Annotated in this window: 51 protein-coding genes, 1 tRNA gene and 1 pseudogene (1 of these 53 cut by a window edge); 38 read left to right on the plus strand and 15 right to left on the minus strand. The window is 45.8% G+C overall.

Annotated elements, in window-relative coordinates; translation table 11 throughout:
• Positions 1-199: 199 nt before the first annotated feature.
• The 18 genes and pseudogenes from nadA (at position 200) to ORJ01_RS11645 (ending at position 20,607) form a co-directional block, all read left to right on the plus strand.
• Complete coding sequence (gene nadA, locus ORJ01_RS11560; RefSeq protein WP_306178152.1) at positions 200-1,258, plus strand: quinolinate synthase NadA; 1,059 nt, start codon at positions 200-202, stop codon at positions 1,256-1,258.
• A gap of 115 nt (positions 1,259-1,373) precedes the next feature.
• A tRNA-Ser gene (locus ORJ01_RS11565) sits at positions 1,374-1,463 on the plus strand.
• A 205-nt stretch (positions 1,464-1,668) separates the two neighbouring features.
• Positions 1,669-2,886, plus strand: coding sequence for an integrase arm-type DNA-binding domain-containing protein (locus tag ORJ01_RS11570; protein WP_306178153.1), 1,218 nt, complete (start codon positions 1,669-1,671; stop codon positions 2,884-2,886).
• A gap of 6 nt (positions 2,887-2,892) precedes the next feature.
• Complete coding sequence (locus ORJ01_RS11575) at positions 2,893-3,771, plus strand: hypothetical protein (protein WP_306178154.1); 879 nt, start codon at positions 2,893-2,895, stop codon at positions 3,769-3,771.
• A 108-nt stretch (positions 3,772-3,879) separates the two neighbouring features.
• A complete protein-coding gene (locus ORJ01_RS11580; RefSeq protein ID WP_306178155.1) occupies positions 3,880-4,095 on the plus strand; it encodes an AlpA family transcriptional regulator in 216 nt (71 codons plus the stop codon).
• 10 nt (positions 4,096-4,105) lie between these two features.
• Positions 4,106-5,062: a toprim domain-containing protein gene (locus tag ORJ01_RS11585; protein WP_306178156.1), complete on the plus strand. Its 957-nt coding sequence runs from the start codon at positions 4,106-4,108 to the stop codon at positions 5,060-5,062.
• Complete coding sequence (locus ORJ01_RS11590) at positions 5,062-6,654, plus strand: hypothetical protein (RefSeq protein ID WP_306178157.1); 1,593 nt, start codon at positions 5,062-5,064, stop codon at positions 6,652-6,654. The genes ORJ01_RS11585 and ORJ01_RS11590 overlap by 1 nt, the downstream gene beginning before the upstream one ends.
• Before the next feature lie 92 nt (positions 6,655-6,746).
• The gene (locus ORJ01_RS11595) at positions 6,747-7,037 is read left to right on the plus strand and encodes a hypothetical protein (protein ID WP_306178158.1); all 291 of its coding nucleotides are present in this window, start codon (positions 6,747-6,749) and stop codon (positions 7,035-7,037) included.
• 341 nt (positions 7,038-7,378) lie between these two features.
• Positions 7,379-7,726 carry a hypothetical protein gene (locus tag ORJ01_RS11600; protein WP_306178159.1) on the plus strand — a complete coding sequence of 116 codons (348 nt, stop codon included), beginning with the start codon at positions 7,379-7,381 and terminating at the stop codon, positions 7,724-7,726.
• A gap of 25 nt (positions 7,727-7,751) precedes the next feature.
• Positions 7,752-8,902 (plus strand): IS3 family transposase gene (locus ORJ01_RS11605; protein ID WP_306178160.1). Its coding sequence is split into 2 segments (ribosomal slippage): positions 7,752-7,992 and positions 7,992-8,902, totalling 1,152 coding nucleotides; the frame shifts between segments, so codons are not numbered across the junction.
• A gap of 29 nt (positions 8,903-8,931) precedes the next feature.
• A pseudogene (locus ORJ01_RS11610) lies at positions 8,932-9,633 on the plus strand (3'-5' exonuclease); the annotation flags it as partial.
• 87 nt (positions 9,634-9,720) lie between these two features.
• On the plus strand, positions 9,721-10,020 hold the full coding sequence (locus ORJ01_RS11615; RefSeq protein WP_306178161.1) for a hypothetical protein: 300 nt from the start codon (positions 9,721-9,723) through the stop codon (positions 10,018-10,020).
• Between the two features lie 317 nt (positions 10,021-10,337).
• On the plus strand, positions 10,338-11,270 hold the full coding sequence (locus ORJ01_RS11620) for a WYL domain-containing protein (protein WP_306178162.1): 933 nt from the start codon (positions 10,338-10,340) through the stop codon (positions 11,268-11,270).
• An 8-nt stretch (positions 11,271-11,278) separates the two neighbouring features.
• Entirely contained in the window at positions 11,279-13,567 is a 2,289-nt protein-coding gene (locus tag ORJ01_RS11625; protein WP_306178163.1) for a class I SAM-dependent DNA methyltransferase, read from the plus strand.
• Positions 13,560-16,724 (plus strand): type I restriction endonuclease subunit R, encoded by a 3,165-nt coding sequence (locus tag ORJ01_RS11630; protein WP_306178164.1) that lies wholly within the window; start codon positions 13,560-13,562, stop codon positions 16,722-16,724. The genes ORJ01_RS11625 and ORJ01_RS11630 overlap by 8 nt, the downstream gene beginning before the upstream one ends.
• Positions 16,725-16,791: 67 nt before the next feature.
• Entirely contained in the window at positions 16,792-17,664 is an 873-nt protein-coding gene (locus tag ORJ01_RS11635; protein WP_306178165.1) for a hypothetical protein, read from the plus strand.
• Positions 17,657-18,436: an FAD-dependent thymidylate synthase gene (gene thyX, locus ORJ01_RS11640; protein WP_306178166.1), complete on the plus strand. Its 780-nt coding sequence runs from the start codon at positions 17,657-17,659 to the stop codon at positions 18,434-18,436. Before ORJ01_RS11635 ends, thyX begins: the two co-directional genes overlap by 8 nt.
• Positions 18,437-19,887: 1,451 nt before the next feature.
• Positions 19,888-20,607 carry a hypothetical protein gene (locus ORJ01_RS11645; protein WP_306178167.1) on the plus strand — a complete coding sequence of 240 codons (720 nt, stop codon included), beginning with the start codon at positions 19,888-19,890 and terminating at the stop codon, positions 20,605-20,607.
• A gap of 480 nt (positions 20,608-21,087) precedes the next feature.
• Here the strand turns inward: ORJ01_RS11645 and ORJ01_RS11650 are convergent, their stop codons facing one another.
• Entirely contained in the window at positions 21,088-21,774 is a 687-nt protein-coding gene (locus ORJ01_RS11650; protein WP_306178168.1) for a 2OG-Fe(II) oxygenase, read from the minus strand.
• A 266-nt stretch (positions 21,775-22,040) separates the two neighbouring features.
• Between ORJ01_RS11650 and ORJ01_RS11655 the strand changes: the two genes are divergently transcribed.
• The 6 genes from ORJ01_RS11655 to ORJ01_RS11680 all read left to right on the plus strand — a co-directional run bounded on the left by ORJ01_RS11655 (position 22,041) and on the right by ORJ01_RS11680 (position 30,608).
• Positions 22,041-22,550, plus strand: coding sequence for a M48 family metallopeptidase (locus ORJ01_RS11655; protein WP_306178169.1), 510 nt, complete (start codon positions 22,041-22,043; stop codon positions 22,548-22,550).
• A gap of 208 nt (positions 22,551-22,758) precedes the next feature.
• Entirely contained in the window at positions 22,759-23,343 is a 585-nt protein-coding gene (locus ORJ01_RS11660; protein WP_306178170.1) for an RNA polymerase sigma factor, read from the plus strand.
• Entirely contained in the window at positions 23,336-24,421 is a 1,086-nt protein-coding gene (locus ORJ01_RS11665; protein WP_306178171.1) for a FecR domain-containing protein, read from the plus strand. Before ORJ01_RS11660 ends, ORJ01_RS11665 begins: the two co-directional genes overlap by 8 nt.
• A 72-nt stretch (positions 24,422-24,493) precedes the next feature.
• Positions 24,494-27,613: a TonB-dependent receptor gene (locus tag ORJ01_RS11670; protein WP_306178172.1), complete on the plus strand. Its 3,120-nt coding sequence runs from the start codon at positions 24,494-24,496 to the stop codon at positions 27,611-27,613.
• A complete protein-coding gene (locus ORJ01_RS11675; protein WP_306178173.1) occupies positions 27,613-28,782 on the plus strand; it encodes a M14 family metallopeptidase in 1,170 nt (389 codons plus the stop codon). The genes ORJ01_RS11670 and ORJ01_RS11675 overlap by 1 nt, the downstream gene beginning before the upstream one ends.
• A gap of 329 nt (positions 28,783-29,111) precedes the next feature.
• Positions 29,112-30,608 carry a hypothetical protein gene (locus ORJ01_RS11680; protein ID WP_306178174.1) on the plus strand — a complete coding sequence of 499 codons (1,497 nt, stop codon included), beginning with the start codon at positions 29,112-29,114 and terminating at the stop codon, positions 30,606-30,608.
• 71 nt (positions 30,609-30,679) lie between these two features.
• On the opposite strand, the gene ORJ01_RS11685 is transcribed toward ORJ01_RS11680, so the two are convergent.
• Positions 30,680-31,885 carry a dipeptidase gene (locus tag ORJ01_RS11685; protein ID WP_371930739.1) on the minus strand — a complete coding sequence of 402 codons (1,206 nt, stop codon included), beginning with the start codon at positions 31,883-31,885 and terminating at the stop codon, positions 30,680-30,682.
• A gap of 491 nt (positions 31,886-32,376) precedes the next feature.
• Between ORJ01_RS11685 and ORJ01_RS11690 the strand changes: the two genes are divergently transcribed.
• The 3 genes from ORJ01_RS11690 (at position 32,377) to ORJ01_RS11700 (ending at position 33,569) form a co-directional block, all read left to right on the plus strand.
• Positions 32,377-32,775 carry a cytochrome b562 gene (locus ORJ01_RS11690; RefSeq protein ID WP_306178175.1) on the plus strand — a complete coding sequence of 133 codons (399 nt, stop codon included), beginning with the start codon at positions 32,377-32,379 and terminating at the stop codon, positions 32,773-32,775.
• Positions 32,776-32,948: 173 nt separating this feature from the next.
• Positions 32,949-33,146 carry a general stress protein CsbD gene (locus ORJ01_RS11695; protein WP_306178176.1) on the plus strand — a complete coding sequence of 66 codons (198 nt, stop codon included), beginning with the start codon at positions 32,949-32,951 and terminating at the stop codon, positions 33,144-33,146.
• A gap of 243 nt (positions 33,147-33,389) precedes the next feature.
• The gene (locus ORJ01_RS11700; protein ID WP_306178177.1) at positions 33,390-33,569 is read left to right on the plus strand and encodes a hypothetical protein; all 180 of its coding nucleotides are present in this window, start codon (positions 33,390-33,392) and stop codon (positions 33,567-33,569) included.
• Between the two features lie 52 nt (positions 33,570-33,621).
• Here ORJ01_RS11700 and ORJ01_RS11705 read toward each other — a convergent pair whose 3' ends face one another.
• Positions 33,622-34,320 (minus strand): YebC/PmpR family DNA-binding transcriptional regulator, encoded by a 699-nt coding sequence (locus ORJ01_RS11705; protein WP_226750218.1) that lies wholly within the window; start codon positions 34,318-34,320, stop codon positions 33,622-33,624.
• Positions 34,321-34,451: 131 nt separating this feature from the next.
• Between ORJ01_RS11705 and ORJ01_RS11710 the strand changes: the two genes are divergently transcribed.
• Positions 34,452-35,039 (plus strand): HAD family hydrolase, encoded by a 588-nt coding sequence (locus ORJ01_RS11710; protein ID WP_306178178.1) that lies wholly within the window; start codon positions 34,452-34,454, stop codon positions 35,037-35,039.
• 96 nt (positions 35,040-35,135) lie between these two features.
• Positions 35,136-36,125, plus strand: coding sequence for a GGDEF domain-containing protein (locus ORJ01_RS11715; protein ID WP_306178179.1), 990 nt, complete (start codon positions 35,136-35,138; stop codon positions 36,123-36,125).
• Between the two features lie 94 nt (positions 36,126-36,219).
• On the opposite strand, the gene ORJ01_RS11720 is transcribed toward ORJ01_RS11715, so the two are convergent.
• Together ORJ01_RS11720 and hemH are read right to left on the minus strand one after the other, a co-directional pair.
• Complete coding sequence (locus ORJ01_RS11720; protein ID WP_306178180.1) at positions 36,220-39,318, minus strand: transglycosylase domain-containing protein; 3,099 nt, start codon at positions 39,316-39,318, stop codon at positions 36,220-36,222.
• 10 nt (positions 39,319-39,328) lie between these two features.
• A complete protein-coding gene (gene hemH / locus ORJ01_RS11725; RefSeq protein ID WP_306178181.1) occupies positions 39,329-40,411 on the minus strand; it encodes a ferrochelatase in 1,083 nt (360 codons plus the stop codon).
• A gap of 178 nt (positions 40,412-40,589) precedes the next feature.
• Here hemH and ORJ01_RS11730 point away from each other — a divergent pair, with 178 nt between their 5' ends.
• The gene (locus ORJ01_RS11730) at positions 40,590-41,027 is read left to right on the plus strand and encodes a hypothetical protein (RefSeq protein ID WP_229584409.1); all 438 of its coding nucleotides are present in this window, start codon (positions 40,590-40,592) and stop codon (positions 41,025-41,027) included.
• Complete coding sequence (locus ORJ01_RS11735; protein WP_306178182.1) at positions 41,024-42,154, plus strand: PQQ-dependent sugar dehydrogenase; 1,131 nt, start codon at positions 41,024-41,026, stop codon at positions 42,152-42,154. Before ORJ01_RS11730 ends, ORJ01_RS11735 begins: the two co-directional genes overlap by 4 nt.
• A 192-nt stretch (positions 42,155-42,346) precedes the next feature.
• On the opposite strand, the gene ORJ01_RS11740 is transcribed toward ORJ01_RS11735, so the two are convergent.
• From ORJ01_RS11740 to ORJ01_RS11775, 8 genes are all read right to left on the minus strand, one after another.
• Positions 42,347-42,826, minus strand: a complete 480-nt coding sequence (locus tag ORJ01_RS11740; protein WP_226750211.1) for a peptidylprolyl isomerase — start codon at positions 42,824-42,826, stop codon at positions 42,347-42,349.
• Positions 42,827-42,972: 146 nt separating this feature from the next.
• Complete coding sequence (trpA, locus tag ORJ01_RS11745; RefSeq protein ID WP_306178183.1) at positions 42,973-43,773, minus strand: tryptophan synthase subunit alpha; 801 nt, start codon at positions 43,771-43,773, stop codon at positions 42,973-42,975.
• Positions 43,773-44,972, minus strand: coding sequence for a tryptophan synthase subunit beta (gene trpB / locus ORJ01_RS11750; RefSeq protein ID WP_229584407.1), 1,200 nt, complete (start codon positions 44,970-44,972; stop codon positions 43,773-43,775). Before trpB ends, trpA begins: the two co-directional genes overlap by 1 nt.
• Positions 44,965-46,368, minus strand: a complete 1,404-nt coding sequence (gene trpCF / locus ORJ01_RS11755) for a bifunctional indole-3-glycerol-phosphate synthase TrpC/phosphoribosylanthranilate isomerase TrpF (RefSeq protein ID WP_306178378.1) — start codon at positions 46,366-46,368, stop codon at positions 44,965-44,967. The genes trpB and trpCF overlap by 8 nt, the downstream gene beginning before the upstream one ends.
• A gap of 22 nt (positions 46,369-46,390) precedes the next feature.
• Positions 46,391-47,431 (minus strand): anthranilate phosphoribosyltransferase, encoded by a 1,041-nt coding sequence (gene trpD, locus ORJ01_RS11760; protein ID WP_306178184.1) that lies wholly within the window; start codon positions 47,429-47,431, stop codon positions 46,391-46,393.
• Positions 47,431-48,057 carry an aminodeoxychorismate/anthranilate synthase component II gene (locus ORJ01_RS11765; protein ID WP_306178185.1) on the minus strand — a complete coding sequence of 209 codons (627 nt, stop codon included), beginning with the start codon at positions 48,055-48,057 and terminating at the stop codon, positions 47,431-47,433. Before ORJ01_RS11765 ends, trpD begins: the two co-directional genes overlap by 1 nt.
• Positions 48,058-48,059: 2 nt before the next feature.
• On the minus strand, positions 48,060-49,631 hold the full coding sequence (locus tag ORJ01_RS11770) for an anthranilate synthase component 1 (RefSeq protein ID WP_306178186.1): 1,572 nt from the start codon (positions 49,629-49,631) through the stop codon (positions 48,060-48,062).
• Positions 49,632-50,005: 374 nt separating this feature from the next.
• Positions 50,006-50,185, minus strand: a complete 180-nt coding sequence (locus ORJ01_RS11775) for a DUF6435 family protein (RefSeq protein ID WP_226750205.1) — start codon at positions 50,183-50,185, stop codon at positions 50,006-50,008.
• 120 nt (positions 50,186-50,305) lie between these two features.
• On the opposite strand from ORJ01_RS11775, the gene ORJ01_RS11780 reads away from it, so the two are divergent.
• The 5 genes from ORJ01_RS11780 to rluB are packed head-to-tail and all read left to right on the plus strand — an operon-like array spanning position 50,306 to position 54,145.
• Positions 50,306-51,184 carry a PHP domain-containing protein gene (locus ORJ01_RS11780; RefSeq protein ID WP_306178187.1) on the plus strand — a complete coding sequence of 293 codons (879 nt, stop codon included), beginning with the start codon at positions 50,306-50,308 and terminating at the stop codon, positions 51,182-51,184.
• Positions 51,181-51,801: an L-threonylcarbamoyladenylate synthase gene (locus ORJ01_RS11785; protein WP_226750203.1), complete on the plus strand. Its 621-nt coding sequence runs from the start codon at positions 51,181-51,183 to the stop codon at positions 51,799-51,801. The genes ORJ01_RS11780 and ORJ01_RS11785 overlap by 4 nt, the downstream gene beginning before the upstream one ends.
• 12 nt (positions 51,802-51,813) lie before the next feature.
• Positions 51,814-52,635 carry a ScpA family protein gene (locus tag ORJ01_RS11790; protein WP_306178188.1) on the plus strand — a complete coding sequence of 274 codons (822 nt, stop codon included), beginning with the start codon at positions 51,814-51,816 and terminating at the stop codon, positions 52,633-52,635.
• Entirely contained in the window at positions 52,635-53,231 is a 597-nt protein-coding gene (gene scpB, locus ORJ01_RS11795; protein WP_306178189.1) for an SMC-Scp complex subunit ScpB, read from the plus strand. Before ORJ01_RS11790 ends, scpB begins: the two co-directional genes overlap by 1 nt.
• A complete protein-coding gene (gene rluB, locus ORJ01_RS11800; protein ID WP_226750200.1) occupies positions 53,231-54,145 on the plus strand; it encodes a 23S rRNA pseudouridine(2605) synthase RluB in 915 nt (304 codons plus the stop codon). The genes scpB and rluB overlap by 1 nt, the downstream gene beginning before the upstream one ends.
• Positions 54,146-54,360: 215 nt before the next feature.
• Here rluB and ORJ01_RS11805 read toward each other — a convergent pair whose 3' ends face one another.
• A complete protein-coding gene (locus ORJ01_RS11805) occupies positions 54,361-55,161 on the minus strand; it encodes an SDR family NAD(P)-dependent oxidoreductase (RefSeq protein ID WP_306178190.1) in 801 nt (266 codons plus the stop codon).
• Positions 55,162-55,378: 217 nt separating this feature from the next.
• Positions 55,379-56,131 (minus strand): hypothetical protein, encoded by a 753-nt coding sequence (locus tag ORJ01_RS11810; RefSeq protein WP_306178191.1) that lies wholly within the window; start codon positions 56,129-56,131, stop codon positions 55,379-55,381.
• Between the two features lie 132 nt (positions 56,132-56,263).
• Here ORJ01_RS11810 and ORJ01_RS11815 point away from each other — a divergent pair, with 132 nt between their 5' ends.
• Both ORJ01_RS11815 and ORJ01_RS11820 read left to right on the plus strand, forming a co-directional pair.
• A complete protein-coding gene (locus ORJ01_RS11815; RefSeq protein WP_306178192.1) occupies positions 56,264-57,418 on the plus strand; it encodes a sensor histidine kinase in 1,155 nt (384 codons plus the stop codon).
• Positions 57,411-57,671, plus strand: the beginning of a protein-coding gene (locus tag ORJ01_RS11820; protein ID WP_306178193.1) for a response regulator transcription factor. Its footprint extends 390 nt past the window's final position; only the first 261 of its 651 coding nucleotides appear in the window; it begins with the start codon at positions 57,411-57,413; the stop codon falls past the right edge of the window. Before ORJ01_RS11815 ends, ORJ01_RS11820 begins: the two co-directional genes overlap by 8 nt.

Raw genomic sequence — 57,671 nt, forward strand, 5'->3', positions numbered from 1 at the left:
CGTTAGCTCAGTTGGTAGAGCAGTTGACTTTTAATCAATTGGTCGCTGGTTCGAATCCAGCACGACCCACCACTTCGCAAATACCTAGCCTACTCAGACTCTCAACGTAAACCACCTAATCGCTTCGCACATCTGTACTGTCCTTTTTATGTTATGCCTTATATAATACGCGGCCTTGACCAGCTACTGAGTATCTTCTATGGATCAGCCGTTGTATTTTTCAGAGCAAGATTTTGCTTTCCCGAAAAAGCCTGTGCCATTAAGTCACGACGATAAAGCCGCTTACAAAGCGCGGATCAAAACCTTATTGCAGCAAAAAAATGCGGTGTTAGTGGCGCATTACTACACCGATCCAGAAATTCAAGCGCTGGCCGAAGAAACCGGTGGTTGTGTATCTGACTCTTTAGAAATGGCGCGTTTTGGTAATCAGCACTCTGCAAAAACCTTGTTGGTGGCTGGCGTTAAGTTTATGGGCGAAACTGCCAAAATTCTTACTCCAGAAAAAACGGTCATTATGCCAACCTTGGAAGCGACCTGCTCGTTAGACTTAGGCTGCCCAGCGACCGAGTTTTCAGCGTTTTGCGATGCCCACCCTGACCGCGTAGTTGTGGTATACGCTAACACCTCTGCGGCCGTTAAAGCCCGTGCCGATTGGGTTGTCACGTCTTCTATTGCCTTAGATGTGGTGGACTACCTCGACAGCCAGGGTAAGAAAATTTTATGGGGCCCTGATAAGCACTTAGGCGCTTATGTGCAAAAGCAAACTGGTGCTGATATGTTGCTGTGGAACGGTGCCTGTATTGTACACGACGAATTTAAAGCCAAAGCGTTAATTGAGCTGAAAAAACAATATCCAACAGCCGCCGTACTGGTACACCCTGAATCGCCCGATAGCGTGGTGCAGTTAGCCGATGCTGTCGGTTCGACCAGCCAGCTGATTAAAGCTAGCCAAACCTTACCGAATGACATCTTTATTGTGGCGACTGACCGCGGTATTTTTTACAAGATGCAACAGTTAATGCCAAACAAGACGTTTATGGAAGCCCCAACCGGCGGTAACGGCGCAGCTTGCCGCAGCTGCGCGCATTGCCCTTGGATGGCAATGAACGGTTTAAAAGCGATTGAGGAAGCGCTACTAGAGCCTACTGGCCATGAAATTTTTGTTGATGCGCAACTGCGTGAGCGAGCATTACTGCCGCTAGATCGTATGTTAAATTTTGCTAAAGAACAAAAAACCGTAGTAAAAGGTAACGCTTAGTTTTTGTAACACAGGGATTGGCCAAAATAGCGGCAATAAGCTTGTGCTATACCAATTAGTTATTGCTAAGCGCGGCCTTTTTCCCTAGTATAGCCGCGCTTGTAACGCAAGTTCCGGAGAGATGGCTGAGTGGCTGAAGGCGCACGCCTGGAAAGTGTGTTTAGGTTAATCCCTAACGAGGGTTCGAATCCCTCTCTCTCCGCCAAATTCAAGACTAGCCAAGTCTAAAATGGCCTACAACCCCGCGTAATTGCGGGGTTTTTGTTTGCATAAAGTTCAAACTGGTCTATCTTAAACCAACAAGAACCACCATTTTGTGGGGGTGTATTGGGGGTTTGCAGCTGAAATATGGAAATGCATACCCCCAATGTCTGCTCAGACTGCATTAGATAAGGCTTCAGGGGGATGCTATGCCATTGACAGTACTTCAGGTCGATAAAGCCAAACCAAAAGAGAAAGACTACAAGCTTAGTGATGAGCGTGGCATGTTTTTGTTGGTGACCAAATCCGGTGGCAAACTTTGGCGCCTAAAATACCGTTTCGATGGTAGAGAAAAAGCGCTGGCCATTGGTGCTTACCCGGATCTCAGCTTAAAAGATGCACGCGAAATACGTGATAAAGCCCGCAACAAATTAGCTAAGGGCATAGATCCCTCCGCAGAGAAACAGGCAAAGAAGCTCAGTAGTACTCTTTCAGCCGAGAATAGCTTTGAGCTGATTGCACGCGAATGGTTTGCTGCTCGCATGGCAGAAAAAAGCGCTACCCATCAAGCTCGCACGCAAAGCATTTTAAATACCTATTTATTTCCTTTTATTGGTCGTAAGCCCATTCAAGATATAACACCCTTAATGCTGCTTGATGCGCTGCGCAAAATGGAAGCTAAAGGCATTGTCGAAACGGCTCGTCGAGCCAAACAAACTGCTAGCCAAGTATTTCGTTACGCGATTATCACCGGCCGGGCAGAGCATGATCCTGCTGCTGATTTAAAAGGTGCACTGCAAATACCGAAGAAACGCCACTTTGCAGCCATAACGGAGCCAAAGCAGGTTGGTGGCTTAATGCTTGCCATCGACAGTTATCATGGCTCTTACACGGTACAAGCTGCGCTTAAGTGTTCTGCGCTATGGTTCTGCCGCCCTGGCGAGCTGCGTGCCCTTGAGTGGGCCAACGTCAACTGGGATGAAAAACGGATAGAGATCATCGCCGAGAAAACCCACCAGCAACATATTATTCCGTTATGCACCCAGGCTATCGAGTTGCTGGAGTCTATGCAGCCAATCAGTGGCCATAGCAAATATGTCTTTCCATCAAACCGCGGTATGGGGCGGCCAATGTCTGAGAATACCGTCAGAGTGGCCTTAAGAACCATGGGTTATGGTAACGATGATATGACCGCCCATGGCTTCCGTGCCATGGCTAGAAACTTACTAGATGAGGTGCTCAACTACCGAGTGGAATGGATTGAGCAACAACTCGCACATTCCGTTAAAGATGCTAATGGCCGAGCTTACAACCGCACCAAGCATTTACTGCAACGCTTTGAAATGATGCAGCGTTGGGCGGATTATTTGGATGAGCTAAAAGCTGCAGCCCTTACTGGTAATGTTATTAATGCAAAGTTTGGATAATAATCAATGGCCAACAAAAATTTTAAAGTGCCTTTTCAATTTTGTAAGTTGGATAGAGCAATACGATTGCTAAATCAATTCACGGATATACAACTAGAGGTTGAAGATTTACTGAGTTTTGCGATAGCCCATAACATTAAGCTTCACGTTTATTTAAACCACGTTGTTTTACAAGATTTCAGTTTGTCACATGAAAAGATAGTTAAACTTCATGAAGGTTTCGAGAACAAAATTTTTGGTTCATTTACACATTTCAAGTTAGGTAATTCTTACGAAGAAAAAAGTTTAATTATGGATTTTAAATTTTTTAATGCCGGTAAGGATGTTCCGCAAGATAATTCAAAAATCGACGTTCTTGCTTTCGCCAAAGGCTTTTGGGTAATAAATGAATGGGATTTAAGACCAATATATTTTGGCGAACAAAATTCAACGACTACGCAAATTTATGCAATAGATAGCCTGTTAATGAAGGAACCTACTGACATAAAAATCAGGCTTGAGCATTCATTAGGGATTGAGCAGATGATTATATTTGACAGCGAAATTCTTAAGGTCTTTGAACACCTTACAGGCAAAAACGTTTTTGCTAACAAAGATGCTGAAGATGATCAGGTAAATTTTGTGCGCGAAGCTAAACAATTTGAAAATGAGCAAAGAGTAAATGAAAGAGTAACGGGCACTGTTGCTGAGCTTATTTATGGGTTGTTACAGCTGGTATATAAATATGATGACCCAATGCTCAATCAATCGACGAGGCTATATACAGATTTGCATAAGAAATTTCTGAAAAATGAACCGACTATAGATGCCAACATAATGTCACAAAGAGCATTTGAGGAATTGATGCAAAAGGTATATATACAGCGAGATAAACCGCGCGGTTAAGGATTAGCTGCGCGGTTAAGAAAATTTTTCCCGTTAACCGCGCCACAAGCCCTGTTAAATTCCTCACCATAACCCCCGTCATCCAAACCAAGCCATCGGGGGCTATCTATGAAAATATCAAACTACGTTCCACCACGTATCTTACGTATGTCGCTACTTCAGCAGAAGGTCGGCCTTTGCAAGGCCAGCATCTACAATCGCATCAAAGACGGTACTTTTCCAAAGCCCATGTCACTTGGCGGAAAGAGTGTAGGGTGGTTGGAATCTGAAATAGACCAATGGATTGAGCAGTGTCGTTCTGCTGCTAATGATGATCAGGTATAGGGGGTTGGCTATGTCTCTTAATCATTCAAATCCAAAGAAAAAAGCTTTCAATCAGTTAGCGCTTTGTAACAGCAAACAGCCTTCGGCCATCGTAAATAGCAATAGCCTTGCAATTGCTTTTGCCCAAGTCTTTGGTCCGGTTGATCATCATTTTGTTGCCGACGGCAATATCCATCGCCTAGATGATCCAGCGGGTCGAACTGGCAATCAAGCTTGTTGGTATGTGTATTACCCACAGCCTTGCAGTTATGCAGTCTTTGGTAGTTGGCGCCGCGGTCAGAATTATTATACGGATCTGCGTCAATCAGACTTCAAAAACACTAAGCCGTTTAAGAAGTTATTGATAGAGCAAAGTAGAGCGCATTCAGCCGACACAGCTGCTCGCAATGAGTTAGCCGCGTTAGCTGCACAGAGTCTTTGGGCTAATGCAAAACCGGCAAGCCCAGAGCATGCATATTTGGCTAAGAAGCATTTACCGCCTTACGATTTGCGAACCATCAACAATCAGTTGCTCATACCGCTTTACCGCGATGATAAACTGGTTAACCTGCAACGTATCTTTCCCTGTGGTGCAAAACGGTATTTAAAGCATGGTCAAGCAAAGGGGTGCTACTACCGTTTTGGTGAGATAACCGATGCACCCAAAATGATGTTATGCGAAGGCTGGGCCACGGGCGCAACCTTGCATCAGTGGTACGGTATGCCAGTATTTTGTGCTATGTCGGTTGTAAACCTTATGCCTGTCGCAAAGGCAATTACTACCCGATATCCGAAAAGTGAACTGATTATCTGCCCTGATGACGATCGAAAAACTACTGGCAATCCCGGTATGTATTATGCGCAGCAGGTACAACAAGTTGTTGGTGGTGATTTTTTTAAACCAAGTTGGCCGGCTGATGCACCACTGGATCTAACGGACTTTAGTGATCTGTATCTTTGGTTACTGCAGCAGCATGGGGGTGTCTAATGGCCAATACCCTAAAAATACCCCCACTTGAGTTAGTACCTGCTGTTGAGGCAGAGGCTGAAGAGCGTAAATCGCAGCTTGATATAGCCTTGACATTCGCACTGGAGCAAGTTGAATTGTTCCATGACAATAACAAAACGTGTTATGCGAAACGGTTAAGCAACGGTTATGTTTGGCGCTTAACGAGTCAGGCATTTAAAGACTTTTTATCTGCGTCGTTTCATCAAACTTTCGACAAGGCCCTGCGTTCACAAAACCTTTCCGAAGTGATAAACCAGCTAAGCGCTATTGCACGCTGTGATCGTGAAATGCGCCAAGTGCATTGCCGGGTTGCAGTACATGCGGGCGATTACTATATCGATTTATGCGAGAGCAACAGCACGCGTGCAGTGCGTTGGAACGCAACTGGCTGGCAAGTGATCAATGAACCCCCAGTCGATTTTGTACGCACCGATGCCATGCAGGCGCTACCTGAACCTAAAGTAGGTGGTAATTTAAACATACTATGGCAAGTGTGTAATATCCCGCCGCGGCTTCGTATGTTATTTGTCACTTGGGTTATCGATGCCTGGCGACCTGACACGGTATACCCAGGGCTTGAACTGATTGGTGAGCAGGGTAGTGGTAAAAGCTCAACGGCAAATATCGCACGGCAACTGATTGATCCAAGCTCATGCAACTTGCGCAGTGCACCTAAAAACAACGAGGATATTTTTGTAACAGCTGGTGTTAATCATCTTGTGGCGTATGAAAATCTGAGCCATCTACCAAATGGTATGCAAGATACGCTCTGCGTACTGACGACCGGAGCGGGCTATGCTAAACGTAAACTTTATACTGACAGTGACGAGCATGTTATCAACGTTAAACGCCCTTGGTTGATCAACGGTATATCTGCTTGCGTTACCCAGCAAGACTTAGTAGACCGCACCATAAGCATTGAATGTCCGGTCATCAAAAGTCGTGCTATTGAGCGAGAGCAAAACGAACTGTTTTTACAAGCTTGGCCAGGTTTGTTTGGTTGTCTATTAAGTCTTGCCTGCGCAGCGTTGAAGCAAATACCCACTGTCAAATTACCAGATGAAAATCGTCCTAGGTTGCTGGAGTACTGTTTGTTAGGGATGGCAATAACAGGGCATCTATACAACGATCAAAATCATTTCTTGCAGCATTACCTGCAAGAGCGAAAAGAAATTGTCAGCCGAACTATTGAAGCTAGCCCAGTGTGTGTCGCCGTGGTGGCTTTAATGGAGAAAAGTGCCTTACTTGAAGGGCCCTTGTCAGACATTATGCTGGCTTTAAGCGTCTTCAAACCTGTTGGTGTAGATGCTTGGCCAAAGACAGCAAAAGGGCTTGGTGATACGCTGAGGCGCTCAGGAGCGGCGCTACGCCAGCTTGGTATTGAGTGTCGTTCGTTGGGTAAAGTCGGTAGTCATGTAAATTGGCGCATTGAAAGAAAAGATCTGCAACCAAGTCTTGCAAGTCGTGATGTCGTGACTAGACGCACCATACAAGACATGACGACATGCACGACATCAGCAACAACATTATTGCAGGCGAGTTCCATCAATTGTCAGAGTGACCAAGCATGATACCCATCATCGTACTTGAGTTAGCAAGGAGCGGTTGCAGCATTACACTGCAGCCGCCACTTACCCTGCGATTAGGCGCATCAGCATTTTCCATGACGCTGCTGCAACAGGCTAAAATAGAAAAAACAGACATCCTTAACTGGCTCATCCATGCAGACACACAGACCCTTGCTTCAACATTATTGCAAGGGTTAGCGTTAACTTATGAAGATGTGCGTTTTGTTTGTAAGCACCTGCAGGTACATAACCGTTATGAGCAACTGCAACTGCTTGCGCGTTACCGAACGGCTTATCAAGATGCGGCAGAGCAAGTGACGAATGAACAGCAGCAGGCGGCTGCAGGGGTTAAAGCCGCAAACACCTGGTTAAGGTGTCGTCGTTGAAGCATATGCGCAGGCTAGCAACAAACCAGATAAAACCAGATCGATTAAACGCGCTTTTGCGCTGAATATCCTTGTATCATTCCTATTCAACTCCCCGCCCAGTAGCGTTTGCTGCTTGCTGTACGTGATGCAATATACTCTGCAAAATCGCTTTTAAAGCCAATGTTTCTTGGCTCGTTTTAACTTTGCGTAACCCGCAAAGCTTAGGCCTGATGCTGCTTAAAAAAACTCTTACGCTGCTTATTGCCTAGCTATGCGAATGGTTTGTTATGGTTTAAATTAGCGCTCTTAATTATGTGGCCGTTCGAATCGCTGTAATAGTTTATACAGGAGTAAAACAGATGGAACTACCTTCTCTTTTTGAACAATGGCGAACAATAAAAGGGCCGAAAAACTCTTGGGGCTTAAGTTGGTTTCTTGCTTCGCAGCTTTGTCGCCGCTTTTACGCATCACACGGCATCGTACCTTGGGTAATTTGTCATGAAGGTATGGGCTACTATGGGATCTCGTTACATAAATTACCATGCAAAGTTAATGGTATTGATAACGCAACGCTTGGCCGTTTTTCAATAGCGGGAAATGTAGAAAATTGGCTAACCGGTGGGCCGGGTGATCACGCTTGTAATTTAATTGACCAATGCCTAAATGGTATGATCCGTACCAACACTTTTGGACACTTTGCTAAGTGAGTACAATCGCTTAACGAGGTGAATAATGTCAACAAAGAAAATCCGCAAAATCCATACCGCTGAATTTAAAGCTGAAGCTCTGAAACTGGCTGATAAGATTGGTGTTGCAGCCACTGCCAGAGAATTAAAATTGCACGAATCTCAGTTATATAATTGGCGTACTGCGGCCGAGAAAAAGTCTACCACCAGTGAACGAGAGTCGGAGCTTGCTGCTGAAGTTGCCCGTTTGAAGCGCCAATTGGCTGAGCAGGCAGAGGATTTAGCCATCTTAAAAAAGGCGGCCACCTACTTCGCGAAAAACCAAAAGTAGCCCGGTTTGAGTTTATTCTGGAGCATCAACATCTGTTCTCGTTAATCAGAATGGTGGCGGTGCTTCAGGTATCGCGTAGTGGGTATTATGCCTGGCGTAAAACTGGGCTGACTCCAAGCCCAATGGCTGTGAAGCGTGCCGAACGTGATGTGCTGATAAAGAAGGCGTTTGACGACGCCAAAGCGCGTAATGGCTCCAGACGTATTCAGGTAGACCTTGCTGAGCATGGCAATAAGCCGGATATAAAAACCATACTAAACAGCATGGAACGCCAAGGCTTAGTCGCTAAAGCAGCCCGCAAGTTTAAAGTGACGACTGACAGCAAGCATTCGCTGCCAGTCGCCCCAAACTTGCTTGAGCAGGACTTTAGCGCAACAGGCCCGAACCAGAAATGGGTCGGTGATATCACGTACCTGATGACCAGCGAAGGCTGGCTGTATCTGGCGGTAATCATTGATCTGTATTCGCGTGCAGTGATTGGCTGGTCGATGAGTAATCGTATGACCGCAGATCTGGTATGCAGCGCACTAAACATGGCCTTGTTCCGTCGCGGTTTCCCTAAATCGGTGATCGTTCATAGTGATCGCGGCAGCCAGTACTGCTCACATGATTACCGTGACTTGATTAAAAAGCACCAATTGGTGCAAAGCATGAGCCGCAAAGGTAACTGCTGGGATAATGCAGTAGCAGAGAGCTTCTTCCATTCATTGAAAGTTGAAGCGATCAACGACGAGCCAATTATGGATCGGGAAACCATGCGCCAGCACGTTTTTGAGTACATTGAAGTTGATTACAACAAGACCAGAAGGCATAGTGCTCTTGGCTATCTCAGCCCAGAGAATTTTGAATTGAAAAACAGTGCTTAGTGAAGTGTCCACTTTTGCTGGTACAGATCATTATTGAGCTTGGTATGGTTAAGGTGCTTTACAGCCCCTCGGCTAAGCGGATTGTGTCGATTGTTGATGTGATCAGCTTGTATGAAGATCCCGGCAAGCCAATCCCCAAGCTGATTACCGAGTTAACCGGCATTACCGATGAGATGGTGCAAGGCCAGCACATTGATGATTCACTGGTAGCGAGTTGGTTATCCGATGATCCGCTGGTGGTTGCACACAATGCACAGTTTGATCGTCCTTTCTTTGAAAAGCGGTTTGCTGCATTAGGACATCTATCTTGGGCCTGTTCAGCCAGTGGCATAGATTGGAAGGCGCTCGGCTTTGAAAGTCGAAAGCTTGAGTACCTGCTGCTTCGCTTAGGTTGGTTTTATGAAGGACACCGAGCTGCAACCGATTGTTTGGCGATGGCCTGGTTATTCTATTTGTTGCCCGAATCCGTTGCAAACTTGTTGTCTGAAGCAGACAGGCGAACTGTGTTAGTTCGTGCGTTTGGTGCGCCGTTTGACGTAAAGGACTATTTAAAAGAGCGTGGTTACCGCTGGCATGACGGTGTTAAAGGTGCTAACAAACATTGGTGGCGCGAAATCAGCGAAGACGAGTTGCCGCAGGAACAAACATACCTGGATGATTTGTATCATCGTGGCTCAGAACATGCCCACTATGACTACAAAGATGCCCGCAATCGATTTAAAGCTTTGTAGCTCTCTACAAGGTAAGCCTTGCATATTTGAAAACCTCTGGAAAATGGAAAGTGAACTCATGGTTTAACCAACAAGAGGAATCTTTCCATGTACCAAGACACCTACATTGAATACTGGGGCGAAATCTTCGTCTCTGCCCGCATCATTGAATTTGGCATCACGTTCGAGCGCTTTCTTAAAGATCCATGGAAGCACTTGATGTCCTGTGGCCAAGAGTCTGCACCGGACGCGATTGCGCAAGGGATGCTGCCATTGCTACCAGCCCAGGCAGAAGTTGCTAGGCGCATTCGGGAGAGTGAGCAACGAGTCCTGATGTCTACAGAGACGGACAAAGGGGTATCTCATCGCGGTAACATCGTGGTGCCATTGGTTCTGGTAGCGCATTAATAGAGGCCATCATCAATAACATGAAACAAGGTCTGCACACCGATACCTGAGCGGCAATTGCAATCCAGATCAAAAAGTTGCCGCTTAGTCTTCCCTACAAAATAATTTGTGATAGGATGATACCTAATAAAATTAATTAGGTTGAAGCCTATTCAGTGTTTTATGGCCATCTGTCCAGCTTCAACCGGTAGAGATTGCTAAGTCATTGCGGATAAAGAGTAGCATTGAGTGACACTATTCAATGTGATTACGCGATGTCTGACCGTACTTTATAAACAGAGTTTTAAGAATCTGGTTGAATTGGATAAACAAGACGCATGACAAATGATGGTCTGAAACAAACGGTAGTGGCGAAGCCAGATAGGCTTTCGCAGATAGCGCAGTTGCCACAAGCAACCAGGGATCGCATTGCCCACATCGATTTCACCTTATTGTTTAAGGGCGAAGCGGTACGGGCGGATTTAGTCGATCGCTTCAGTATAGCCGCCGCACAAGCAACGAAAGACTTCACCATGTACAGAGAGCTTGCGCCAGGCAATATTGAGTATGACCAAAAGCTCAAGTTGCACAAGCGTGGTGAAGCATTTGAACCCCTGTTCGACTACGACGTTGTGAGAACTCTGGCAACCATTAGCCAAGGCTACGGCGATGGCTTCACTGGAAAGGTAAAACCACCTCTGGCTTGTGAAGCGCCTTATCACCTTAACAAGCCGAGTTTATCGATAGTAGCGAAAGTCACCGAGGCCATCCACAAAGGCAAAGCCTTGAGTATCACCTATGTGTCGTTATCGAGCGGTGAAACAACGCGTGAAATTGTACCGCATACGCTGGTGGACAATGGCCTGCGTTGGCATGTTCGTGGTTTTGACCGCAAGCATGGTGAGTTCCGTGACTTTGTATTGACCCGCATTAAAGCTGCGGTTGTGCTTGAAGATTCCACTTTGTCTGAAACGGAGCTCGAAACCCAAGACCGGCAATGGAACAGATTTGTAGAGCTTGAGTTAGTGCCACACCCACGTATTGAGCACAGCGAAGCGATAGAGCTGGACTATGGCATGACGGGTGGCGTTCTAAAGGTTGAGATTAGAGCTGCAACCGCTGGGTATTTGCTTCGGCTTTGGAACGTCGATTGCTCCAAAGCGGCTCAGCTAAAAACACCCGAATTTCATTTATGGTTAAAAAATTATCAAACTTTATACGGTGTCGGTAACCTTGCGATTGCGCCTGGTTTCGATAGCGTCACAGCATAGGGAAGAACATGAATAATTCAGAACAGCAGTTTTTAAAAGAACTCGATGTAAAGTTGTGGTCGGCAGCCGATCGATTACGTAACAACCTCGATGCCGCTAACTATAAGCATGTCGTGCTAGGGATCATCTTTCTAAAGTACGTGTCAGACGCCTTTGAAGAGCGCCAACAAGAGTTACGGCAGTTGTTTACTCAAGACGATAGCGACGACAACATTTACTTCATGCCTCGTGAAGATTACGACTCTGATGAAGAATACAACGAAGCAGTAAACACAGAGTTAGAACTTCACGAATATTATCAAGAAAAGAATATATTCTGGGTTCCAGAACACGCAAGGTGGAAATTTATACGAAAGAGCTGTGTCCTCCCTATTGGCACCACTCTTTGGACTGAAACCGTAAACGAAAATGGTGAAGATAAGCTCAATGAGGTAAAGCTTCGCTCAATATCCTGGCTTATTGATAATGCCCTTGATGAGGTTGAGCGTTCAAATAAACGCTTAAAGGGAATCGTTAATCGCATTAGCTCTCATAACGTTGACAATGATAAGTTGATTGGTCTTATAAATAATTTTTCTGATACAAGTTTTACAAATCCGGAGTTTGACGGGAATAAACTAAATTTACATAGCAAGGATATTCTGGGGCATGTATATGAATATTTCCTAGGGCAGTTCGCTTTGGCAGAGGGAAAACAAGGCGGTCAATACTATACACCAAAGAATATCGTCGATTTGATAGTCGAATTGCTCCAACCTTTCAAGGGGAGAGTTTTCGATCCCGCAATGGGTTCTGGTGGTTTTTTTGTATCGAGTGAAAAGTTTATCGAAAGCCATGCCAAAGACAAACACTATGACCCATCGGAACAGAAAAAGCATATTTCTGTCTATGGTCAAGAGAGCAACCCAACTACATGGAAACTAGCTGCCATGAACATGGCAATAAGGGGTATAGATTTTAATTTTGGTAAGAAAAATGCTGATAGTTTCACCGATGACCAACATCCAGATTTAAGAGCTGACTTCGTCATGGCAAACCCTCCATTCAACATAAAAGAATGGTGGTCAAAATCTCTAGAAAATGATGTCAGGTGGAAATTTGGTGTTCCGCCTCAAAGCAATGCAAACTTCGCTTGGATTCAGCATATGCTTTATCACTTATCACCTACTGGCAAAGCAGCTATCGTTCTTGCAAATATGTCGCTTGCGTCATCTGACAGCAGTGAGAGTAAAATACGAAAAGAGCTAATTGAGAATGATCTTGTAGACTGCATAATAAACCTCCCAGATAAGCTTTTTACATCAACTCCAATCGGCGCATGCATTTGGATTTTGAACAAGAATAAAAAGAATCGGAAAGAAATACTTTTTATTGACGCCAGTAAACAAGCAGATGCGATTAGCAGAACCTCAAACAAACTCAAGGATGGCGCAATAGGAAAAATTTCATCCGCATACAGAATATGGCTAGATGATCGAGAAAGTTTTTCTCCAGAGAATGATTTTTCAAATTCGACTTCAACTGCCGAGGTTCTTAAAAACGGAGCATCTCTTTTCCCTTCGGCCTATCTTAATTTCACTAATTCTGGGGCACAAAGCGTTTCTTTAGCAGATGAATTCACAAAAATAAAAAATGATATATCTGCTATAGATAGCCATATGAAAAAAATCAGCTCCATGATAAACAAAGTTAATCAGTTATATAACGATCCTAAAATTGAAAAGAAAACCTACCGACTCTCAGAGATTCTTAAAAAATCGACTGAAAAGTTAGGCGAACGAGAAGAGCCAGAAGTATTAACTTGCACTGAAACGACAGGATTAATCTTTCAGCGTGATCGTTTTGCTAGTCGAGTAGCGACTGAAAATACAGCTAAATATAAAATAGTGAAGGAAGGATACATTGTTTATAACCCATACTTGTTATGGGCTGGTTCGATAGATCAGTGCTGGATCGTTGAGGTGGGGATCACCTCACCAGCATACGAAGTATTTGAGATTAAACCTGGTTTCGATAAAACACTAATAGGAATTTGTCTTAAAAGTGAGCTAATGCTTAACAAATATGATGGTATATCAGTTGGTACCGTTAAACGGAGGAGAAGAGCTCCTGCCGAAAAGTTTTTGGACCTTGAAATAACACTTCCGGTGCTCAACCTCACAAAGGAGGATACACAATCTTTTCAAGAGGGCTTACGGTTTATCAATAATTTCACTAGAGCGACGAAAGAACTTATTGGTGACTCAATGTTAAACCTGTTTCAAAAAGCAAACAAAGAAGGAAGCTTAAATGAATGAGGAACAGCTTGAGTTACAGTGCCTTGGATGGTTTGAAGAATGCGGATGGGAAGTTTTTAACGGTGCAGATATCGCACCAGATAGTCCATATCCCCAGAGAGACGACTTTAGCCAAGTTGTGTTAAATGGTCAGTTGCGTACAGCTTTTGAGCGAATAAATACCCATATACCAGAGCAACAGATTGAAAATTGCTTCGATCAGTTTAAGGCGATTGTTTTAAAGCCTGAAAGCTTGGATTTGATCACCAATAACCGCGCATTTCACAGGTTGTTATTGGAGGGTGTCCCCGTTGAATACAAAAAAGACGATGGCGAACCAATTGCAGAACATGCTTTTATCATTGATTTCGATAACCTAAACAACAACACCTTTTCAGTCGTTAATCAGTTCACGATTACTGGCACTAAACAGCCACGTCGGCCTGATGTGATTTGCTTTATTAATGGCTTACCGATTGCTGTGCTTGAGCTGAAAAGCCCAAGCGATGAAAATGCCGATATTTGGGATGCCTTTAATCAGCTGCAAACCTATAAAGATGAAGTCTCAGACCTTTTCATCTTCAATGAGGCGTTAGTCGTCAGTGATGGTTACACTGCTCGCGTAGGCTCTCTAACTGCTAACCAAGAGCGTTTTATGCCTTGGCGCACTATTAAAAATGAAAACGATAAACCGCTATTGGAGTGGCAATTAGAAACCATGGTTCGGGGCTTCTTTGATCGTCAGTTGCTGCTGGATTACATACGATTTTTTGTATTATTTGAAACAGACGGCGAGCAAATAATCAAAAAAATTGCGGGTTACCACCAGTTTCATGCCGTGCGTGAAGCGGTAAAGGCGACAGTCATTGCGGCGCAGCAAATTGATGGCGTAACAGAGAAGCGGGCAACCTATGCCGATGAGGTAGTACCTGGTAGTAAAAAAGCCGGTGTGGTTTGGCACACTCAAGGCAGCGGCAAAAGTATTTCAATGTGTTGCTATGCCGGAATGTTGCTTCAGCAAAAGGCAATGAATAACCCAACGCTGGTTGTCGTTACCGACCGCAATGATCTAGATGGCCAGCTCTATGCCACCTTCTGTAACGCGGTAGAGCTCTTGAAGCAAACGCCTGTTCAAGCATCTGACCGAGATGCGTTAAGACAGTTATTAGCTGAAAGAGAGTCCGGCGGTATCATTTTTACCACAGTGCAAAAATTTGCTCTGCTTGACGACGAGAAACATCATCCAGTTCTCAATTCTCGACACAATATTGTCGTTATCTCAGATGAAGCACATCGCAGCCAATATGGCCTAAAAGCCACCTTAAGTGCCGATGGCCAATATAAGTTTGGTTACGCCAAGCATATGCGCGATGCCATTCCGTATGCTTCTTTTATTGGTTTTACTGGCACACCTATTTCACAAGAAGATAAAGACACTCGCGCCGTTTTTGGTGGCTTTGTGTCTATCTACGATATTCAAGATGCAGTAGATGACGGTGCAACCGTGCCTATTTATTATGAATCGCGCTTGGCAAAGCTTGATTTGAACCACGCTGAAATCGCTGAGTTGTCCGATCAAGTGGATGAAGTGGTCGAGGACGAAGAGGACGTCAGCAGCCGCGAGAAAACCAAAGGGGAATGGAGCCGTCTTGAAAAGCTTGTTGGTGCGACTCCTAGATTAAGCCAAGTTGCGGCTGACTTGATCGAGCACTTTGAAACACGCAATGCCACTATGGATGGTAAAGCTATGATAGTGGCCATGAGCCGTGATATCTGTGCGCATCTTTATAATGAGATTGTTGCACTGCGCCCAGAATGGCATTCGGATGATCCTGAAAAAGGGGCGATTAAGATTGTGATGACAGGGTCAGCTTCGGACAAGCCACTGCTGCAACCCCATATCTATAACAAAAAAACCAAAAAGCGCTTAGAAAAGCGCTTTAAAGATATGAATGATCCTCTGAAGTTGGTCATTGTCAGGGACATGTGGTTAACGGGGTTTGATGCGCCTTGTTGTAACACTATGTACGTGGATAAACCGATGAAAGGTCATAACCTGATGCAGGCGATTGCTCGGGTTAACCGCGTGTTTAAAAATAAGCCAGGCGGTCTAGTTGTTGATTACATTGGTATAGCCAATGAACTTAAGCAAGCATTAAAAACCTATACAGACTCTAAAGGTAAAGGCGAGCCAACACTCAATGCAGAAGAAGCGTTTTCCATTCTTTTAGAAAAAATTGATGCTATCCGTGGCATGTTCGGTAAAACACCAAAATCCGATGGTTTGAACATATCGGGGTATGAAACACAAGCGCACAAACTCTTGGTGCCTGCCGCTAACTATGTACTTGGCTTGGAGGATGGTAAAAAGCGTTTCTTAGACTTAGTACTGGCGGCGACGAAATCATATTCACTATGCAGTACCTTGGATGAGGCTAAAGAGTTAAGGAAAGAAATCGCCTTTTACTCAGCTATTAAGGCCGCCATCAGCAAATTTACCAGCGTAGATAGAAAGCGCACTCAGGAAGAAAAGAACTCGGCACTGAAACAGATCCTAGATAACGCAGTGATCGCCGAAGGCGTTGCTGACGTGTTCGCACTTTGTGGCTTGGACAAGCCCAATATTGGTTTGCTATCGGATGAGTTTTTAGAAGACGTGCGACAGATGCCGGAGCGCAACCTCGCCGTTGAGTTACTTGAAAAACTTCTCAAGGATGACATTAAAGCGAAAACACGTAATAACGTTGTGCAAGAGAAGAAATACGCAGACCGCTTGCAAGAAACGCTTAGAAAGTACAATAACCGCGCCATTGAAACAGCTCAGGTCATTGAAGAACTTATTCAAATGGCCAAAGAGTTTCAGGAAGAAATGATGCGCGAGGCTGAACTGGGGTTAAATCCAGATGAGATCGCGTTTTATGATGCTCTAGCCAACAACGAAAGTGCAGTACGTGAACTTGGTGATGAGATCCTTAAAAAGATTGCCGTCGAAATTACTGACAAACTCAGAAAATCGACCACGGTTGATTGGCAAGTGCGGGATAGTGTTCGTGCTAAACTAAAGATTCTTGTACGTAGGACATTGCAACGCTACAAATACCCGCCCGATAAAGCAGTTGATGCCGTTGAGTTGGTGCTTAAGCAGGCAGAAAAACTGTCAAATGCTTGGAGCAGATAAGTCTTAGTTGGAAGTGCTATGGGGTAGAGTATGTTGGCCCCCTCATTTTATAGTCAAAGGGTGACATATGCTTTTATCTAATAAAACAATAAGAAATGAGATTTCTGCTGATAGGATCTTCAAACTAAACTGTGGACACAAGGCGCTTAGTGATGCTGATTTCATAGTTAAATCTTCCTCCGTTGATTTGACTATTGGTAAAATTTACGAGCCTTCGAATGACAAGGTTAGAAATCAACAACAATTACAGGATTTAGCTACGTATGATACTAAACTTAAACCTGGAGATACGCTACTTATTGAAGTAAATGAAAAATTTAATTTATCAAACAACATAGGCGGTATTGTTTTTCCACCAAATAGCTTATCAAAAGAGGGCGTTATAATGACTAACCCTGGCCATATTGATCCTGGTTACAAAGGACTCATTACGGTCTGTCTTGTAAACATGGGCAAAGATGATGTACGCCTAAAAGCAGGTGATGTAATTGCTAGATTGTTATTGGTTAGATTGGATGGGACCTCTGATGCTTATAAAGGAGCAGAAGTGACGTCGGTAACCTCTAGTCATCTTGATAAACTAGCTAAAGACTTCGCTGGTATTAGTAATCGCCTGCCAGGACTTATTAATACAGTATTCGTTAGAAATTTAGCAATAAGCTTAGCTTTAGTTGCGTTAATGTTTTCTGCTCTCACCCTGTTTCTGCCAGAATTAAGCAAGTCACGTATTGAAATGCTTACTCACTCATCTATAACTAACAATCTGATAGAACCCGTTAAAAAGGACTATGTTTCTAAAGTGGAGGCTCTTTCTGACTCATTAACTAAAGAAATAGAGTTAATGAAAAAGGAACTTCAAGTATTAAAAGAGCAGAATAATCAATTAAAAAATGAGCTCGAACTAAGAGTAAAAAAAGAGGTTAGCCCGACGAATGATTGAAATTACTGCTATCCAAATTGAATGTCTATCGAAGCCAAATTTCCAGCTAGACGCATTTATACGGTTTCTTAAAGCAAATGGTCAAGACTGGATCAAAGAGGGCACTCTAACTGAGGGAGATTCACTTATTGAAGCTGCAGGGAGAGTTTGTTATATGTCTTTTGGCAAAGACAGGCAGTCTGGAAAAACCAATGCTGAGTACATAATGCACTTAATAAGACAGGGGCACGAGAGTGTTCTTGAGCATATTACTTGGACCTTTTTACTTACGGGAGTTTCAAGAGCATTTACTCACCAATTGGTTAGACATAGAGTAGGGTTTTCATACAGCCAGCTATCCCAGCAATATCATGACGAGTCTGACGCTTCGTTCGTTATTCCTCCTGCCATAGCAGCTTGCCCGAAAGCCACTAAGGAATGGAAAAACTCTATTGAAAATAGCCTCAGTTTGTATAGAAAGCTTATTAGTGATGTTGAACTAGATAAACATATCGGTCACGAGTCTAAAAAAGAGCGACTACGAGATCTGCGGTCTGCATGCCGTTCTATACTTCCAAATGCTACGGAAACAAAAATTGTTGTTACAGCTAATGCGAGAGCAATTAGGCATTTTTTCAAAATGCGGGGTGCCATAGAGGGGGACTGGGAGATGAGAGCTGTAGCATGTGCTTTATTTAAGCAGGTTCAAGTTGATGCGCCAGGTGTATTTCAAGATTTTAGTATTTCTGTGAGTAAAGACGGTTCTGAAAAGCTTGTTCATGAATCTTTTTAAATAATTGAAAAATCGAAACTGGTGGTGGTTTAGTTGGGGGTGTGTCATCTTTTCTCTTTTATTTAATGCATTAAATATCAAGTATTTAGTCTCATTATTCGAGTGACTCTCTCCCGCCAAATCAAAACAAAAAGCCCACGCTTATGCGTGGGCTTTTTGTTTTGATGCGTCGAGATAGCGGACTTGGTTAGAACCCTGCGGTTCGACAAATTCGCTGGGAGCGAATTTGGACGCACTTTAGTGCGGCCCGGAGGGCCAGCGCCATGGATGGCGCTGGCAATCCCTCAATGTCGCCAAAAGCCTAGACCTTTTGTTTTAACGCGGCAGAGATCGAGGATTCGGTTCGAACCCTTAGGTTCGACAAAACGGCATGATAGCCGTTTTGCATGGCTCTGCCACCCGAAGGGCGAGGGCCATGGATGGCGCGAGTGAATCCCTCTCTCGACCACAAAGCGTGGGCCTTATTCAATTATGCGGCAGAGATCGAGGGCTTGGTTCGAAGCCAACGGTTCGACCAACTTGTCTGGAACAAGTTGGAACGCGCTTTAGCGCGGCCCCAAAGGAGTGAAGGGCAGGATGCCCGGAATACAAATTCGCCGGGAGCGAATTTGGACGCACTTTAGTGCGGTCCGCAGGGGCAGCACCATGGATGGCGCTGGCAATCCCTTTTTCTCCGCCAGATTAAATAAAAAGAGCTTGATTTTAAAGGTCTTTTTATTTTTAGCTGTTTAAAGGCTGTCAATGAAACCGTCATTTGCAGTTGCTGCAACTACTATTAAAATTCTAGTGCTGTCTGTTTGAATGGGCAGGTCGGCGGTTTTAGATTTAAGTTTTTCGCTAATTATGAGAGTGTTCAAAAATCTCTAGAGTGTAGGTTTCTGTTGGAATGCATACTTTCGGCATCCTAATAGATTTTTTATGAAACTTAGCTAATCAGTCAAAGTACTTGACGAATCGCAGTTATTCAAGCGCGCTGAGGCTTTCCATACTTTTAGTACATCAATAGCTTCTTCGTTTTATTTGAAGATTAGCTTGATTAATTAGTGGGGGGCTATTCTCAGTTTAGAAAATGAAGTTCTTACAGGGGGGGGCTTTCATGTTGCGGGTAACTAACAGACTAAGGGTACTGCACTCGTACCCATTAAAAAATACATATGGAATAAACAGTCGTGTATTTCAAAACCAATCTATCGATGGGTTTAAAGGTGTCAGTGAATTACAGGTATGCAATGGGATTTGTTATTACATCAGTTTTGTGTCAGTTTTTTTTACAATCTAGTGTTGCCATAATTATCGTTGTTGAATAAGCAATTGATATAAATAATAAAATTATATTGGTACGATTTGTGCTTATAAAATTGGGTAGGTATCAAACACAAATCACATAACAACATGTCATACGGTGAGCTTAATTTAGAAACCAGATGCAGATTGTAAGATAAGGAAAAAAAATGAAGTTTAATTTTTTGAAAACCACTTTAGCGTCTGTTTTATTATTAGGAGTTTCGGTCGGTTCTGCTTCTGCAGCTATCATAGGCATTGACACTACTTACGATTTCAAGTTAGTTGCCGACAACGACTTTGCTCTTTTCAGTGGTACAGAATCAAAAATAGAAGATCTTTTGTTTCAGAACAATTTTGTTTGGGGAAGCCAGATAAACCAGAACAATACTCAATTTACATATAACAGCGCTTCTCCTAACTCCTATATTTATATTGTCGCTCTTGGTGGCGGTGGCCAACAAGAAAATATCAGCGGTATGATTAATGGTGTAAAGATCACTGACGTAAACCCGCTATGGCATTTATTTACCATAAATACCAATGTTCTTCCTGGTTCTACACCTTCAAATATTGCTTCAGGTGCTTATTCTGTTCAAATCTCAGATCTAAACAACCTGATTAATAATAGTACAGCTCCTTTTTGGTCAGACACTTTGCTTGTCCAAAACTCAACACATACTGTAATTCAAAAAGCTGGATTTGGTGCTGGATACACTATGCCAACGGTTAATGGTTTGTTATTAAAATATCAGGTCCAAGATTTTAACATTAACGCAAGAGCTGTTGCTCCAGATGCGGCTTCAGTTCCAACACCTTCAACTTTTGCTATTTTCCTTTTAGGATTAATGGGCCTTGGGTTTGCTCGTTTAAGAAAAGCTGCCCCTTAATTGTCAGTACGAACAATTTAAAAGCGCCTTACTTTTGGTAAGGCGTTTTTTTATGTTCATTTGTTTTTTTTAAATGGGAAAACAGTTTCAACATCAAGTTCCCTTCGTTATACGATTAGTCTTAAAGCAAAAAATCATGTTATCACTCTGCAAGTTATTTTCTATTTCCTTGTGTTAATTTTGTTTATTTATAGCGTTTTCAAGGTTTATCCGCCTATTATACGTTGAATTTTAAGCGCGTTTTTAGCATGTCATAAACGCTCATGCGAGTAAGCTTGAAAATACGCGACGTGCTGAGAGCAAAAAATACGTGCAGGTGAATTGGGATTGACGGGGTCGTGAATTTTTAGTGTACTTTTTTGTTTTGATACAGCGAGACAAAGGTTTTAATGAGGTCTTTGAGGGGAGTGTCTTAGATGGCAAGATTACCCTGTTTTGATACTAAGCTTCAGCGTAATAATGTGTCTAAAACGTTTTTTTTCATTCAGACCAATACCAACTGGTCACATTATAACGAAACACCTGCTTACTGCTGCAACTAACGGGCTTTACCCAATGCTCAGCACCTGGAGAGGCGGGATCAAACAACACACAGCGATTAAACTGTGGTGAGATAGCAATAGGTTGCTGATGTGTTCCCATAAATACTAATTCGCCACCGTCTTGCTCATGCCAGTCTTGGTTTAAGTACAGCAACATACACAGTTCTCTACCCGGTGAGTCATCCGCGTGTTGTTTAACAAAATCGTTAGCGCTTAGTCGAAAGTAATTGGTGTTTATCGCAGGGTTAGCCACATTAATATCAGTTAAAGCCACTTTGAACAGCCGTGATAGTAAAGCTAAAAATTCACTACTACGTAAAAATAGCAGAAATTGCTGTGCGATATCGCTGGGGTCATTTTGCTCGGGGCGTTGCCACAGATCGCGTTGCACAAAACGCTGTTGCGCGTTGGTTTTTTGCCATGTAGACGAGTCGACATACAAGGCGGAGTAGGTATGTTGTTGCATTTGCCAGTTCGATGCATGTTGCAGGGCAGCTAACACGTTATGCAATTTTGCCGTATCAAATAAATCATCCAGCACCAGATGTTTTGGGCTTGAGTGTATTAGTTGTTTACGAAAAGCACGCACCGCGGTATCGGTTATTAGCGCGTTGTTTAACCACATCGCCAGTACCTATAAATTTGGGGTTGTTGTAATCGGCGTGATAATAAAGGGCAGAACACTTAATTTCTATTCATTTTCTGTTTAAGTGTGTGAGTGATGCTCGTTTGCAGCCCGCTAACCTGAATGCCTAATGCGATGGCTAAAGCACTATGCTTTCAAAACCCTGTAATGTTCCGCTTGTTGCCGATAAGCTCTCGCGCTATACAGCCTAAAACAAAATCCCTATACTGCCGCCTAGGTTGTCTAATCCATCATTAATACGTCGTATGAGCGCATTACGTTATTTACAAGGCTACTCTGCACAGGTACAGCAGCAAGTTAGCGAACTGCTTCTTAAGCAGCAATTAGGTAACGTATTATCGCGGCGTTATCCCGAGCCGGTGCATGCGGTGCAAACTGATAAGGCGTTATATCACTATACGCTTGAGTTAAAACGCCAGCATTTAAAAAGTAGCGAGCCACTCAGTAAAGTGGTGTTTGATCCCAAGCTGCATGTCATCAACAATGCGTTGGGTACTCACACACAAATTAGCCGTGTACAAGGCGGTAAGCTAAAAAGTAAAAATGAAATTCTCGTGGCCAGTTTGTTAAAGCAATTACCGTTGCCGCTGTTACAGATGGTCGTTGTACATGAGCTGGCGCATCTGCGCGAGAAAGATCATAACAGAGCCTTTTATCAACTTTGCCAATATATGTTGGCCGACTACCATCAGTTAGAGCTTGATCTGCGGCTGTTTTTAACCTGGCGGGAGTATCAAGCGAGCCCTCAAAGCTAGTTCGAGCCTGCAGGTTCTTGCCAAAACAACCTAGCATTGGTTGGGCTATGTTTTTCATCGAACCCTAAGCGATCATCAGGGTGAGATTCAAGGCAGCAATGGCTCATAGCGTTGAGGATGACGTTATAAATGTCATTAAAATCGACATAAGCAGCGGAGGTATTTTCTTTAGGCTGCGTATATAGTAAGACGAGTTAAAGTAGAGAAGATGCCCGTGCTTGAAAACGTACTTAATCGCCAACGTGAAAAGCAAACTAGCCATAAGCTGATCGAACGTTTACTGGCAGAACATGATTTTGCGCTAAGGCGTTTTATTCGCGTGCGCATGAACAGTAGCGTGGATTGTGATGATGTCATGCAAGAAGTTTATATGCGGCTCAGCCAAATTGAAGATTTACCCGCAAAATTAGCCGGTAGGCTTGATACGGCAAGAAATTATTTAATTCAAATTGCCAGTAATTTATTAATTGATCGAGCCAGGCGCGCTCAAGTTCGCTGTGCAGACCAACATCAAGGCGAATATGCACTAAACGATTTAATCGCCATTGATGAACCCGATCGGCAGTTACATAACAAACGCTTACTGCATCAAGTTGAATGTGCTTTACAACAGATCCGCCAAGAACAACGTCAGGCTTTTTTAATGCATCGTATTGACGGGTTAAGTTATCGAGAAATTAGCGACAATTTGGGCGTTTCCGTTTCTACTGTCGAAAAACATATTTCCGCTGCGCTATTGGTGATCCGTAATAGTGTCGACACAGCGGCCTTAGGAAGTAATCAGCATGGCTAAACTCAACGTACGTGAGCAAGCAATTGCCTATGTTACTCGATTGTACTCGGGTGAATTAACTGCGCGTGAAGAGAGCCAAATACGCCGCTGGCGCGAAGAGCAACCAGAGCATGAGTTGGAGTGGCAAACCGCGCTGCAAGCTTATGATTTTACTGCGATGCTTTATCATCCACACTATAAAAAAACAACCAAAGCTGCTCGTCATGACTGGCTAACGTGGCTGGCAACTGCCGCCAGTGTCAGTGCAGTGAGTTTATTGGTGCTACTGCAAAGTATCTCGCCAACGGTGATACCTCAGTCAGGCCATGTGCCTGTGGCAGTCATTGCCACAGAGCAAATGCAGACTGCCTTGCAAAAGACCTCAGACGACAACGAGTTTCGGATTACGGAGCGTCAACAACCACTCACCAGCGGTGTATGGCACTTTGAAACGGCAGTGGGTGAAGTCAGCAATATTTTGCTAGCTGATGGCAGCACCTTATCACTGAATACACAGTCAGCACTAACGGTAGCCTTTAGTGCTGGTCAGCGTTTAGTAACGTTAAGCCGAGGTGAGGTGTTTTTTGATGTAGCTAAAGATGCCAATCGACCTTTTATTATTGATACCGGCGAGCGACAAATTAAGGTCATTGGTACCAAGTTTAATGTTAGAAAATTACCTCATGAAACCTTGTTAAAGATTGCGGTATTAGAAGGTAAGGTGGCGGTGAAGAACCTGGTGAAACCCTTGCAAGCAACGGAGGTTGAAGCCGTGCAGGCTTTGCTCGCTGGCGATATAGCTGCCTTTAGTGAGCAAAATGAGGTCATTCAACAGAATCAACCACAGCAAGTGAGTCAGGCACAAACGTGGCGTCAAGGCATTATGCGCTTTGATAACGAGAGCCTTGATCATGTTGTACAAGAATTTAATCGTTATCGCACCCGCAAAATTACAATTATCGATGAACAAGTGAAAAACTATCGGATCAGTGGGGTGTTTCACCTAGCGGATGGTGAAGCCATCTTGTCAGCTTTGGAAGCGACCTTGCCGATCCGAGTTGCCGTGGTTGCGGAACAAATTAATATTAGCAATCGTTAAAAACAGTGCGGAGGTATTTTTTACCGGCTGCGTATATACCTATGACAAAAATAAAAAACTAGGGATACAATTATGCTGAAATACCGTCTTAGCTATTTAGCGTGCTGCACATTAATTGCGCTGGGTGCCAATATTGCCGCAGTGCCTTTAGCTACCGCCCAAACTGCGGGTGTGGCAAGCCAAGAAAAAACCATAACGTTTAATATTCCTGCCCAGCGAACCAGTTCGGCTTTACTGGAGCTCGCTGAAACCGCAGGGGTGCAAATTATGTTTGCATCGGAAAGTACACAAGATTTGAATTCGCCTGCAGTGTCGGGTGAACTCAGTGTAAATCAAGCTTTAACAGCCCTGTTACAAGGCACAGGTTTACAGGCTACGGCCACTGGGCCAGCCATTTATGTAATCAGTGCAAGTACTGATAATGGCAATCGGCTACAAAATAACTTCCAACAACAACTACAAAATGCTGAGGGTGAGTCTTCCAGCAAGTCTGTGGAACGTATTCAGGTGGTTGGCTCCAATATTCGTGGCGCAAAAGCGGCGGGTAACCTACCAGTCACTATTTTAAATGCAGAAGACATTCTTAATACCGGTGCGGTGACGGGTGATGAATTACTGCGATCAATTCCGCAGATCGGTGATATTAGCTTCAATAATGAACGCACCGTCGGTGGTGTCAATGATGCACGCGGCGATGTTGCGTCGATTAACTTACGTGGTATTGGCACTGGCAATACTCTGACGCTGTTAAATGGTCGGCGCCTGGTATTACACCCTGGCACACAAACCGAGAATTTCGTACCTGTTACTACGGTTAACTCGAATACTTTGCCTGTGGCTGGCTTGCGACGGGTTGAAGTTTTACGCGACGGTGCCGCAGCGATTTACGGCACAGATGCGGTTGCAGGTGTTATAAACTATGTACTGAAAGACGATGTTGAAAACAGTACCATTAATTTTAGTTATGGTAAGTCTGAGGGCACCAGCCTAGACCAAATTACCGTTAATGGTTCTACTGGTATGCGCTTTAATGATGATAAAAGCTACTTAGCGCTCTCTGCGGCTTATTATAGTCGCGGTGCAATGGGGGCAGATGAACGTGTTTATTCAGCAAATCAGGACCGTCGTAATGCTCCTGGTATTCCTGAAGAGTTTATCGGCCGCACGGCATTGGATAATCGCTTGATAGCATCACCTTGGGGCACTTTTTTTAGCTCATCGCTGGGTACCTTTCATATTCAACCTAATACCATGTCAGGTTGTGATGTGCAGTTAGCGAATAATGTGTGTGCTGATCGCGGTACGCAATCGCGTGATCTTTATTATGATCCGGCTATTGAAGACCAAAGCATGACGTCTTCGGTTGATCGCCTTAATTTATTTGGTTATTTCACACATGAACTGAATGATACTACCGAGTTTTACGCTGAAGCTTTATATTATCGAGCAGAGTCAGAGCGTCGTCGTGAGCAAAATGCCAACCTGACTGCACAGCGTATCATGATTGGTGCCGATGCGGCGTTTAACCCTTTTAATGAGACGGTTGAATTGCGTAACTACCGTCCAGTCGATGCAGGTCCAAGACGTATTGAAGTGACAGATACCAGCTATCGGGTGTTAACGGGTTTACGTGGCACGGTAGGGATGTGGGATTGGGATAGTGCTGCGCTTTATTCGCGAGCCAATACGCTGGATATGGACTATAACCGCATAAGCGTATCCGCATTTAGTGCTGCACTTAATCAAACCAATCCTAGTTTGGCCTACAATCCGTTTTTAGGCGGCGATCCGGCTAATCCTAATACCGGTTTTAGCGCGGGTAATAGCGCCAGTGTCATTGCCGGCATGGTGCGAGACGTTTATCGGGAAAGTACCAGTGAATTGGCACTTTGGGATTTTAAAGTATCCAATCCGGTGTTGGCATCTTGGTATGCAGGGGATATTGGACTTGCTGCAGGGGTAGAATACCGTTATGAGAGTTATGCAGATGATCGCGATCCTACGCTTGATGGCAGCCAGCCTTTCGTTGATGCTTCTACCGGCCTAGTTCGCTCTGATTCTGATGCCCTTGGCAGTAGCTCAACGCCTGACGCCAGCGGAAGTCGTAATGTTCTGTCAATTTATTCTGAGCTGTTGGTGCCACTGGCTGATAGCTTAAGTATGCAGTTAGCACTGCGGCACGAGCGTTTTAACGATGTGGGTAACGTCACTAAACCAAAAATCGCTTTAGCTTGGGCACCACAAGAGTGGTTACAACTACGAGCAGCTTATTCTGGTGGTTTTCGTGCACCTAATTTACCGCAAGTATTTGAAGATGGCGTGGTGCGTTCAAACACAAGACGCGATCCGGTAACCAATGCGAGTTATGGTGTTGAGGAAGTGCGTGGCGGAAATGTCACTCTGCAACCAGAAGACGATAAAACCTATAGTTACGGTTTTGCGCTGGCACCTGTGGACGATTTATTGATCACGGTTGATTGGTGGGATATCGAGCAAGAGGGCGTAGTAGGCATTTTAAACAGTCAAACGCATTTATTATATGATTCATTATTACGCTCAGAAGGTTCTTCTAACACAGCCGTTGTGCGTGATCCTATAGATAATCGTGTGGTTTTTGTGCAAAACACCTACAGCAATTTAGATGTGCGTGAGATCAGTGGTCTTGATGTGAGTGTCAGTTATAAACTGAGCACTGATTTTGGTCGTTTTGATTTCAAAGTGAATGCGGCGAAGTTGAACTCGTTTAAACAAATGCCAGATCCCATCAGCACAATCGTGCTTGCCGCACAAGCTGCCGGAAATCCTGCCGTACCGGCTGATATTATTGTGCCGGGTACCGGTGATTTAGTGCAAATGGACGGAAATCCGGAATTACGGATGTTTGCTGCGATTGATTGGCGTTTAGCGCAGTGGAGCGCCGGCGTTCGTGTTAACTACATTAGTGATTTTTATGACACTTCCGCCACCAGTGCAGCAGGCGATCCACTTCCTATTCCCAGTTGGACCACCACAGATGCTTATGGTGAGTATCGGTTTAAAGACGGGTATTTGGATGGCAGCCGTTTGCGCCTGGGTGTGCGTAATTTAACTGACCGTGATCCACCAATTGCAGATGAAAGTTTCGGTTATTTTTCAGATATTCATAGTAACCGTGGACGTTACATCTATGCAAACTGGTCATGGAGTTTTTAATGCCACTAAGATCAATTTTTGTTGTTGCGCTGCTGTTTAGCAGCGCGAGCTGGGCAAAAATTGAAGATACAACAGCTGCTGTGGCCAAGGCCACAGCAAGCTGTGTCTTCAGTTCGGTTAGTTTCACCAGCGATTTCCCCATGGGGCGATTGGATGGTTGTCAGCAAACCGGTGTGGACAGTTTTACACTGCACCTAAAACCGGAAAATCTGCCTATTAACCCCAGTCCTTGGTATGCCTTTAAAGTGATTGGTGTCGAGGCACAGCCCAAACCGATAACCATGACCTTAATGACACATAACGGCCCTGCACGCTATAGCCCTAAGGTTAGTCTTGATCAGCAGGTTTGGGCTCCGGTTGCCTTTAGTAAAACCGATCAAAGCATGCAATTTAAGTTGTCTGCATCGAAAACACCAATCTATGTTGCGGCCGGTGAGATCATTAACAACGTCACTTACACTCGTTGGCTGTCTGATCTAGAACAAGGCCACATAGGCACCTTGGGTCTAACGGTTGAAAACCGTGCCATACCCATGCTGGAACATCGTACGCCCAACAGCCAAGATTGGCTGATTTTGATCGGCCGGCAACACCCGCCAGAGATCACTGGCGCACTTGCCCTGCTGCATTTTAATAATTTATTGTGGAGTGACGATCCGACCGTTAGCACTTTTCGCTCGCGCTACAATATCTTGTTAGTACCCAACATGAATCCTGATGGCGTGCATCGTGGTAATTGGCGGCATAACCGAAATGGGCTTGATTTGAATCGCGATTGGAAAAATCGTAGTCAACCGGAAACTCAAGCATTACACACCAAACTAAAAGCCATTGAAGCCGAAGGCGGTGTTATTCGGTTTGCCCTAGATTTCCATTCAACTAATCGCAATGTTTATTACACCATGGATCATGATTATGTTACGGCAAAGGGCAAACCTTTAGCGCAGCCGCAGTTAGTCAATAACTGGCTCTCATCATTAGCTGAGCGTGTGCCTTATAAAATTGAAAACAGACCCAGTCATAACCAAGATTCTGGGGTGTTTAAACAATATATGGCAGATGAGTTTGGCGTGCATTCAGTCACCTATGAAGTTGGTGATGATACTGACAGAGCAGAGATTAAAGTCATGGCTGAAGCGGCGTTACGTACTTTGATTGAGCATCTTTAAACAGGGCTGGTTAAAGGTATTGTTTGGTTATTGATAACAGTGATCTTATCCGCCAAACTGATCAAAAAAAGTACTAAGTGAGTTTATGCTTAGTACTTTTTTCAGATGCATTAATGTTTAAACCCACACGGCTAATGTCGCTGTCCCTTCAGCCATTATTCAGTTTGCAGAGCGTATCTTCAGCGCGTTGCTACTGGTACTGTGCGATAATATCTTATACTGCCCTTGCTGTGGCTAATTGTGCTGAGCAAAAGGCACTGCTAGAATTCGCAGCAATTTAAGCATCAGTCCTGGCTACCAACCCCTTTACTTACACTTTCGAGGTGATAATGCGTAAGCTTGCGGCAATATTGTGTGCAATGATTGCGTTTTCTGCGGCGGCGCAAACCGCTGGTATCGTATTTAGCAGTGATTTTGAACAAAGCAGCTTAAAAACTTGGCGACAACTGGGTGAGTGTCAATTAACCAACGAACAACCTCGAACGGGTGAGGGCGCGATGCGCTGTCAGGCCGGCAGTAACTCGTTGTTTAGCCGAGAATCGATTGGTGAGCAAGGCGTGCTTGAGCTTTGGGTGTTGCCCGAGTCGGAGTTTACTTCTTACCGTATTCAAGTGTTGGTCTCAGAAAAAAGCACCTTAGACAGTGCGTGGCAGCCAGTTGCCGTGATTGAACAGCAAGCGGGAGAGTTAGGCTATAAAGCGCACCGCATTTCGGTGGATGATCCTGGGCGTAAATTTTTACGGCTGGATATTGAATCTCAGCATGGTTTTGTACAATTAGATGACTTGCAAACCAGTCGCATCTTATTAGCGACCGCTTTACATAAAAACGAGCAGCGCATTATTAGCGGTATTTTGGATAAGCTGCGTAAAGATAAAAATATTGAAGTGCAAGCCGAGTCATTTCGTTCGCTGGGCACGAATTATGCGGCACAGTTAGAAGTGCAGCGGCAGTATCTCGAATACGCTAATGCCTTGCATTCGGGGATCTCTTTAGTGCTCGCTAGCTCAGAGCGCAATAAAATGTCCAATCCGATGTCCTATGCCAGTTTTCGTAATATCGTTAGTGATGCCAAGCGCGTCAGTTCTAAAATTCAGCAAGCACGGCTTAACTCGATGATCAAACCCTTTGGTGATCTGGTGACGGCTACGTTAAATGTGGTCAGTGCGGGTACTTATTCTGCCTTTGCAGAGCCGTTTAAATCCTTTTTGGCCGTCAGTTTTGACCGCTCTAGTTACCAAAATGCCGGGTTAAGCCGAGCGGATCGTAAATTTGCTGAGGAAAACGGTTTAAAGATTTATCAGGATGCCGAGCGCTTTTTATCCGAGCTAGAGCGTGAATTACAACTGGTTACCGCGTTAGATAATGATTTAGCAAGCATTCAGCGTAATATTGATAACTTCAGGCGCGATCTCGACCGGCATTTACGCGATACGTTATTGCATGCCAGTGTGGTGGCATCCAAAGAGAATATTAGTAAGGTGCTTAGTAAAGATGAAGCGATCCGACAAAAGCTAGGTGCAGCGGTGGCCGGCAACATCAGTTTAAAAGCGGGCAGTTATTTAAGTGATGGCAGTAACACCGAGCTGATTCGCTTTGTCTTAAAAACCTCCGAGTTACTCGATGGTATGCAGCGTTATAAAGACAATTTTAACCAGATCACTTCAGCGATGTTGACCTACTATGAACGTTTTGAGCGCTCAGTAGCGGCTGAACAAAACCCCTTTACTGAAAAAACTGACAAAGAAGTGTGGGAAACGCATGCTCGCAAAGCGCGTGATTACCTCAAACAATCAAAAGACTCGTTCAGTCGCGCCTATCTGTAAGCACGAGTGGCAAGTGGTGCATAAAAAAGGCCCTTGGTTGCAAGGGCCTGACATGATGACTAGGTTAACCGTTAGCTGGCTTGTTTAGCCGCATAAGCTTCTACTTCTGCCCAAACGCGCATCAGGTTACCCGATAAAATTTTCACGATATCTTCTTCGCTGTAACCGCGTTTAAATAAACCTGCAATCAAGTTCGGGTAGCTTGCCACGTCTTTTAAACCGATGGGCAGCGAATCGCCGACGCCATCATAATCCGAACCGATACCCACATGGTTAATACCCACTAACTTTACCACATGGTCAATATGGTCCAGTACAGTGTCTAATGTCGCAAACGGATAAGGATGGGTTTTGCTATAAGCTTCGCGAAATGCTTGATTATCTTCCACGCCCGCTTGCTGCGCAGCCGCTTTTCGTAAGGCGTTGTATTGATTGGCTTGGCGTGTAACGAAGGATGAACCAAAGTTAATTTGGATCACGCCACCATTTTTGGCCAGCGCTTTTAACATATCGTCATCCATATTACGCTCAAAGTCAGGCGTGTAGCTGCGCAGTGACGAATGCGAAGCAATCACCGGTACTTTACTGATGGCCACGGCCTGATAAAAAGCATCGTCTGATACGTGTGAAATATCAATCATCATACCGATATTGTTCATCGCCACTACCAGCTCTTTGCCAAACGGACTTAAGCCTTGCCAGCGGCGACGGATGTCATAACTCGAGTCCGAAATATGATTACTTTCAGAGTGGGCGAGCGTGATGTAACGCACACCACGCTGATAGAAATGCTGTAAGTTTTCTAATTTACCCTCGATCGGCGTGCCATTTTCCATCCCCATGGCTAAAGAAATTTTGCCGCTGCCAAATTGTGCTAATACCTGCTGTGTGCTGCTGGCCATGGCAAATTTATCAGGGGCGCGTGCAACCAGGGCTTCCATACTATCAATCAGCTGATTGGCCAGTTGGTAACCTCCACCAGTGCGCTCGTAGGATGCGGGAATGTAAATAGACATAAAGGGCGCATTTAACCCCCCTTGTTGTGCCCGCGGATAGTCAAATTCGCCGTTAGCCGTGGCAACCGTTACATCTTCCCATTTTTTATGGAGTCGATAAGGAACATCGATATGAGTATCAACAATAATATATTGCTGTGCTACGCGATCGGCGGTGTTTAGCTCAGCTAAGGGTTTATTAGTGGCTTGCATGGTCTGGGCACAGCTGCTTAACAGCAAGGTGCTACAGAGTATGGCCATAGCACTTAATTGAAATTTCATTCGTTGTCTCTTATTGTTGGATACACCAAATTTCATCTCACCAGTTTTTTTGGCTGTCGACAAGCACTATCCGACCAATATGCCAATATCAGCGCTGATTGTAGTGTGTTATTGCGTTCAGTCTGCACGGGTTGGTCAGTGCTTTATGCGCGAATAAATTGCGCGAGTGAATTGTATTTAGCATGACGCAGTTTGCTCACATCAACACGCCATGAATCATCCCTGAGGCTCGATTCCGGCCATCCATGGCCTTCAACGGTTGATTTAGAGCAAACAGGTCATGCTTAACTGACTGGCATTAAGCCTACAAGCTTCTTTTTTCAAGCTCGCCCCGCAACCAGCGCGTGACACTGCTGTCAAGGCAGCTTTCCAAGGTTTGCGCTTAAGGTTTCAAACGAACCCTCTGCTGCTGCACTGGGTGGCGGTGCAATCATGATTAGCCTGACAGAATAAGGTATACTGCAAAGTATTATCAGATTTGAGAGAATGTCATGATTAAAACAGCCCTATTAGCAATGTTGCTTGCGGTAAGCAGTCAGTCTTTACTGGCAAAAGAGCCGGTTAATTTAGAACGAACCATGAAAACCATGGGTTTTGCCCACAAACAAGCTTCCGAAGCGAGCACAACGGCAGAAGCCTTACCTTTTGTTGAAAAGTTACAAAAGCTGGTGCAGCAAGCTAAACAAGCGCCACTGCCCTCTGACAAAGCTGAAGTATACATCGAAGGCTTAGACAAGGTGTTAGCCGAGTTGGCGCAGGCTAAAGCCGCGGTTACCGCAGATGACTTGCCTAAGTTAAAACAGCATTTACAGCAAATTGAACAATTAAAAAAGCAGTACCATAAAGAGCGCAAATTCAGTTTCTGGCAATTAATTTTTGGAAAATATTAAAAGCATCAAGATGCTGAAAATGCTTTAGATTAATCTGATGTTTTAGTCGAAAGGGTTAGTTTCAAGGCGTTTGCTAGCCTGCGCTGAGCCACGGTTTGACAAAGTTCGCCTATACTTAAATAGACGCTAATAAACATTTCTTGTACAGCGTCATGATAAGCGAGGACGATGCGATGAGTTCAATCTTTGCCGAAAGCCAATGGAGCAGTGTGCGTGCACAGGTCAAATGTGAGTGGGATAGGATCAGTTATGCTGAGCTTGAACTAACCCGCAACAACCCTGAGTATCTCACCGAGTTAGTGCAAGAGCGCTACAATCTGGAAGAAAACGAAGCCCGTCAACGGGTGCAAGCGTTCTTTGATAGTCTCTAACCACTTTTATTCACCCCCAGTAGCGGCTTTTGCTACTGGGTTTTACTTTTTATCTAGTCTTCTTCAGACCACCTCATAAATGTATTTTTAAACTAATAATCATACAGATACGGCATCTTTGCTTAATCACTTTAAGGCAATTAATTGATTTTATTGATTTGATTCAGGGCAGAGTCAGTTTATTTGCACTAGGCTTAAAATATCGGGTAACCGATAAAGCCATAAATTGATGAGGAAAAAGCCATGAAAGCGAACCAACATAAAGCGCATGCTGCCGAGCGAGAGCATCAACAAGTAGATAGACAGCAGCAAGCGAAAGCCACTACGTCATTGAGTTTAGTCTGGCAAAAGCAACAGCAATTAAGGCCGCAGCCGTTAGCAGAGTTGGATATCGAGTGCTGTGCTGAACTGGGGTATAATTAATGTGCGAGCTGGGCTGAGCAGTGACATTTGGGTGTACTGCTCAGCCTATTTATTAGGCTAAACCGACGTAGACGTTTTGTACGTCATCATCATTATCAATAGCATCTAAAAAGGCTTCAACCTCAGCACGGGCCTCGTCATCTAAGCTCAGCGGGTTATTAGCACGATAGACTAATTTGGCTGAATGCACTTCATAACCAAAGTCGGGTAGGGCTTTTGCCACTAAATCAAGATCGGTCAGTTCCGTTAGGAAGATCACTTCACCGTCTTCACCTTCTTCAAAATCTTGTGCACCGGCTTCAATGGCGGCCAGCTCCATATCGGCATCGGCACTACTGGCCACGGCTTCAATTTGTCCTAAGTGTTTAAAGTCCCAGGATACCGAGCCCGCGCCTCCTAATTGTCCTTTACGAAACAAAATACGCATGCTCATGGCACTGCGGTTTTTATTATCCGTTAAACATTCAACAATAACCGGAACCTGATGTGGCGCAAATCCTTCATATACCACTGTTTCATAATTCACTGGGCCATCAAGTAAACCGGCGCCTTTTTTAATGGCACGCTCTAGGGTTTCTTTTGGCATAGATGCTTTTTTCGCAATTTCAATGGCTGAACGCAACTTGGCATTCATTGCCGGATCGGCCCCGTTACGAGCTGCAACCATAATCTCTTTGGCAAGTTTGGTAAAAATACGGCCTCTGGCATTAGCCGCATCTGCTTTATGCTTGTTCTTCCACTGGGCACCCATAATGAAGTCCTGTTAAGCTATCAATTAAAATTGGTGGGGTAGTCTAGCGAATAGCAGGCTTTTTTAGCAACTGCTGCATGATCTTTTTCGCAAATAAGCCGTTTAAGAAGGCATTAACAAGAGGAGCTGCCATGAACTTGGCTCATATTAAAGCAGTGGTTTTTGATTTAGACGGTACCTTGATCGATTCACGCTTAGATTTTGCAGCAATTTGCGATGATCTTGGTTGGCCGCATGGCACACCCTTACTTGAGCATATTGCCACGCTCGGCCCAGGTGCAGAAGCTGACCGAGCTCATCAGATTATTCGTCGTCATGAAAATGCCGGTGCAGCAGCGGCACAATGGATGCCAGGGGCCGAAGCCTGTCTGCTGGCGCTAATAGAGAAAAAGCTGCCACTAGCCATTTTAACGCGCAATATGCGCGAAGCCACCGAGCATGTGCTAACCCGGTTACAAATCCCGATTGAGTTAGTGCTCACACGAGAAGATTGTGCGGCCAAACCAGACCCGCAAGGCTTACATATCATTGCCGAGCGTTTACAGGTTCCGTGCCAGCAGATGCTGTATGTTGGCGATTACGTGTTTGATTTACAAGTTGCCGCCAATGCTGGGGCCGCATCCTGTTTGTACCTTAACGACAGTAATCAACATTTTTTGCCGCAAGCGGATTACAGCATCGCTCACTTTAATGAGTTACAACAGGCATTTTGGCCGTAAATGGCCTGAGTAAGATAATTTAACCGTAATAACTTGTCATTTTTACGTGATAGCCTCTATAGTATCAACATAAAAATAACAGTTAACAGGTGCAGTTTGCTTGCTAGGTTAAAACAAAACTTCTATCTTGCTATGATCACATTAGTGGGTTTAATGATATTGCTATTCGTTACGCCCTACGGTGTGTATCGTATCTTAACAGGCAATATGCTGGTGGGTATTGCTGATTTATCTATTGTTTTAGCCAGTTCAATCGCGGTTTTGTATGCATGGCGCACCAATGACACGGTGCGACCAGGTCAGTTTTTGGCGCTGATATTTTGTATTGGTTTAACTGTTATCTGTACCAATTTAGGCGTTAATGGCTTATTTTGGGTCTACCCACTTATGGTTTTTATCTTCTTTTTAGTTTCAGCAAAAGAAGCCATTTTACTTTCCTTGTTATTGTTTTTGTTATTGGTTGGTATTGATTTTCTCAAACCAGGGCAAGTCTTTGTTAATCATTATCAAATGATGTCTTTTTTAGTCACCGCCTTCATCAGTAGTTTTTTCGCTTTTATGTTTGCTTATCGCACTCGGGTGCAAAATAGAGAATTAAAGCATATCGCCAGTATCGACAGTTTAACGGGTGCAGGCAATCGTCACACTTTAAATGCCCAGTTAGATTTGGCTGTGCAGTTAAAGCAAAAGCTGAATTGTCATTACGGGTTAATTTTGTTTGATTTAGACTTCTTTAAATTAATCAATGACAACTATGGTCATAAAGTCGGTGATCAAACCTTGGTGCGCTTAGTGCCATTAATTTCGTCATTAATTCGTCAAAGTGATCGCGTGTTTCGGTTTGGCGGTGAAGAATTTATTGTGTTGCTGCGTGATATTAAACCGACAGATTTGTTGCATCTGGCCGAGAAGATCCGCAAAGGGGTGGAGCAGCAGTTAACTTTACCAGATGGCAAAGCGGTCACCTTATCCGCGGGATTGGCCATGTTAGCGCCAGATGAAGATTGGGAGCAGTGGTTACATCGGGCGGATATGGCGTTGTATCAAGCGAAGAACAATGGCCGCAATCAGGTGATTGCGGCTTAGTCTGCCCGCGAGTGGTATGTCATTAAATCACTCGCACTACTCGCGCTGCTTATTTTTCTACTCACGCCGCTGAGTCAGCTTCAATCTTAATCGTTTATTCCGGGCAACTGCCATTATTTTTTAGTAATGGCATGAGCAAGGGCGACATACCGTTTAATACTTGCAGCGGTAGCGCCGAAGTAAAAGAGTAGTCGTCAGCCGCATTGCCTGGAATATAAACACTGATCACGCCAAAGTAATTATCACTGAGATAAAATGCAAAGGTTGCCGTGCGGTTTAGTGCACGCGACTGAACGGTCTCGCCGCGGCTGTTCACCGTACTGATACGATTGTCACCTGTGCCGGTTTTGCCACCAATAATCGCCAAGTCGGGCAAGTTACTTAAGCTAAAATGCGGTAATAAGCGCCGCCCTGTACCAAGCTGGACGACGCCCGCTAAGTTTTCGCGCAATACCTGAGCAACTTCGGGTGCCATAACGCGTGTTATTTGCACTTCTGTGCGACTTAGAGCCACATCGTAAGGCGTATTTGCGGCAAAGTGCACCCCGGCAATTCTGAACATCGGTAGTCGTTTACCGCCATTTTGAATAATGCCCATCAGCTCCGCTAAAGCGGCCGGTCGATCGCCAGAGCTCCCCAATGCGGTAGCCAGTGACGGTACCAAGTACTCAAAGGGATAGCCCATACGCTGCCAGCGCTGATGAATATCCCAGAATGCCTCGATTTCGAGCATAGTGCGAATGCGATTATCCCGGGCACTACGCGACTGTGTGCGGAATAACCACTGATAGGCTTGCTGCCGCACATCAGCGCTAAGCGTCGTGGCTTCGGCAAGCGTGGCTGCCGGTTGCTGCTGTAAATACGCCAACAACCATAACTCTAACGGGTGGCTGCGAGCTAAATAGGCTTGATCCGGTAAGCTAAACTCGCTGGGCGAGTATTTTTTATAAAGCTGTCGCCATTGTTGCGTTGTCAGTGGGTTATCAGTAAAACGCTGCTGCATGGCGCTGATAAATTCACTTTCGCTTTGGCTGGGGTTAATAAAGCGATAGCCGGCACTTAAGCGGTCGGGTGTTTGCCGCAAACCATTTAAAAACACGTCTAACCGCTCGTTGGCGCTCAGCTTGTGGTATTTACGCCAGAAACGTTGTAGGTATTTTACGCCCTCACGTTCGGCAAAACGGCGTAAATATTGATCCCGTCGCGGATCATTATCGTTTTTCAATAACTGATAACTGCTGCTTTCACCATGATGAATACTGTATTGCACCAACTCTTGCATTAAGCGTACAAAAGGCAGGTTAATCGATTCATACAAGGCTTTGCGCAGTGTCGGCGTCATGCGATCTTCTTCACCGCGAAAATTACCAAAGGTATGTAAGCCCCCGCCGGTAAAAAAGCTGCTACGGGGATCGGCAGAAAACTCACGGTCCATTGCGGCATTGAGCATGGTCAGTAAAGATACACCAGGATTGGCAATTAGGTAGTTTATGGCCCACTGCGATAGCTCATCTTGTGGTGCTATGTCCAAAAAGGCCAGTTGCTGGGGCGACTCTTCAGCATATAACTGGTGGATCTCGGCCACCATTTCCAGATAAGTCGCTAAGGTGCGTAACTTCGCGGTTGAGCCCAGCTCTAGCTTGCTGCCCTCATTTAAATCAAAGGGTTGCTCTGCATGGTTATCGGTTTGCACTCGCAGCTTATTCCCCAGCGGCGTGCTTTCATACAGTGTAAAACTGTATTTAACGTTGCCAATCTGGTTTTCTTGTAATAAACGTTGACCAATAATACCGGCATTATTGGCCGCGGGCAGTTGTGATAATTGCTGCAAATAGCGATTTATTTTTGCCTGCAGTGGCAAGTTTAACGTGGTTTGCACCGTTAAATCGAGCCGGTCGGTTTGATATAAACTACGGTCTAATAAACCTGCGACACGGTTTCGCACTAACAAGGCCGTTTTATCTAACTTACGCGTGGTTTGCCGAGCTTGCTGATTAAAATTCAAAGTTTGCTCGCTTGCCGCGGCATACCAAGCCGGCGATAGAATATTAAATTGGCGTAATAAGCGCAGGTGGCTGTCTACCAGTTCTTCCAGCTCGGCGCGGCCTTGCAGTAAATAAAAGCTGGGGCGACGCTGGGCAATAAACAAGGCTAAAACCTGACGCAGCGCTTGGCCATGAGCGGCGGTGGGCTCTGCATCTTGCAGTAACCGATTGACTTGCATGGCATCAACACCAAACCAGGCATTTAAACCATCTGCAATACCATGTATTTCACCTGCTTGGGGTGTGGCAGCTAAAGGTACGGTGTTAATGTAGTCTAAGGCGATTTGCATACGCCGCGCCATGGTTTCTAAGCCAGGTTGATAAGCGCGGATACTGGCCGATGCCATTTGGCGGAGCTTATCGGCAAAACCCGAGGTAAAACCTTGTGGCGAGTGCCGATATTTTTCGATTTGTGTCGCGAGAGTACTGCCACCGGCCGCAGCGGCTTCTTGTCCTGCTAACTTTTGCGCTTGTGCTAAGCCGGCAACGGCCAAACGAGACCAGTCAATGGCCGGATTAGTCAGCGGTGCGGCTTGAAATAAATCCCGGTTTTCAATGAACAATAAGATCCGCAACATCAGCGGTGCAACATCACTAAACTGAGCATATTGCTGTTCAGGTGTTTGATAACTGAATAACGGTTGTTGCTGGCAATCGAAAATTTGCAAGCCCCATTGGGTTTTTTCGGCATAGGGTGGGTACAAGCCCCACTCGGTGTAGCGCTGTAAACTGGGTGAAAAACGACTTTGGCTGGTAATATTAAAGCCACTATTATTGAGTGTGATTAACCAATCGGCTAAATGGCTATAGCCAGCCCGTTGGTCAAAGGGCCCACCCGTTGGATAAATGGGTTGTTGCTCGGCCGGTGCCGGGCCTGTGCCTTGTTCAAAGGTTAATTGTGTGGCCAGGTAATGCCAAACCCGCGCTTGCAAGAAGCTGGTGCGTGCTTCTTGATAAACGAGGCCAGCTAATAGCAGTAAGACTAACAGCCAAAGTAACCACTTCAACGGTTTCCAATTACGGATCCGAGGGGCGGCAACTTTGCGCTGGTTTTCACGCACATTTTCAAAATGTCGTCTTTTTAAAACTGGCGGCCCCTCCAACGGGGCGTCACCAATGCGGGGCTCAACTCTGTTATCGTCTGACATAGCGGTGAGTTTATTTCACTTCCTCGTGGTTAAGTTGCTGCGCCCGAGCCAGTCTGTCAGGATCAGCGGTAATTTGCCAGCCTTGTAAATTATCTAAAATAAGCTGTGTTAGCGCTTCAATATGCGCAGGGCTGTCATTCAGTGCGGTAATGTATTCGTAACGCTCACCGCCGGCGTGCTCAAAATACTCTTTGTTTTCTTCCGCGATTTCTTCAATCGTTTCTAAACAATCGGCAGCAAACCCTGGGCAGAACACTTGCACGCTGTGCACACCTAAACCCGGTAACGCTTTTAGCGTTTCATCGGTATAAGGTTTTAACCATTCTTCGCGGCCAAAGCGCGATTGAAAGGTGGTCATGTACTGATCTTTTCTTAAGCCGAGTTGTTCGGCGATCAAGCGTGAGGTCTTGTAGCATTCACAATGATAGGGATCGCCATTAAGCAAATAACGCTTTGGAATACCGTGATAAGAAAACAGCAATTGATCGGTTTGGCCATGTTGCTGCCAATGTGCTTGAATTTGGGCAACACAGGCTGCGATATAGGCTGGATAATCATGGTAATGGCTGATAAAACGCAGATCTGGCAACCAGCGACGCTGCATAAAGTTAGCGGCTAACGCATCAAAGGTTGAAGCGGTGGTGGCGGCAGCATATTGAGGATAAAGCGGTAGTACCAATAATTTGCGCACGCCCTGTGCCATCAAGCGTTCAATGGCACTGTCCATACTGGGATTGCCATAGCGCATGGCATAATCAACCACAACATTATGCTGTCCTGCCGCGGTAAGTGCGGCTTGTACTGCTTGGCTTTGGCTCACCGTATGAAATAACAAGGGTGAGCCTTGCTCGGTAAAAACACCGGCATAGGCTTTAGCTGAGCGACGAGGCCGAATATTTAAAATAATGCCATTTAAAATACACCACCATAATAAGCGGGGTACTTCTACCACACGAGGGTCCGATAAAAACTGTTTGAGGTAACGACGCAGAGCTTTAGGCGTGGGTTCATCTGGTGTGCCTAAGTTGGTTAATAACACGCCGATTTTATCGGCGTCGCCATGACTATAATTTTTGCTGTTGATATAACCCATAATCGGTAATTACTCTCACTGAAAATCAAAAAAGACGTTACGGCAGCGGGGAAATGACAGATCGCCAACATAAGCTTGATCTTAGCAGTTTGTGTCACGTAAACCTATTACCGGATGCAGATAATCTTGTTCTGCCGTATGCTGAGTACCTGACTTAGCGCAAAAAAGGGAATAACGGATGAAAATAATCAGTTACTTTGTACTGGCCGTGTTGTTAGCGGCTATGCTGGGAACCGCATTACAAAGCGCGGCCAATTTATGGGCGATCACCCAGCTGGCAGGTTCGGTGTCGTTAGCCGATCAATGGCGTACTTTTCTTTTCGATTTACGGCATTTTATGCCGCTATTAGCACTGATCTTTTTGCCCATTTTGATATTGAGTGTGCTATCAACCAAGCTGATTTGTCGGTTCTTGCCATTGCAACCGCTGGCCGCCATGTTTGCGGTAACAGCATTAGCAACTTGGTTAGCCCTTAACCTGATTAATTATTTAGCCCCTATGCCCACGCTGATTGCCCTGAATCGCAGCAATAGTGGCACCTTGTTATTGCTCTGTTGCACCGCTTTTGCAGCGGTATTTTTTCAATGGATGACAGCGAAGCGGAGTACGCGATGAACATGTCTATCGTCAAAAAACTGAAAGCTTTACACCAGCTTGCCCTGAGTTTAACGTGCAGCGCCTTGCTCAGTTTGCCCTTAGTGGCCGAAACCGCTTGGCGCATTGATACCGTGGCCAGTGATCTCGATTTTGCCTGGTCATTGGCCTTTATGCCCGACGGGCGTTTTTTAGTCACCGAGCGCACTGGCCAGCTGGTTATTCTGAATGCCGATGGCAGTGAAGCCAAGCGGCAAGCCGCGGCCTTGCCTGATATGTTTGTGGCTGCGCAAGGGGGTTTACTTGACGTGCTGCTGGCGGCTGACTTTGACAGTAGCGGTCGGTTATTTTTAAGTTACTCGTGCGGAAACTTAAATGCCAACAGTACCTGCTTAGCCAGTGCCCAATTAATAAATGATGAATTAACCGCCATTCGCCCCATTTTTCGGGCACAGCCCGAGCGACGCGGCGCCGCCCATTACGGTGGGCGTATGGTGCAATTACCCGATGAAACTTTAGTGTTAACCTTAGGCGACGGTTTTGACTATCGGGAGCAGGCGCAAAATAAAGCCAATCATTTGGGTAAAACGGTGCGTCTAACGGTGGATGGGGCGGTGCCTGCCGACAACCCTTTTGTTAATCAGGCGGGTATAGCTGGGGAGATTTTTACGCTGGGTCATCGTAACGTGCAAGGCATTGTCTATGATCCACAAACCGGGCAACTCTTTAGCCATGAGCATGGGCCTAAAGGGGGGGATGAATTAAACCTGCTAAGTGCCGGGCAAAACTACGGCTGGCCAGTGGCCACCTATGGTGTGGATTATACCGGCGCGCGTGTCTCGCCTTATCAGCGTTTTGTGGGCATGCAAGATCCGTTGTATGTTTGGACGCCATCCATTGCCCCGGCGGGTATGACCTTGTATCAAGGAGCGTTATTTCCAGAGTGGCAAGGGAATATCTTTGTCAGTGCCTTAGCCGGTAAAGCGTTACATCGCTTGCAATTAACGGCGGGCAAAGTCACGGCAGAACAAGTGCTGTTAGCGGATTTAGCCACTCGCCTACGGGATGTGCGCACGGGGCCAGATGGGGCGATTTACCTGTTAACCGATGGCGCTAAAGGACAGTTACTGCGTTTATTACCGAATTAGCGCGAAGTGTTGGCGTGTTTAAGCACTCACTAATCTGTTTGCTGAATGCATTAAACTTAGGCTCATAAAAAACGCAGCGTCAAAGCGCTGCGTTTTTTATTTTTAAGCCAATGGCGGTTGCCGCTGAACGGAGATCATTGCTCCGTAAACTAAGAGCGAGAAGCGTAAAACTTTTAGCGCAAGGCTTAATGCTTAATGCTGATGCCCACCTGCGCCGTGGGCATGGCCATGCGCAAGCTCTTCTTCGGTGGCTTCACGTACCGACAAAATCTCGATATGAAAAGTCACTGTTTTACCGGCTAAGGGGTGGTTAGTGTCTACGTCAGCTTTAAACATACCCATTTTAACGATGGTGACTTGGCGCTCGCCATGATCGGTATTAACCCATGCCACCATACCCGGTTTCCATTTTTTGGCACCTTGTAGGTGTTTAACTTGTACGCTTTGAATGGCATCGGCTTTGCGCTCACCATAAGCATCCACCGGAGCCAGTGTTACTTCTAGCGTGTCGCCAGCGTTTTTATCTTGTAAGGCTTCTTCAAGCTTTGGCAGCATTTGATTGTGGCCATGTAAATACAACATGGCATCACCTTGGCGTGAGCTTTCAAGCTCAGTGCCGTTTTCGGTGATTGTGTAATGAAATTGTACAACACTGTTAGAACTGATTTGCATGGTGAGTCATCTTCTGAAGGTTATCGTGGCGCTATTATAACGCGCTCGCAGGCGGTGTCAGAGAAATTTGTGCAGGTTTTAAAAAACGGTGTAAGCCTTTACAGCAAGACGATCCGCAGCCTTAGCCAACGGATCGTCTGTAACGCTTAGCTGGCGGCTTTCATCTCGCTCACAAATTTCTGCAACTTACTGAGCATTAAAGCCGGATCGGCTTGGTTTTGCTCAATAATGTTAACAATTGCCGAGCCGCTGATCGCACCGGCTGCGCCATTATCAATGGCTGCCCGTACTTGCTCTGGTGAAGAAATACCAAAGCCAAGTAGTGGTGGCGCCGGATTATAAGCACGAATACGTTCAATCAAAGCTGCGGTTGGCATCGCCGCTTTGGTTTCGGCACCGGTTACCCCAGCACGACTTAACAAATAGGTGTAGCCACGGCCATAAGAGGCAATCGCACGTAAGTCATCATCATCAACATTTGGCGGCACAATATAAATCGGTGCAATATTGTGTGCCATGGCCGCTTGACGGAACATTTTACTTTCGCTCAGTGGCACATCCGCAATCAGCACGGAGTCAACGCCTGCGGCAGCAGCCGTCGCATAAAACGTGTCCAGGCCTTTTGCCATAACCAAGTTTGAATACAGCAGTAAACCAATGGGAATGTTTGCATCATAGGCACGAATACGCTTAATAATATCGAAACACATGGCGGGGGTCACACCCGCAGCCAGTGCGCGGATATTGGCATTTTGAATGGTGGGGCCATCGGCAATCGGATCTGAGAACGGAATACCTAACTCTAAAGCATCAGCACCGCCATCAATTAAGGCTTTAATAATTTGAAACGACAGCTCGGGCTGTGGATCGCCCACGGTAACGAACGGCACAAAAGCGCCACGTTTTTCGTCACTCAGCCGCTGAAACATCTGTTGATAACGTTGCATTACTCTGCTCCTTGCTGTTGTGCGGCTAATACACTGTGCACGTGCGATAAGTCTTTATCGCCGCGACCCGATAAATTAATTAATAGCACCATGGGCTCGGTTGCTGCTTCGGCCATTTTAATGGCGTGCGCTACGGCATGAGAGCTTTCTAATGCCGGAATAATCCCCTCTTTCATGGCGAGTAACTGAAAAGCCGCTAAGGCTTCGTCATCGTTAATGGCCACGTATTCAGCACGACCAATTTGTTGTAAATGGGTGTGTTGTGGCCCAACAGCGGGATAATCCAAACCGGCTGAAATAGAATAAGATTCTTCAATTTGGCCATCGGTGGTTTGCATAATCGCGGTGTAAGCACCGTGCAAAATACCGTAACTACCGGTACTTAATGCCGCACCATGTTGATGGGTATTAATCCCTTTACCACCGGGTTCTACACCGATTAAACGCACGCCAGACTCTTCAATAAAGTCGGCAAAAATACCGATAGCGTTTGAGCCGCCACCGACACAAGCGATCACTGCATCGGGTAATTGACCTTCCGCTTTAAGGATCTGTGCTTTAGCTTCTTCACCGATCATCCGTTGGAAATCACGCACAATAGTAGGGAAGGGGTGAGGGCCCGCTGCGGTGCCTAACATATAGTGAGTGGTTTCGTATGTCGCAGACCAGTCGCGCATCGCTTCGTTCACGGCATCTTTCAAGGTACCTGAACCGGCGGTAACTGGGATCACGGTTGCTCCCATTAGCTGCATCCGAAATACGTTCGGTTGCTGGCGCTCAATATCTTTAGCGCCCATATAAATGCGACATTTTAAACCCAGTAGCGCACAGGCTAAAGCGGTTGCCACACCATGCTGGCCCGCGCCGGTTTCAGCGATCACTTCTTTTTTACCCATGCGTTTCGTCAGTAACGCTTGGCCTAAAACCTGGTTGGTTTTATGGGCGCCACCGTGCAGTAAGTCTTCACGCTTCAGATAAATTTTCACCAGCGGGTTGGGTGATAAATTGCGGGTTAGCGTTAATGGTGTAGGCCGACCGGCATATTCCGTCAGCAATTGTTGAAACTCGGCATGAAACGCCGGATCTTGTTGAGCGTCAACAAAGGCCGCTTCTAATTGCTTTAAGGCGGGCACCAACAATTGCGGCACAAACATACCGCCATATTGGCCGAAGTAAGGATTAAGTTTTAGCTCACTCATGTGGGACACTCTTCTTAGTCAAAAAATCAAATTCACGGATCCGCTGAAAGGCACTGGCGATTTTCGTCGCGTCTTTCAAACCGGCAGCCGTTTCGAGGCCGGAATTCATATCTAAACCGGCAACCGGCAGTGCTAAGGCGGCACTGAGATTATCGGGGTTCAAGCCACCGGCTAGCATAATCGGCTGTTGGCTTTGCAGTTGTTGCAGTAAACGCCAGTCGAAACTGACACCCGAGCCACCATGCTGTTGTGGATGAAAGCTATCTAATAAGATGCGATCAGCTAAGGCGGTAAACGCCGGTAATTCGGCTTGTACTCGATAGGCTTTCCATATTTCACAGCCGGTTGGCAATAAAGGTTTTAATGCCTGTAAATAAGCATCGTCTTCATCGCCATGTAACTGTACGGCGGCTAAGGCTAATTGGCTTGCTAAACGGGCCACTTGCTCTTTTTCGGCGTTTACAAATACGCCGACAAAGCGTAGCGGGGCCGCTTTGACTAGCTCGGCGGCTTGCTCGGCGCTTACCGCGCGAGGTGAGGCCGCTGCGAATATCAGGCCACCATAATAGCCACCGGCTTGATAGACCGCTTGCACATCTTCAGCACGGGTTAAACCACACACTTTATGCTCGCCAATAATTAAGCGATGACAGGCGCCGGCTAAATCGGCTTGCGCCATAAGCGAACTGCCCACTAAAAAGGCATCGGCTACGGTTAATAATTGCCGCACTTGCTGATTTTGATAAATGCCTGATTCGGATACCACGGTGCGATCCGCCGGGATCAGCTGCCGTAAGCGTACGCTGGTTTGCAGATCAGTACTCAAATCGCGCAAATTACGATTGTTAATGCCAATTAACTCCGCCCCTAGATTGACGGCACGTAAGGTTTCTTGCTCATTACTCACTTCAGTTAAGATTGTCATACGCAGTTGTTTGGCCACCGTTGCCAACTCGCGATACTGCGTATCATCTAAAATCGATAACATCAGCAGGACTGCGTCGGCACCGGCTTCACGCCCTGCGTAAATCTGATAGCTCGAAATAATAAAATCTTTGTGCAGCAAGGGTTTGTCGGTAAGCGTACGCATTTGCTTTAAATACTGATAGCTACCCTGAAAGAAACTGCTGTCGGTCAGAACGGAAATGCCATCAGCATAGCAGTTATAAACGCTGCTAATTTCGTTTAAATCAAAATGTTCACGGATCAAGCCTTTGGAAGGTGAAGCCTTTTTACACTCTAAAATAAAACGGGCACCCGGTTGTTGTAACACTGCTAAAAAATGACGCTCAGTGGCGCTCACCTGATCGATAAACTGCTCAAGCGGGCGCTGTGTCATCATTTCAGCGACTTCGAGTCGTTTTTTATCGACAATTTTTGCCAAAACCCCTTCAATTATCACCTGGGGTGTCGTTGTTTCAACCACGACTTAACTCCTTCATGCTGTGCAACGTTTGCAGCGCTTTGGCGCTGTGCAGATGCTCTAATACTGCGCGGGTATTCACTTTTAAATCAGTACCTAAGCCTGCAATTTTTAGCATCGCCGCCACATTAACTGCCACCGCCGTTAAATGTGCTTCTGGCGCGGTGCCCGCTAAAATGGCTAAGGTTGCTGCCGCGTTATCGGCTGGCTCACCGCCTTCTAGGCTGCTTAATGCTTGCGGCTCTACCCCAAAATCGGCAGGGGTTAGGGTAAATTCGCTAAGCTCGCCATCTTTTAATTGGCAAACATAGGTATTGCCATGTAAAGCAATTTCATCACAACCACTGCCGTGTACAACCCAAGCGGCTTTCGTGCCCAATTGTTGTAATGCCTGCGCCATCAGTTTGCACAGGCCAGCATCATACACCCCTAACAGTTGAAAATCAGGTCGGGCTGGGTTAATTAGCGGCCCTAGTAAGTTAAACAGGGTACGGCTTTTCAAGGCGGTGCGCACCGGCATCGCGTGCTTGATACCACTGTGATAAAGCGGTGCAAACAAAAAGCTACAATTGCTGCCTTTTAAGGTGGCCGCGGCTTGCTCTGGGCTAACTTGAATATTAATGCCAAGGTATTCCAATAAATCGGCTGAGCCTGAGCGGGATGACACACTACGATTACCGTGTTTGGTTACTGGCAAGCCCATGCTGGCCGCAACGATGGCTGCAGTGCTAGAAATATTAATGGTGTTGCTGCCATCACCGCCCGTACCACAACAATCAATAGTGCCACTGACTGGCGTTGGAAAGGGGGTAGCGGCGGCTAATAAGGCTTGTGCTGCCCCGGTAATTTCATCGGCAGTTTCGCCGCGCACTTTTAAGGCGACCAGCAAGGCCGTTAGCAGCACGGGTTCAACCTGGCCTTGCACAACAGCCGTAAAAAATTGTTCGGCTTGTGCACGGCTCAGGCTTTTGCCATTCAAGGTTTGCTGCACCAGAGGCAGAATGTGCTGCGTCTGAGCATGTTGAGGCTGCGCCATCAGTCTTTACTCCTTAGTAAATAGGCAATGCTTTGTTGCAACAACGGCTTACCCAGTGTGGTGAGAATGGACTCTGGGTGAAACTGAAAACCCAGCATCCGTTGGCTTTCGTTTATCACGGCCATTGGGATATGCCGCTCAGTGGCTAATACATCCAGACTATTCGGCAGTTCGGTGGCCATTAATGAATGATAGCGCGCCACAGGAAAAGGCCGTGGCAAGCCATTAAACACCGGGTGTTCGTGTAACGTTATTGCTGACGTCTTGCCATGTACGGTCTCACCGGCGCGTCCGACCAGTCCGCCGTAATGTTCTACGATAGCTTGATGGCCCAAACAAATCCCCAGCACCGGATAGACACCCGCAGCAAGGCGTAATAAGGCGGGCATGGAGCCCGCATCACCCGGTGCGCCAGGCCCTGGCGAAAGCACTAATAAAACCGGGCCAGTTTCTTGCTGCATTTTGTTGAAAATAAATTCAGCCGGTACGGTGTTGCGATACAGTTTTAACTGGCAGCCCAACTGTGCAAATTCATCGACAAGGTTATAGGTAAAAGAGTCGATATTATCTAATAAATAAATCGTTGGCATGCGGCTTCCTAAGGTCGTCATGGCTGGCGTACTCATGCTTAGTACCCCGCCTGTTGAATAGCTTTAATCACGGCTTGTGCTTTATTGCGGGTTTCTTCCGCTTCTAGCACGGCAACAGAATCAAATACCACGCCGGCTCCGGCTTGAATATGTGCCATGCCCTGCGCAACATAGGCTGAGCGTATGACAATACAGCTATCAAAATCACCATTACCGGCTAAATATCCCACGGCACCGCCATAAGAGCCGCGCTTTTGGCCTTCAACTTGGCGAATTAATTCAGCGGCTTTCACTTTGGGTGCGCCCACTAAGGTGCCCATATTCATGCAGGCTTGATACGCGTGCAGGGCATCTAATTCTGGTTTTAAGGTACCGACCACACGTGAGACCAAGTGCATGACATAAGAGTACCGATCCACTTTTAATAGCTCTTTAACATAGCGACTGCCGGGTACCGCGATACGCGCTACATCATTTCGGGCTAAGTCGACCAGCATTAAATGTTCGGCTTTTTCTTTTTCATCTTGGCGCAGTTCTAACTCAATACGGCTGTCTAAATCACGATCAATGCTGCCATCGGCGGCAAAGCCACGGCGACGCGTACCCGCAATAGGGTAAATCTCAACTTGCCGGTTGTCGGCAGCAAATTTTAAAGCCGACTCTGGCGAGGCACCAAATAAGCAAAACGCTGGATCTTGTAAAAAGAACATATAAGGGCTGGGGTTAAGCTGCTTTAATTTGGCATAGGCCGCTAAAGGGTTGGGGCACGGCAGTGAAAAACAACGCGAAGGCACAATTTGAAAGACATCGCCGGCAACAATATGCTCTTTTAAGTTTTCAACTTGGCTGGCAAAATCGTCATCGCTAATATCAACCGATACGCTGCTATCTGTGGCCGGTTTGCCTGGTGCTAACGGAGGGGTTTGCGCCAGTTGCTGTTTTAGTTGCTCTAGGCGTTTACCAATGGCAAAACAGTTGGCAGGGGCATCGGCGCCACAAAATACGTTGCCGACCAAGCGGCTTTGCTGGCGCTGATGATCAATCGCTAGGGCGGTTTCTGCCAGATAAAACACATAATCAGGGCATTGATTAGACTTGACCGGCACGTCGGGCAATTGCTCAATGTTTGCTACCATGTCATAACCAATCACGCCGCCTAAAAAGATGGCAAAAGGCTCATCACTTTGGCCGCGTAAGCTTTGCTGTACTAAACGCAGCGCACTAAAAGGGTTAGCTTCAGTTAAACGACTGATTTCATCTAACAGCGGATCGGGGCGTTTAAATTCTGCTATAAGTTGTTCACCGCTTAATGTGACCTGCGCTAAATCGGCAAGCTGCTCGGCTAAATAGGGTAATAAGCCTAAGCCATTATTGCTTAATGCATCGATGGTGACCTGTTGCCCGTTACATTCTAAACGCAGCGACGCATCAATTAACATTAAGCTGTTAACGCTATTTTTGCTGTCAATTTCAGCCGACTCTAGCAGTAATGAGCAACGGTCGGCCGAGCACAGTGACGCATAAGCGGCTAAAGCATCAGCCTGATAAGGCACAGGCAGTGCGATACTGGCGACTTCGCCTGGGGTATCGGTGATATGACTAAAAATCATCGGTATTATCCTTTACACAAACCAGCTATAAATTCAGGGTAAAAAAAAGCCCGTTTCTTTTTGAAACGGGCTTAGGTTATTAAAGCGAATACAACGCCTACACATGCCCGTTGGGAATGTGCCACCACCAGATGTTCAGGTTAGCGAAAGTCGTGAATTGCATTGGTTTTAACCACCTCTAAAAAATCAGGCTACATCAAACCGCGAAAAGCGCGGCGCGTCAAGAGCAAATTGTTATTTAAGGCGATTAAACCGTAAAGAAGGCTGAACGGCTGTGTTGCAGGTCACTTATCCGCTGTTCAGCGAGCAAAAAAATATTAATTAGCTTGGGTTTATCATCAGTCTAGAGCCTCTAATGAAAAAACGCTGAGCGCTTATTTGTTGGCTTGGGCTTTTAATTCCGTTAGTTGTTGCCATAACGCTTCGCTTTCTTCGGTGAGGTCGGCAAATAATCGCATGTCACCATTACGCTGAGCATGCATCGCTTGCTCGAGTTTGGCATCGTAACGTTTGCGTAATTTCTTTTCGGGATCGGGCTTTAACCATTTAAACATAATGCACTCATCAGTTGTTTGCTGTGCGCCTTTGTACGCAAGCAAGCTTGGCTTGGTTCTTTGTTTGTTGGGCTTTCTAAGCGATTATGCGACAATAGCGGTTGTTAAAAAGGAAACTGCATGAAAATTGACTTACACAGTCACACAACTCATTCCGATGGTCTGCTCAGCGTCAGTGAACTGCTGAGCCGAGCACTTAGCGTAAAGCTAGATGTGCTGGCCATTACGGATCACGATACCATTAGTGGCTTAACAGAAGCGCAGCAATGGCTAAAAGCCGAGCAAGCGCCGGTTAAGCTTATTGCCGGCGTCGAAATCTCTACTGCTTGGCAAGAATTTGAAATTCATGTGGTGGGCTTAAATATCAACGCCGATTGCCCGCAATTTCAAGCCCGCTTGGCTTTACAGCAGCAGCGCCGGTTTGAGCGCGCAGAAGAAATCGCTCGGCGTTTAGCGAAAGCCAACATTGCTGATGCGCTGCCTGCCGTGTTGGCTTTAACCAACGGCGGGGCCATCACGCGCACGCACTTTGCCCGCTTTTTAGTGAATAGCGGCCACGCTAGCTCGATGAACACCGTATTTAAAAAATACTTGGCGCGCGGTAAAACCGGTTATGTGCCAAATAATTGGGTGGCGATGGCTGAAGCGATCCAGTGGATCCACGATGCGGGCGGCCAAGCCGTGTTGGCGCATCCGTTAAAATACAAATTAAACGGCAAATATTTAAAACGTCTGGTGCAAGACTTTGCGCTAGCCGGTGGTGATGCTTTAGAGATTATCTCGCCACAACAAACCTTAGTGCAGCGGCGTGAGCTGTGGGCATTGGGTCAACTTCACAATTTAACTGCTTCTGTCGGTTCAGATTTTCATCAGCCTACGGCTTGGAATGAGCTAGGAAAGCATCTATATTTACCGGATGATGTTACGCCAATTTGGGCGGATTGGGCACTTCAGCCCACAGCAACCGACACCGCTAATTTGCAAGGGCACGCACTATGAGTCAGTTTTTTCACATTCACCCCGATAATCCACAGCAACGTTTAATTAAACAAGCGGTGCAATTGATTCAAAAAGGCGGCATTGTTGTGTATCCCACCGACAGTGGTTACGCTCTGGGCTGTCATATGGGCGATAAAGCCGCGATGGATCGTATTTTACAAATTCGTCAAGTCAGTGGTGATCACAACTTTACCATGATGTGCCGTGATTTATCTGAGTTGTCGGTTTATGCCAAGGTTGAAAACAGCGCCTTTCGCTTGATCAAAAATAACACACCGGGGGCCTATACGTTTATCTTACGCGGTACTAAAGAAGTGCCACGTCGTTTGTTAAATGAAAAGAAAAAGACCATCGGTTTGCGTATTCCAGAGCATAAAATTGCTTTGGCGTTACTGGAAGAGCTTGGTGAGCCGATGCTGTCAACCAGCTTGATTTTACCGGGTAATGAATTTGCCGAAGCTGATCCTGATGATATGCGCCAACAATTAGAGCGCCAAGTCGATTTGATTTTACATGGTGGCGTGATTGGCGAAGATCCGACTACCGTAATTGATTTATCGGAAGAAAGCCCGGTTATCATCCGTGAAGGCCGTGGTGATGTGCGACCCTTTCAGTAATTGACTGAAAACATGAGCGAGCCCTTTAACAGCCTCACCATTCAGCAGGTTTTGCCGTTGGCTTATGTGCGCGGCGAAGCGGTGTTAGAGCGGCCAGAAGACCTCTATATTCCCCCTGATGCGCTAGAAGTGTTACTCGATGCGTTTGAGGGGCCTTTAGATTTTTTACTGTACCTGATCAGACGGCACAAATTTGATTTAGTGGCGTTGCCTGTGAATGAAATTACCCTGCAATATATGGAATATATCAACCTGATGCAGGAGTTAAACTTCGAATTGGCTGCCGATTACTTAGTCATGGCCGCCATGCTGGCAGAGATTAAATCGCGCTTATTGCTGCCGCGCAGTCAGGCCGCGGAGGAAGACGAACAAGATCCGCGTGCCGAATTAGTGCGTCGTTTGCAGGAATATGAAATTTTTAAACAAGCGGCCAGTGATTTAGATGTCTTACCCCGTGCTGAGCGAGATTTTTTCACGGCGAAAGCCAGTTTAGCTGATAACTTTAGCCCACTCCTGATTTTACCTGAAGTCGACTTTACTGAGTTACTGGCGGCGTTAAAAGACGTGGTAAAACGGTCGCAAGCACTGCAGCATCATCATATCAAACGCGAACACTTATCGACGCGCGAGCGGATGAGCCGTATTTTAGCGTTATTACAGCAGCGGCAGGGTTTTGTGGCCTTTAGCGATTGCTTTGAACTGCAAGAAGGCCGCGAAGGCGTTGTGGTGAGCTTTTTAGCGATTTTAGAGCTGACCAAAGAGAAGTTAATCGAACTGACGCAGGTGGCGCCGCTTGCACAAATTCATGTCAAACTGACGATTAATGAGGCATAATGGCGCGCAAACTAAATGACGTTCAATTACTGCAGTTACTCGAAGCCGCTATTTTTGCGGCAGATAAGCCGTTAAGTCGGGCAGAACTGCAAGCGACAGTCTTGGTCGATTTTGCCGTAAGTAGCCGAAAACTCTCACAAAGCCTAACGCAGTTACAACAATATTACAGTGCGCGTGGTATTCAGTTAGTCGAAACAGCAAGTGGTTTTCGTTTTCATACTCGCCCAGAATTAAGTGATGCGCTAGCCCAACTATGGCCTGAGCGTTCACCACGATATTCGCGTGCGGTATTAGAAACCTTGGCCTTGATTGCTTATCGTCAACCGATCACCCGGGGTGAAATTGAAGAGATCCGGGGTGTGTCGGTGAGTACACAAATTATTCGCACCTTAACCGAGCGCGCCTGGGTTAAAGTGGTTGGGCAAAAGGAAGTGCCAGGTCGACCGGCGTTGTATGCCACAACGGCTACGTTTTTAGATTATTTTGGTTTAACACATTTAAATGAATTGCCGCCATTAGCTGAGTTTCAAGCTTTGCTAACGGATGAAACGGCAGAATCCTTATCCACCGTCGAGATGACAGGAGAGCTCCACTAATGAGTGAAAAGTTACAGAAAGTTTTAGCCCGTGCTGGTGTAGGTTCACGCCGCGAAATGGAAGATTGGATCAGCCGTGGTCGTGTTTCGGTAGATGGCAAACCGGCCACCTTAGGTGATCGCGTAGAGCCCACCCAAGCTATTCGTGTTGATGGCCACCCCGTGCAAATCGCCAGTGAAGAGCAACAGATCTGCCGCGTATTGGCTTATCATAAACCAGAAGGTGAGATTTGTTCGCGTACCGATCCGGAAGGTCGGCCTACGGTGTTTTCACGTTTGCCAAATATCAAAGGCGCACGTTGGATTGCTATTGGTCGCTTAGACATTAATACCTCGGGTTTGTTGTTGTTCACCACCGACGGTGAGTTAGCTAACCGCTTAATGCATCCAAAATTTGAAGTTGAACGTGAATATGCCGTACGGGTATTTGGCGAGATCAACGATGCGATGATCCAACGTTTACGTACCGGCGTTGAGTTAGAAGATGGTAAAGCCAACTTCAAAAAAATCAAAGCGTTACCGGGTGAGGGCATTAATCGCTGGTTCCATGTAGTGTTAACCGAAGGCCGTAATCGTGAAGTACGCCGGATGTGGGAATCACAAGGTGCTGTGGTCAGCCGTTTGATCCGCGTGCGTTACGGCGATTTACTCCTACCTAAACATTTACCTGCTGGTGGTTATGCCGAATATCCACTGGATGAAGTAAATTACTTACGCAAACTAGTGCATATGCCTGCCGAAACGCAAACCTTGGTGAAAGCTGAAGACCGCACCGAGCGTCGTCGTCGTATGGCCAGCATGAAACGCGCAGTACGCAAGTTCCAAGCGGCAGAAAAGAAGCCATCAGCGGATAAAAAAGTCGCCACGGATAAGCGTCCGGCAGCGGATCGTAAATCGAGCAGAAAGCCGTCTTAATCAAATAAAACACTCACTTAATGGCTGTTAAGGCCATTAGGTGAGTGCGAAAATTCAGTTTACGTGGGCTGCTTGAAAGACAGTTTAACAACCCGCCGCTTTTGCACTGCTGAGATTGACGACGACGGGCCTGCGGTTTTTCGCTTAGCTCAGCAGATAAACGCCGTGTCATAAGCAGTCAGTTATAGCATTGCACCTTAACTGCCAATACTAGATTAACGCACCTTACTTTTTCGGATCAGTTTATACAGCAGCTCTGGAGCAAAACGCCCCAACACGCTGGCAAATTTCTCTTTTAAACCGCCAACCACCAAGTAACTTTTACCGCGGCACAGCCCCTTTACGGTAATTTTGGCAAATTCTTCCGCCGACATGCCTTGTGCTTGCGCATCATCCATCTTACCTAAGGCTTCGCCATTGCCTGTTAACGCATTCATCGAAACTGCGGTTTTTACAAAGCCCGGAAACACCACCGCAACACGGATCCCTTGTTCATAAAGCTCAGCGCGGGCACTGTTCGCCCATAAATGCAGTGCTGCTTTCGCCGCTGAATAGCTGCCACGAAACTGCGTACCGACTAAACCCGCCACGCTAGAGATAAACACCAGTTGGCCATGACCTTGCTTTAACATGACGGCTAAAACACGCCGGCTCAATGCCACTTGCGCAAAGTAATCGATTTCCATAATTTTGCGATCGGTTGCTGCGCTGGTATCCATCACCATGGCTCGTTGGCTGATCCCCGCATTATTGATCAACCAATCTACCTGGCCATAATGTGCGACAATAGCGTCGAGTGCTTGTTGCTGCCGTGCTTCATCGCAAACATCCAATGGCACACACAGGTGTCGCTCGGGTGCAAGCAAGCTTTGCTGCACCCGTTGTAATTCCGCTTCACGCCGCGCACTAAGCACTACCTTGGCACCGGCTTTTGCTAGCTCGTGCGCCAAGGCCTCACCAATACCACCAGAAGCCCCGGTGATCCACACAACTTTATCTTGCAGTGATACGCTCATCTATTTCGCCATTGTCGCTTACATGTACCTGATGTTAGGGCAAAGCGCTACTGACTGTCAAAATAAGCTTTTACTAATAACCACAACTGGTCCAACCGCACTCCGAGACAGGTAAGACCACACTCAGAGACAGGTCCAACCACACTCTGGTACTGGTCTGACCGCACTCCGAGACAGGTTCAACCGCACTAAGAGACCGGTATGACCTGCGAATAAGTTATTTTGTTGAAGGGCTAACGCGAAACTTGCGGCTGAAGTGCTTGGTCAATAATGAAATGGCTAAAGTGCCCACTATTGGAGCGATAAGCCAAGTTGCCAATTGCCATTCACGGCTGATTAGCTCCGAGAGTAGCTTACGACCACCGGCAGCGAAAAAAGCGGTATACAAAGCAATACCTGAACCGATCATTGAGCTGAAATGCTCGATAATCCATTGCCGGTTTGCAAGCTCAGCGCGAAAGACATAGCGAACGATCCCAGTACTCGTAAAAACTCCGACCATAGCAAAAATCATAAATAGCCAAGTGCCAGTATTAAAACCATATCCGAGCATAAAAAGGCTGCCAAGCATTAAACTGACTACCGGTAATAGGTAGTGCCATGTGCGTAAAGGTTGCCGCTCGGCTTGAACTTTTAATACCACATAAGCATGACGAACCGTTACCCACGTTAAAACACTTAGCAACAGTAAAAAAGCTGAAAAATGCCGCCTTTCACTGACAAATTTTGCCAGTTTTTCTGCCGGTAATATTGCCCCTTTAAGGTACACCTGCGCCGGGTCGAATAACACCATGAGGCTCATGACAATGCCAGAACCGGCAATAAACACCATCATAAAGTAGTAATAACGCCCAGATAACTTGTGCAGTTTAGTGCCTTTGCCACAGATCACAGGGACCCAAAACAGTACTAAACAAAGTGCGCCTAAGAAAATATGACTGTACAGCAAAATAGTATGAATAAATGACATTGTGATGCTCCCTGTAATAATGTTTACGCAGTGTAGAGCGGATAAGCAATCAATACAGGTGCCAGAAGTCAGCACTTTAAAATATGACTTCTGGCCTATTGCAGTTAAAGCTAGAACAGACATAATAAGTTGATGAAATTACCTTTTCCTCTTGCAACCTTAGCCGGTGTTCTGACCTGGCTGTTGGTTTCTGGCATTACACTGCTTATTTTGCAGCGTTTACCCGGCCCACAACCTTGGCTACCCGTAGTGCTGTTATTACTGCTTTATGGCGGCTGTTTTATTTTTCTAACGCAAGAGTCGAGCTCGTCATTAGCCTTGAAGCAGCGTTATGGGCATTATTTATTGGCCGTGCAGTTAGCCAGTGCGTTCGGTTTATTGTGGGTGCTACCGACTGGGCATTTTGACTATTTAGCAATTTTAACCATTATTTGGGTGTCTTTACTGCCTCATATTATGTCGCAGTATAAAGCCATCTTATTAGCTGCTGTGGTGGTGGTGGTATGGTTTAGTCTGCAAGCGGTGTTTGAACAACGCAGTTTGTGGATCTCGGCCAGTTTGTTTGGCAGCTTTCATTTGTTTGCGATTGTGATGCAAAGCGCGATATTTGCTGAGCAGCAGGCTAAGCTTAAGATTGCCAGCCAGCATCAACAGTTACAGGCTGCCCAGCACTTATTGCTGGCGGCCTCAAGACAAGGCGAGCGTCACCGTATTGCCCGTGACTTACATGATTTGTTAGGTCATCACTTAACGGCACTGACGATACAACTAGAAGTGGCGCGTCATCACAGTGATGGTGAAGCACGTTTACAGGTTGAGAAAAGCTTACAACTGGCAAAGCTATTGTTATCAGATGTGCGTGAAGCCGTAAGCTCAATGCGTGATTATGCAGACTTAAGCCTAGCGCACCTATTAGAGCCGATCTTGGCCGATTTACCCGCGCACTTAAACATTGAGCTGGCGATCCCAGCAGATCTGACTCTACCCAATATCTCTCAAGCACAACATGTCATGATGCTGGTGCAAGAGGCGGTCAGTAATACCCTTAAACACACCAAGGCAACAACGCTTAGCCTTAGCGCAGAAATTATTCATGATAGTGACAAAGCAGAATTACTGCTGTGTATTACCGATAACGGCATGCTTGCTGATAATTGGCAGTTAGGCAATGGTTTAACGGGCATGCAAGAGCGCGTGGCGGAATGTCATGGGCAACTTATCCTGCAAAAAGTTAATGGAGCCTTACAGTTGCAAATTCGTTTACCGCAAGAGGTGATTAATGCTTAACGTGTTGCTGGTTGATGATCAACAGCTGATCCGTGATGGGATCCGCAGCTTGTTAGCCATTTCGGGTAAAGTAAACGTAGTGGGGGAAGCCAGTGATGGTCGGCCAGTGGTGTCGCTGTGTCAAACGTTAAAACCAGAGGTTATCTTACTCGATTTATCTATGCCGTTGATGGATGGCATCGCAACCTTGCAGGCCTTGCAACAAGCCGACATTTCCATCCCTGTATTGGTATTAACCACCTTTGATGAGCAT

The sequence above is a fragment of the Alishewanella sp. SMS8 genome (genome assembly GCF_030737935.1).
In the GTDB taxonomy this organism is placed as follows: Bacteria; Pseudomonadota; Gammaproteobacteria; order Enterobacterales; family Alteromonadaceae; genus Alishewanella; species Alishewanella maricola.

What these genes read in the sequence shown, in the direction of transcription:
- ORJ01_RS11700 (WP_306178177.1), top strand. Translation starts at nt 33,390, where the DNA reads ATGAAAGCGAACCAACATAAAGCGCATGCTGCCGAGCGAGAGCATCAA.
- ORJ01_RS11690 (WP_306178175.1), top strand. Translation starts at nt 32,377, where the DNA reads ATGATTAAAACAGCCCTATTAGCAATGTTGCTTGCGGTAAGCAGTCAG.
- ORJ01_RS11600 (WP_306178159.1), top strand. Translation starts at nt 7,379, where the DNA reads ATGGAACTACCTTCTCTTTTTGAACAATGGCGAACAATAAAAGGGCCG.
- nadA (WP_306178152.1), top strand. Translation starts at nt 200, where the DNA reads ATGGATCAGCCGTTGTATTTTTCAGAGCAAGATTTTGCTTTCCCGAAA.
- ORJ01_RS11655 (WP_306178169.1), top strand. Translation starts at nt 22,041, where the DNA reads ATGAGCGCATTACGTTATTTACAAGGCTACTCTGCACAGGTACAGCAG.
- ORJ01_RS11675 (WP_306178173.1), top strand. Translation starts at nt 27,613, where the DNA reads ATGCCACTAAGATCAATTTTTGTTGTTGCGCTGCTGTTTAGCAGCGCG.
- ORJ01_RS11615 (WP_306178161.1), top strand. Translation starts at nt 9,721, where the DNA reads ATGTACCAAGACACCTACATTGAATACTGGGGCGAAATCTTCGTCTCT.
- ORJ01_RS11695 (WP_306178176.1), top strand. Translation starts at nt 32,949, where the DNA reads ATGAGTTCAATCTTTGCCGAAAGCCAATGGAGCAGTGTGCGTGCACAG.
- ORJ01_RS11585 (WP_306178156.1), top strand. Translation starts at nt 4,106, where the DNA reads ATGTCTCTTAATCATTCAAATCCAAAGAAAAAAGCTTTCAATCAGTTA.
- ORJ01_RS11810 (WP_306178191.1), bottom strand. Translation starts at nt 56,131, where the DNA reads ATGTCATTTATTCATACTATTTTGCTGTACAGTCATATTTTCTTAGGC.
- ORJ01_RS11590 (WP_306178157.1), top strand. Translation starts at nt 5,062, where the DNA reads ATGGCCAATACCCTAAAAATACCCCCACTTGAGTTAGTACCTGCTGTT.
- ORJ01_RS11635 (WP_306178165.1), top strand. Translation starts at nt 16,792, where the DNA reads ATGCTTTTATCTAATAAAACAATAAGAAATGAGATTTCTGCTGATAGG.
- ORJ01_RS11710 (WP_306178178.1), top strand. Translation starts at nt 34,452, where the DNA reads ATGAACTTGGCTCATATTAAAGCAGTGGTTTTTGATTTAGACGGTACC.
- ORJ01_RS11665 (WP_306178171.1), top strand. Translation starts at nt 23,336, where the DNA reads ATGGCTAAACTCAACGTACGTGAGCAAGCAATTGCCTATGTTACTCGA.
- ORJ01_RS11625 (WP_306178163.1), top strand. Translation starts at nt 11,279, where the DNA reads ATGAATAATTCAGAACAGCAGTTTTTAAAAGAACTCGATGTAAAGTTG.
- ORJ01_RS11770 (WP_306178186.1), bottom strand. Translation starts at nt 49,631, where the DNA reads ATGATTTTTAGTCATATCACCGATACCCCAGGCGAAGTCGCCAGTATC.
- ORJ01_RS11620 (WP_306178162.1), top strand. Translation starts at nt 10,338, where the DNA reads ATGACAAATGATGGTCTGAAACAAACGGTAGTGGCGAAGCCAGATAGG.
- ORJ01_RS11740 (WP_226750211.1), bottom strand. Translation starts at nt 42,826, where the DNA reads ATGCAAATCAGTTCTAACAGTGTTGTACAATTTCATTACACAATCACC.
- ORJ01_RS11650 (WP_306178168.1), bottom strand. Translation starts at nt 21,774, where the DNA reads ATGTGGTTAAACAACGCGCTAATAACCGATACCGCGGTGCGTGCTTTT.
- ORJ01_RS11575 (WP_306178154.1), top strand. Translation starts at nt 2,893, where the DNA reads ATGGCCAACAAAAATTTTAAAGTGCCTTTTCAATTTTGTAAGTTGGAT.
- ORJ01_RS11815 (WP_306178192.1), top strand. Translation starts at nt 56,264, where the DNA reads ATGAAATTACCTTTTCCTCTTGCAACCTTAGCCGGTGTTCTGACCTGG.
- ORJ01_RS11805 (WP_306178190.1), bottom strand. Translation starts at nt 55,161, where the DNA reads ATGAGCGTATCACTGCAAGATAAAGTTGTGTGGATCACCGGGGCTTCT.
- thyX (WP_306178166.1), top strand. Translation starts at nt 17,657, where the DNA reads ATGATTGAAATTACTGCTATCCAAATTGAATGTCTATCGAAGCCAAAT.
- ORJ01_RS11580 (WP_306178155.1), top strand. Translation starts at nt 3,880, where the DNA reads ATGAAAATATCAAACTACGTTCCACCACGTATCTTACGTATGTCGCTA.
- ORJ01_RS11705 (WP_226750218.1), bottom strand. Translation starts at nt 34,320, where the DNA reads ATGGGTGCCCAGTGGAAGAACAAGCATAAAGCAGATGCGGCTAATGCC.
- ORJ01_RS11645 (WP_306178167.1), top strand. Translation starts at nt 19,888, where the DNA reads ATGAAGTTTAATTTTTTGAAAACCACTTTAGCGTCTGTTTTATTATTA.
- ORJ01_RS11765 (WP_306178185.1), bottom strand. Translation starts at nt 48,057, where the DNA reads ATGAGTACGCCAGCCATGACGACCTTAGGAAGCCGCATGCCAACGATT.
- ORJ01_RS11630 (WP_306178164.1), top strand. Translation starts at nt 13,560, where the DNA reads ATGAATGAGGAACAGCTTGAGTTACAGTGCCTTGGATGGTTTGAAGAA.
- ORJ01_RS11680 (WP_306178174.1), top strand. Translation starts at nt 29,112, where the DNA reads ATGCGTAAGCTTGCGGCAATATTGTGTGCAATGATTGCGTTTTCTGCG.
- scpB (WP_306178189.1), top strand. Translation starts at nt 52,635, where the DNA reads ATGGCGCGCAAACTAAATGACGTTCAATTACTGCAGTTACTCGAAGCC.
- hemH (WP_306178181.1), bottom strand. Translation starts at nt 40,411, where the DNA reads ATGGGTTATATCAACAGCAAAAATTATAGTCATGGCGACGCCGATAAA.
- ORJ01_RS11785 (WP_226750203.1), top strand. Translation starts at nt 51,181, where the DNA reads ATGAGTCAGTTTTTTCACATTCACCCCGATAATCCACAGCAACGTTTA.
- trpA (WP_306178183.1), bottom strand. Translation starts at nt 43,773, where the DNA reads ATGCAACGTTATCAACAGATGTTTCAGCGGCTGAGTGACGAAAAACGT.
- ORJ01_RS11660 (WP_306178170.1), top strand. Translation starts at nt 22,759, where the DNA reads ATGCCCGTGCTTGAAAACGTACTTAATCGCCAACGTGAAAAGCAAACT.
- trpB (WP_229584407.1), bottom strand. Translation starts at nt 44,972, where the DNA reads ATGAGTGAGCTAAAACTTAATCCTTACTTCGGCCAATATGGCGGTATG.
- ORJ01_RS11735 (WP_306178182.1), top strand. Translation starts at nt 41,024, where the DNA reads ATGAACATGTCTATCGTCAAAAAACTGAAAGCTTTACACCAGCTTGCC.
- ORJ01_RS11570 (WP_306178153.1), top strand. Translation starts at nt 1,669, where the DNA reads ATGCCATTGACAGTACTTCAGGTCGATAAAGCCAAACCAAAAGAGAAA.
- ORJ01_RS11780 (WP_306178187.1), top strand. Translation starts at nt 50,306, where the DNA reads ATGAAAATTGACTTACACAGTCACACAACTCATTCCGATGGTCTGCTC.
- ORJ01_RS11685 (WP_371930739.1), bottom strand. Translation starts at nt 31,885, where the DNA reads ATGAAATTTCAATTAAGTGCTATGGCCATACTCTGTAGCACCTTGCTG.
- trpD (WP_306178184.1), bottom strand. Translation starts at nt 47,431, where the DNA reads ATGGCGCAGCCTCAACATGCTCAGACGCAGCACATTCTGCCTCTGGTG.
- ORJ01_RS11595 (WP_306178158.1), top strand. Translation starts at nt 6,747, where the DNA reads ATGACGCTGCTGCAACAGGCTAAAATAGAAAAAACAGACATCCTTAAC.
- ORJ01_RS11790 (WP_306178188.1), top strand. Translation starts at nt 51,814, where the DNA reads ATGAGCGAGCCCTTTAACAGCCTCACCATTCAGCAGGTTTTGCCGTTG.
- ORJ01_RS11730 (WP_229584409.1), top strand. Translation starts at nt 40,590, where the DNA reads ATGAAAATAATCAGTTACTTTGTACTGGCCGTGTTGTTAGCGGCTATG.
- ORJ01_RS11720 (WP_306178180.1), bottom strand. Translation starts at nt 39,318, where the DNA reads ATGTCAGACGATAACAGAGTTGAGCCCCGCATTGGTGACGCCCCGTTG.
- ORJ01_RS11670 (WP_306178172.1), top strand. Translation starts at nt 24,494, where the DNA reads ATGCTGAAATACCGTCTTAGCTATTTAGCGTGCTGCACATTAATTGCG.
- ORJ01_RS11775 (WP_226750205.1), bottom strand. Translation starts at nt 50,185, where the DNA reads ATGTTTAAATGGTTAAAGCCCGATCCCGAAAAGAAATTACGCAAACGT.
- rluB (WP_226750200.1), top strand. Translation starts at nt 53,231, where the DNA reads ATGAGTGAAAAGTTACAGAAAGTTTTAGCCCGTGCTGGTGTAGGTTCA.